A 57,608-nucleotide genomic window follows, 5' to 3' on the forward strand; every position below is an offset into this window, starting at 1 on the left:
ATACGAGATTAGAATAACGGTCTCGTGGGCTCGGGATGTGTATAAGAGACAGATTATTTTCATTTTATTTCATATTCATTATTAAATTCATAATAAATGGAGCAACCATCATCGCTGCCAAAATTAAAGCAACTATTTGCGCAATTTTTTGTTTTTTCATAAATTCCACCTCAATTTTATTCTAACACAAAAACTTATATTTGCATATTTTAAAATAATGCTATAATATATTTATAAAAATGGAGGATATTATGGCAGATTTAAAATTTGAAATTGTAGAAAGAATTGGTGTATTATCAACAAAGGCAAATAATTGGAATAAAGAATTGAATATTGTAAAATGGTCAGATTATGATGCAAAGTATGATATAAGAGAATGGAATCCTGACCACACTAGAATGAGTAAAGGTCTAACTTTTACTGAAGATGAGCTTAGAGTCCTACACGCTTTAATTGAAGATGAATTGAAGCAAATCGATTCTGAAAAGTAGGTTAAATTTTGAGGTTTATACATTCAGCAGATTTTCATTTGGGGATGCAATTCGAAAAATCCTCAATTCCACAATCTATGTCAAAATTAAGAAGACAAAGAATTTGGACTGCTGTTGAAAATTTGATTGATTTTAGTATTAAAAAAAGAGTGGACTTTATTTTTTTGAGTGGAGATATTTTTAATATTGAAAATTTTAATATTTCGGATATGAATAGACTAGTTGATTTATTTTCAAGAACCAATTCCCAAATTTGTATAATAGGAGGCAATCATGACCCTATATATAAAGAAAATTTATGGGATATGGTTGATTTGAGTAGTAATTTAAATATATTCAAAAAAGATTCACTTGAAAAGATTGAATTTGAAAATGTCGATGTCTATGGCATAAGTTACAATAAACATAACTATGACTATCTGGATATTTTCAATAATATTGCACTCGACAAAATGAAGACAAATATTTTGATGATTCACTCAGACTTATTAAACGAAAATAATAGATATATGTTTTTTAACGAAGACGAAGTCAACAAACTTGGATTTGACTATGTTGCATTGGGTCACATTCACAAACCTACTATTTTTAACGAAAAATTTGTTTATCCAGGCTCTATTGAACCTTTGAGTTTTAAAGAAAAAGGAACACACGGAGCTGTAATTGGAAGTATTGAGGATAATAAATTAGTAATAGATTTTTTGGATTGTTCTTGTTCGTATTTTGATGAGTTTGATTTTTTGATAGATGGAGATTTTAACTATTATGATTTGATAAATAGTCTATCATCTGTATTGTTGGATAATAAAAAAAATTATATTCGTATTAACCTAAAAGGACATCTTAAAGAAGGTTTTGATTTGGACATTGATTCATTACAAGAAAGTCTAAAAAAATACTGTGAATACATTGAAATCGTAGATTTAACTGAGTCTAATTTAGACATTGACAAAATTTATGAATTTAACAGGAATAATGTTTTGGGATATTTTATTGAAGAATCCAAAAAACTAGATGAAGATGACCCAATAATTAAAAGGGCGATTAAATTAGGAATTAATGCTTTGTTGGAGAATAATTTATGAAGTTAATTAGATTAGATTTAATATCATTTGGCAAGTTTAACAATTATACAATAAAATTTGATGATAAGTTTAATTTGGTATACGGATTAAATGAATCTGGAAAAACAACCATATCAAAGTTTATAGAAGGTGTTTTTTATGGATTTGTAAAACCTTATTTAAAGAGAACTGTTTATAGTGATGATTTTGAAAAATACAGACCATGGAACAGCGAAAATTATGAGGGAAGTATTTTAGTTGAGGAAGATGGAAAGAATTATGTAGTTTATAGAAATTTTAAGGAAAAATATTTCAACATATTCAATGAGACTACAGGGAAAAAGGAAACATTACTAGATGGATACAATGAGGATAACTTATCTTTTCCTGGAGAGTATTTTTTTAAAATGCCACTTGATATTTTTAAGTCGACTGAGTTTTCTAATTTAAGCGAATTTAATTATCAAAGCAATAACGTCAACTCAATTGTTGATATGCTTTTAAATTCAACTAACAATGATGATGAATCAATTTCATTCAAAAAAGCATTATTAAATCTTGAGAAGTTGAAATCAAATATAGGGACTCAGCAATCAAAAACTAAACCGCTTGGAAGTTTATATCAGAAAAAAACTGAGCTGGAGGCGGATATCAAGTCAATTTACGATGACAAAAAAGAATATGAGAAGAATCTAGAAAAATTAAATGAAGCAAAATTACATCATGAACAGTTATTGGATAATAAGGAAAAACTATCCCAAATAAACAAAAAAAAGAATTTGCAAAGAATTGAAGATGCGAAAAACTACAAAATGCAAGTTTTAAAAGATAAAGCTAATTTACTTGATGAATTATCCAATTTAAAATATATAAATGAGATTGATGAAAAATCAATAAATGATTTGGATAAGCAAAATAGAATATTAAATTCTAATAAAAATTCATTTAACGAATTATCAAAACAAAAAAAATTAATAAGTAAAGATTATTATCAATTAAAGGCTAAATTTAATAATTACGAAACAATTAGAGATTATATCTCAGAAATTGAAAATATTAATAAAAAATCTGATAAATTACAAAACAAAAAGATAAAGTTTCTCATTATATCTTTGTTTTTTTGTGTTTTGTTAGGTTTGGGTTTGTTTTTTGAAAGTGGCTTGACGAGTGTTATTATCGCTCCTATTACTTTTGTGGTTTTCTTCGCTTTGATTTTTACTTATTTTAATTTGAAGAAATTGTCATCTAATAGGCAAGTTAATAAAATAATTCAAAAGATTGGGAAAATAACTAATATAAGCTACAAAGATTATTCAGAGGTTGTAAAAGATTTTGGGAATAATGAAAATATTGAGAATAGTTTAAAATATTTAAAAAGTGTAGAAATGAAGTTAAATGATATAGATGATGAACTAGATTCAATATTACAAAAAGATGAAATTTCAAAAAGTAGAATAAATGATATCTTAAATTCTTCAAAAAAATTAAAAAAAATTGATGTAGATAATTACAGGATAAAAAAGCTTCAGTATGACCAATTGGCTCAAAGAATTGCTGACAAAGATGAACAGCTCAAGAAAATTTCTTCAGAATATGATTTTAGTATTCTTGCTGATGATTTACAGGGTAAAGATATAAAGTTAAATGAAAATGACATCAAAGATTCTAATGTTCTTGAACAAGAAATAAATGAATCAATTGAGGAAAATGCAAAGTTATTTGAGAAAACAAAAAGCTTAGAACGTTCTGTAACATCTCTATTGGAAAAAGAAGAACAGCTTTTTGATATAAAAGAAAATATTTCAAAGCTTGAAAATGAGATAAAATCCATTGAAATAGCAATGAATTTAATCAATAATAGCATCAATAAATTACACAAAAATTTTATTCCAAGAATCAACAAGAGAGTTTCAGATTTAATGACATATTCAACTAGCTTAAAAGACAGATTTAGAATAGATGAAAATTTAAAAGTAAATATATATGATGGAATAAAATTTTACGATGAGAAATATTTGAGTTCAGGTACATTTGATTTGTTATCCATATTTATAAGGATAAGTGTATTAGAAGAATTAATGGGGCTTGACTATATGATGATATTGGATGATTGTCTTGTGCAATTAGATGATGAAAGATATAAAAAGTGCCTTGACTTATTGTTCAAAATTTCATACAACAACCAGATAATTTTGTTTTCTTGTCAGAATAGAGATGAACAATTATTAAAAGAATTAGATATAATATATAAAAAAATAGAGCTAAAGTAATTATGATATACGCATTAGGAGATTTACATCTCGACTATACAAAAGCAAAATCAATGGATATTTTCGGCAATAATTGGAAAAATTATGAAGAAAAGATATTTGATAACTTATCAAAATTAAATAATGACGATATTCTATTAATTCCCGGAGATATAACATGGGCCATGCAGATGGATGAGGCTTATATAGATTTAAAAAGGATTGACGAAATGCCAGCTCAAAAAATTTTAACAAGAGGTAACCATGATTATTGGTGGGGTGGAATATCAAAGCTTAGAAAACTAGATTTAAAATCTATAAGTTTTATTCAGAATGATAGTATCGAGTTTACAGACTTGAACATATGTGGTTCAAGAGGCTGGCTGGATCCTTCAAACAAAGAAGCTACTGAAAAAGACGCCAAAATTTTTGAAAGAGAAATATTGAGAGTCAAAATGAGCCTGGATAGTGTTAAAAATGATAAGAAAATCATTATGATGCTTCACTATCCACCCTTTGATATAAATAAAAAGCCAAACGAATTGTTTAAATGTTTGAAAGAATACAATGTAACAGATTTAGTATATGGTCATCTTCATGGGTATGGACACATTAATATTGTGGAAGGATTGATTGACGGCATTAATGTGCATTGCGTGTCGTCTGATTATATTAATTTTAAAGCCAAACTAATAAGGAAATAATATGGAAAAAGAATTAGAATGTAAGGTTTTTACAGATGATTTTGAGGGATTACTCGATAAAGCTATATCATTAGGTGCAAAAAAAATATCTCATGAGTTTCAAGAAAACATATTGATAGAATCAAATAAATTTGATTTGATAAGCCAAGGCGATTATCTTAGGATTAGAATAACAAGGGATATTTTAAATAATATTCAAAAAAAATATTTGACTTATAAAAAAAGAATTAAAGATTGTAGCGTTAGACACTATGATGAGTACACGATTGAATTTGATAATGAGGATAATTTGAAAAATATATTAAATTTTGTTAATCTTGACAAACAATCTTCTTCGAAGAAAGAACGAATATCTTTTGAATTTCTAGGAGCTAGATTGGATTTTGACAGGTGGGAGAGAGAATTTTATCCTTATCCTTATCTAGAAATAGAGGTCAAAAATGAGAATCAGCTAAATGATATAGTAAAAAAATTAGACATCGACAAACAACAGATTTCAATGGAATCAATAAGCGAATTAAGAGCAAAGTTAAAAGGCAATCAGAAAGGATAGATTTTTAATGGCAAATAAAAAGCTAGTTGTAGTAGAATCTCCAACTAAAGCTAAAACAATACAAAAAATGTTAGGTTCTGGATACAAAGTCGTGGCTACTATTGGTCACTTACGAGACTTACCTAAAAGCAAAATTGGAGTAGATATTGAGAACGATTTTGAACCAGAATACATTAATGTAAGGGGTAAAGCAAAAGTTATAAATGAATTAAAAAAAGACTACAAAAATTCTCAAAAAATATTTTTAGCTACCGACCCTGATAGAGAAGGAGAAGCTATTTCGTGGCATTTGTGCTATCTGTTAGGAATTGATCCAAAAGAAAAAAACAGAGTTAAATTTCAGGAAATAACAAAAGACTCTGTAAAATTGGCGATAAAGAAACCTGAGGCTGTAGATTTAAAATTGGTTGATGCGCAACAAGCAAGAAGAGTTCTTGACAGAATTGTGGGTTACAGCATATCTCCATTACTATGGAAAAAGGTGAAATCAGGTTTAAGTGCGGGAAGAGTTCAGTCAGTAGCATTAAGACTTATTTGCGAACGAGAAGAAGAAATTAAAAATTTTATTCCCGAAGAATACTGGACAATTCATGCACAATTTTTAAAGGACAATTTAGAATTTGATAGTGAACTCTATTATCAAAAAAAAGATACCTCTAATAAAATTGAAATAAAAACCGAAGCAGAAGCTGATAAAATATTAAATGATTTGGGAAAAGAGTTTGTAGTAGATTCCATTAAACAACAAAAAAAATCCAGAAAACCATATGCGCCTTTTACTACATCAACTTTGCAACAAGAAGCATACAAAAAATTATATTTTCAAACAGCAAAAACAATGAGAGTTGCACAACAACTGTACGAAGGAATTAATATCGGAAGTGAAGGCTCCGTTGGTCTTATTACTTATATGAGAACTGACTCAACAAGAATATCAAAAGTCTGCATTGGCGATTGTCTAGAAATTATCAACGAATTGTATGGCAAAGAATATCTAACTAAAGGATACGATTATTCAAAAAAGAAAAAAGGCTCGCAAGATGCACATGAAGGTATAAGGCCTTCATCAGTAAAAAGAATACCAAATGAAATAAAGAGATATTTAACAGATGACCAATATAAATTATACAAATTGATTTGGGAAAGAACTATTGCAAGCCAAATGAAAGATGCTAAATATCTTTCTACATCAATTGAGCTTTCTAATAATGATTATATTTTTAAATCTAGTGGTAATGTAGTTTTGTTTGACGGATTTACAAGAGTCTACTCTCTCAATACAAAAGACAGTGAATTTCCAGAGTTAAAAGTTAAAGAAATAATAACATCAAATAACATTGATAAAAAACAACATTTTACGAAACCAAAACCAAGATATACAGAAGCAAGTTTAGTTAAAACATTAGAAGAGGATGGAATTGGACGACCAAGTACTTACGCATCAATTATAAGTAGTTTATTAGCTAGAAATTATGTTGAATTAAAAGAAAAGAAATTTTACACTACAGAAATTGGTGAAAAAGTCTGCGAATTTGTAATAAAATATTTTGATTCAATTATAAATGAAAAATTTACTGCTGAAATGGAAGAAGAATTGGATAATATTGCCGAAAAAGATGTGGAATGGAAAAAAGTCATACGTGATTTCTATAATAATTTCAATGACGACCTCCAAAAAGCAAAAAATGGGCAAGATAAATTTAAAGTAAAAGATGAACCAATTGGAAGAAAATGCCCAGAATGTGGAAATGAATTGGTAATAAAACATGGAAGAAACGGTAAGTTTATAGGATGCAGTTCTTTTCCAGATTGTAAATACACAGAAACTATCGTTAAAGATACTAAGGTAAAGTGTCCGAAATGTGGCTCAAGAATAATTGAAAAAGTATCAAAAAGAGGTAAAGTTTTTTACGGATGTGAAAATTATCCGAATTGTGATTTTGCGTTGTGGGATAAACCGACAGGAGAAGTTTGCCCGAAATGTGGAAGTCTAGTTGTTCACAGAAAAAACAGAAGGGGAGAATCAACTCTTTGTTCAAATGAAAATTGTGACTATAAAAAGCTTGAAAAATAAAAATATGTATGATATACTCTTTAAGTAAAACACACAATTGATGATACAAATGCAGTTGCTTAATTGTCGTATTTGTAAGTGATTCAATTGGAGGAAATAAACGGAGGTAAAAAAGTATGTCAGTAGTATCAATGAAATCATTGCTAGAAGCTGGGGTTCACTTTGGACATCAAACAAGAAGATGGAACCCAAAAATGTCAAAATTTATATTTACAGAAAGAAATGGAATCTATATTATAGATTTACAAAAAACTGTTAAACAAATTGATGACGCTTATAATTTTGTTAGAGACATAGTTGCTGATGGTGGAGAAGTTCTATTTGTAGGAACAAAAAAACAAGCACAAGAAGCTATAGAAACAGAAGCAAAAAGATGTGGACAACATTTTGTAAGCCAAAGATGGTTAGGTGGTATGTTAACAAACTACAAAACTATCAAAACTAGAATTAACAGACTTCACAAATTATATGAAATGGAAGAAGATGGAACTTTCGATCTTTTACCTAAAAAAGAAGTAAGTCAATTAGAAAGAGAAAGAGAAAAACTGGAAAAGAATTTAGGCGGTATTCAAAAAATGAATAAAATGCCAGGCGTTCTTTTTGTAGTTGATCCTAAAAAAGAATATATCGCTGTTCACGAAGCAAAAATATTGGGCATTCCTGTTGTTGGTATAGTTGACACTAATTGTGACCCAGATGAATTGGATATAGCCATTCCTGGAAATGATGACGCAATTAGAGCCGTAAAACTTTTGACATCAACAATCGCAGATGCTGTTATTGAAGCAAATCAAGGTCGTGAAGATTCAGAAGAAGTTTATTCTGAAACTGAAGAAGAAACAGATGAAATTGAAATAGAAGAATCAGTATCAGAAGAAGATTTGAAAGAATTTGTTGAAAATTCTGAAGATAGTTCAGACGAAGAATAATAATGTTTAAGCGACAGTTAAACTGAAAATTAAATAAATGTTTGACGGTCGCTTTTTATTTTAATTGGAGGTTATAAAATGGCACAAATTACTGCTAGTATGGTAAAAGAATTAAGAGAAAAAACTGGTGCGGGAATGATGGACTGCAAAAAAGTTCTATCAGAAGCAGATGGAAATATTGACAAAGCAATTGACCTTTTAAGAGAAAAGGGACTTGCTGGAGCAGAAAAAAAAGCTGGAAGATTAGCTTCAGAAGGTTTAGTTGAAACATATATTCATGGTGGAAAAATTGCAGCTATAGTTGAAGTAAATTCAGAAACAGACTTTGTAGCTAAAAATGAAGAATTTAAAAACTTTGCAAAAGACGTAGCTATGCAAGTTGTTGCATCTAATCCTAAATATGTTAGTCGTGAAGAAGTTCCTGCTGAAGAAGTAGAAAAAGAAAAAGAAGTTTTGGTTCATCAAGCATTAAATGAAAATGAAGGCAAAAAAGTTCCAGAAGATAAGGCTAGAATGATTGCTGAAAAGAAAGTTGAAGGAAGAATAAATAAATTTTATTCACAAATATGCTTGTTAGAACAACCTTTCATCAAGGACCCAAGTAAAACAGTTGAACAATTACTAACAGATTTAATTGCTAAGATTGGTGAAAACATTAAAATTCGTAGATTTTCTAGATTTGAAGTTGGAGAAGGATTAGAAAAGAAGAACGAAGATTTCGCTGAAGAAGTAAAAAAACAAATGGGAAAATAAAATTTTGCTGCAATTTTCTAATTGCAGCTTTTTTCTTATACATATTTTGTATTGATTTTAAAATATTAATTTGGTATGATTAATTAAAGAAAACCTTATTATCTATAGGAGGCAACTTTGAATTTAAAATATAAAAGAGTTTTATTGAAATTGAGTGGCGAAGCACTTAGCGGCGACAAGGGACATGGTTTAGATGACGACATTATAGAAAGTATTTGTGATTCTATAAAAGAAGTTCATTCTGAGGGATTGGAAATTGCAATTGTTGTTGGTGGTGGAAATTTTTGGAGGGGTCGTTCCTCAAAAATTGACAGAGCTACTTCGGATTCAATGGGTATGTTAGGAACAACAATAAATGCTTTAAGATTGCAAGCATCATTAGAATCCAAGGGGATTCAAACTAGAGTGCAAACAGCTATCGATATGAAGCAAGTAGCTGAACCATATATCAGAAGAAGAGCGATAAGGCACATAGAAAAAGGTAGAATTGTCATATTTGCAGCAGGAACTGGTCTGCCTTATTTTTCAACTGATACTACCGCTGCATTAAGAGCCGTTGAAATTAATGCAGATGTTATTCTAGCTGGAAAAAGAGGAACTGATGGTATATATGATTCAGATCCAAATATGAATAAAAAAGCTGTTAAATTTGATAAACTAACATATATTGATATTTTAAATAAAGGGTTAGGCATAATGGATGCGACAGCAACTTCGTTATGTATGGAAAATAATATGCGATTAGTAGTATTCGGTATAGATGACCCGAATAACATAATTAGAGTTTCTCATGGAGAAAATATCGGAACAATCGTAGAGGGGGATAAGAATGAGTAAACAATTATTAAAAGATATGCAAGAAAAAGCTGATAAAACATTACATGCGTTAAGGGAAGAATTAAAGACGGTTAGAGCAGGAAGAGCTAATCCTAGTATTTTGGATAATATAATGGTAAGTTATTATGGAACTTTAACGCCATTAAAACAAGTAGCAACAATTTCAGCTCCTGAAGCAAGATTGCTTACTATTCAACCTTGGGACAAGTCAATAATGAAGGATATTGAAAAAGAAATCCTAGGTTCTAACTTAGGCATAACTCCTTCAAATGATGGAAATATTATTAGATTACCGTTTCCTCAATTAACTGAAGACAGAAGAAAAGAATTGACTAAAGTTGTTAAGGAATACGGCGAAAAATCAAAAATCACAATTAGAGCAATAAGAAGAGATTGCGTTGATGATGCTAAAAAAATGGAAAAGAATTCTGAAATTTCAGAAGATGATTTGCATTCAATATTAGAAGAAATACAAAATTTAACTGATAAGTTGACTAAAGAAGTAGATAAAATTGTTTCTGACAAAGAGACAGAATTGATGGAAATCTAAAAAATAATAGTGGATAACAGATTTTTTAAAAATACTATGAATTTTAAAAAAATTCATAGTATTTTTTTTATTGTGAGATAAAAAATGAAATTATGACAAAAATGTTACAATTATTACTTTTTTGAAACCGATTTGTAACTTTTTTGTTGTTTTTTCTTGACATATTTTTGTAATTCTTTTAATATAAATTTAAGATGTATTAGGAGGAAGTTTATATGAACAAGAAAGGACTTGGCTTATCTATAGGATTAGCTTCAGTCATAGCGGTAGGAACTTTTGTATCGCCATACATGAGTTCTACAACTTTAACTGCACATAAGACAAATGTAGTGAAAGGTTCAAATACACATAAATATTCTACTGCCCTTAAGACTGAAAAAAATTTATCTAAAAAATTTGAAAATCAAAACAAAGAAAAAGCTCTTAATGAAATTAGAAATGCTCAAGTAAGAAATGTGTTAAACGATTCTAATAAATCTAATAACAAAAGAGCGTATGTTTCAAATTTAAATAACACTACAACATTAGCTGCAGCAAATAATTCTAATAATACTGAAAGAAATAATGACAAAAAAATAGAGCACAAAAATGTCGTTAAGAAAACAACTGTAAATAGATTAGCTAAAACTGACTTAAATAATGAATCAAAAAAAATTGATGTTAAATCACAATTAAATCACAGTGAAAAGAAAGTCTTGAAAGCAGAAAAGGCCGAAGTTGCCGCATTAACTCTTTCAAGAGATAAAGATAGTGAAGAAGAAAAAATTTATTCTAATATTACCAAATCAACTACTGGAGACTTATTTGTAAGAGAGAAAGCGGATAAAAATTCTGAAGTAATAGGAGTTTTACCTAAAGATAGCAAGGTTGTTATTAAGGATAATGATAATAATGAATGGGCTAAAATACAGTATAAAAATAAAGAAGCCTATATTAGCAAAGATTATTTATCAAATAAAAAATTAGACAAAAATGATAAAACAGAACCTGCTGAGGCCTCTAAATCAGCAAAAAAAGCTAAGCAAATAGATATGTGGGTTAAGTCACCGGTATATTTAAGAAGTGATAAATCTATCAATTCTAGAAAATCTAGTGTTTTGCAAAAGAACACAAAAATCAGTGGAGTAATTGAAGATGGATGGTTTAAGACTACAAACAATGGAAAAGTTGGTTATGTAAGTATTAACTATTTATCAAACAAGAAAATAGATTCAGACACAAAAAAAATTGAATCCACAAGAAAGGTGAACTTAAAAAATGATTTAAGTTCTTCTAAAAAAGTTGATTCGAATAAATTTGAGGGTTCAAAGTATACAGGATATATTTCAGAATCGGTAAATGTTAGAGATAAAGATAGTATGGATTCAAATGTTGTTTCAGTACTAGAAAAAGGTTCAAAAATTACTGGACTTAAAAATAAACATTGGATAAAACTTTCAGATGGAAAATTTATTTCTTCAAAATTTGTACAAGATAATGAAGTTGTAACGAATGATAATAAATCGTCAGACAGTCAAAATATTTATAGTAATCTTCCAAAAACAAGAGTTCAAAGAACAAACGAATCAGGTTCAGGTAGTGCGATTGCACAAGCTGCGTATAATTATTTAGGAGAAAAATACGTATGGGGTTCAGCACAACCTGGAGTAGGTTTTGATTGTTCTGGATTAACCAGTTACTTATATAATAAGGTTTGTGGAGTTTCTTTGTATAGAAATTCTGCTGCACAATCAAATAATGGATATCCAGTCAGCAAGGATAATTTAAAGCAAGGAGACCTTTTGTTCTTCAGTACAAATGGTTCAGGTAGTATTTCGCATGTTGGAATTTATGTTGGAAATGGCAAAATGATTCATGCTTCTACACCTGCTACTGGTGTTATTATTTCAGACATAGATTCAAATTACTATTCAGATACTTTTGTAACGGCTAGAAGAATATTAAATTAATAAAAATAAGCTATTAGCATATGTTAATAGCTTTTTTTATTGGACGAAATAATAATAAGTGTGATATCATATAATATATAGATTAAAGAGGCGCAATATGAATTTTAAATTTTCGAAAGAAAAAATTTTTGTTGCAGTTGCAATAGTAATTTTGGCCGCAATCGGATTTTTTAAATCAAGTAGTGACAATTTGGACAACCATCAGATTGATAAAATTGAAGATAATAATTCATTCGAAACTACCAAAAATGAATCAAATTCAACTGATAAAAAGGAAGATGATTCTGTTAAAATGTGTCATATAGATGGTTGCGTTAACAAACCAGGTGTTTATTCGTTTAAAAAGGATGACAGATTAAAAGATATTATTCAAATGGCTGGAGGATTAACTAAAGAAGCTGACACAAAAAGTGTTAATCTTGCAATGAAATTAAAGGATGAGATGAAAATACATATTCCATCTGAAAAAGAAGTTAAAGATGTTAGTATTTCAAATAATAATGTCAATAACGTTGATGTAAAAACGAATAGTTCAAATGAATTAGTAAATATTAATACGGCTGATAGTGCAAAGCTAGAAACTTTGCCAGGAATTGGACCATCTAAAGCAAAAAAAATTATTGATTTCAGAGAAAAAAACCAATTCAAATCTATTGAAGAAATCAAAAATGTTGATGGTATTGGTGATAAAACTTTTGAATCATTAAAAAATTTAATAACAGTAGATTAAAGGAGATAAAATGTTAGACAAAAAGTACAAAACAATCAAACCAGAAGACGTAAAATTAACAGAGTTCACACAAACTGCGGGATGTGCAGCAAAGATTGGACCAGGGAAATTGGCAGAAGTATTGAGCCATTTGGAAAAGGTAAATGATGACAACTTAATAGTTGGATTGGACACTAGCGATGATTGTGCTGTATACAAAGTAAGAGATGATTTGTGTATCATTCAATCATTGGATTTCTTCACGCCAATAGTAAATGACCCTTATACATTTGGTCAAATAGCTGCAACTAATTCATTAAGTGATTTATATGCTATGGGTTCAGATCCACTTTTAGCGTTAAACATTGTTTGTTTTTCAGATTGTATGAATCAAGATGTTCTAGTTGAAATTCTTAAAGGTGGAGCTGACAAAGCAAAAGAAGCCGGATGTTTACTTGTTGGTGGACATACAATACAAGATGATGAACCAAAATATGGATTATCCGTTACAGGAATTAATCATCCAAGTAAAGTTTGGGCAAATTCGACAGCTCAAAAAGGCGATGTTTTAGTATTGACTAAAAAAATAGGCGTTGGTATTATAAATACAGCTATAAAGGGTGGACTTGAAAATAAAAAATTATTTGATGAGGCTATAAAATCAATGACTACTTTGAACAAATACGCTAAGGAAGCTTGCGAAGGATTGGATGTTCATGCTGCAACAGATGTTACAGGCTTTGGTTTGTGTGGTCATGCATTAGAAATGGCTAAAGGTTCAAATTTAACAATAGAAATTGATACTAAGAAGTTACCTATATTTGATGGAGTGGAAGAATTTATCAATTTAGGATTGGTTCCAAAGGGAGCTTATGATAACAGAAACTTTATAAGAAATGATGTAAAAATCAGCAAAAATATTCCAAGTTTTATGGATGATTTGGTATTTGACCCTCAAACATCTGGTGGTTTGTTGATTTCATTATCAGAAGATGAAGCTAATAAACTTGTAGAAAAGCTACACAAACAAGGTCAAGTAGGTAATATAATAGGAAAAGTGAAAGCGAAAACAGAACATTTTATTGAAGTAATTTAGACGACTTTATGAAATTAAGAATATTATTAGTGTTTCCATCTAGTGTTTATAAAGATGAGATAATTTTGAATTTTTCTAGTGACGAAAACTATGAAGTATCAGAATGTTCTAACATACAAGATGCACTTGAAAAACTTAAAAAAAGTTATTTTGACTTTTTGCTTTGTGATATGAATTTTTCAGATGGAACAGGACTGGATTTTAAAAAGGAAATAAGCAAATTATATTCTATTCCAACAATATTTGTAAGTGACGAATCTGATGATATGAAAAAGATATTAGCCCTAGAATATGGAGCAGATGACTATGTGGTATATCCATTCAATATGTTGGAATTAAAGGCAAGGATTAGAGCTGTACTAAGAAGAACGACATCCAAATTAAATGAGGATAAAAGCGACAGCAATATACTTGAAGTAGGTGGATTCCAATTTAATTTAATAACTAGAAGAGTTACAAGAAATGGTGACAATATAGAGTTAACAGGTAGAGAATTTGAATTATTGTATGCTTTGGTTGTCAATAAAGATAAAGTGTTATCTAGAAAAGAATTAGCTACTAAATTATGGGATGATGCTTCAGCTCACATAAGAACTGTTGATGTCCATATAAAAAGACTAAGAGAAAAGATTAAGGATAATGAATCTTTGATTATAAGAACAAAATGGGGAGAAGGATATTACTTCTCTTCAAATATTAAAAATTAAACTGCTTGTAAAAGCAGTTTAATTATTTATGGAGGAAATATGTATCAAACAGATATACCAAAAAAGAATCAATTAATTGCAAAAATTACAACAAATTTTGGAGATATTGAAGTGTGTTTATTCGAGCAAGAAGCTACTAAATGTGTTGAAAATTTTGTAACTCATGCTAAGAATGGATATTACGATAATACTGTTTTTCATAGAGTAATTAAAGACTTTATGATTCAAGGGGGAGATCCATTGGGTAGTGGATATGGAGGAAATAGTATTTGGAATAAATCATTCGGCGATGAATTTTCCGATAAACTAAAAAATATTAGAGGAGCGTTGTCCATGGCAAATTCAGGACCTAACACTAATGGCTCTCAATTTTTTATAGTACAAAATACAAAAATTAAAAATGATTATTTAAAGTATTTGGACAACTGTGAATTAGATGACGAACAAAAATCATATTATAAAGAAAATGGAGGTTGCTTCTGGTTAGATGGAAAACACTCCGTTTTTGGACAAGTTTTGAATGGTATGGAAATCGTAGATAAAATCGCAGAAGTTAGAACAGATAATATGGATAGACCAGTAGAAGATGTAGTGATAAATTCTATCGAAATTTACAGGTATCAATAATATGCATCAATATAAAGGAAAATTAATTGTTCACACTGGTTCTATGTTTTCTGGAAAGACATCAAGTCTTTGGAAAGAGGTAAATAGATTTAGGATTGCCAAATACAAAGTTGCGGTATTTAAACCGAAAATGGATTCTAGATATTCAAAAGAAAAAGTCGTCACTCACGATAAAAACGAAATGGAAGCTATAAATGTGGATGGGATAGAAGAAATAGTAGAATATACAAAAACACATGATGTAAATGTCATTGCAATTGATGAAGTACAATTTATAAATTCTAAACCAAAAATATTTACAGACAATATCAACTTTCTTTTAGAAAATGGATATACAATTATTGTTGCTGGATTGGATATGGATTATGAGGCTAAGCCATTTCAATTAGTAAAAGAACTATTACCAATCTGTGACTATTTAGAAAAACACCATGCTGTATGCGCTATTTGTGGTAATGATGCATGGGTTAGTTATCGTATTTCAGATGACAAGAATAGAATTCAATTGGGAGCAAGTGAAACTTATCAACCATTGTGTCGAAAACATTATATAGAAAAAATGAGAGACAAAAAAATATCAGAACTTCAAACAACATATTTAAAGAAAGAAGATAAAAATAAAAACACAATTTAGTTCGTACTAAATTGTGTTTTTGCTATTCTGGGTAAATTAAGTTTTGTTTTGTAATTGAGTTTAAAACTTTAAGATATTTACTAGCGTAATATTTTGCCATATTCAAATTCATATCAGAATAATTTCCACAATCTTTTGCAGATTGCCCAGGAATAACTCCTTCAAAGTTTTTTATAAATAAAAATACTTCCTTTATTAAATCCACAATATCTTCTGATTTTTTATCACCTAATAAAATCAAATAAAATCCAGTTCTACATCCCATAGGTCCAAAATATATTACTTCGTTTTCTAATTTGTTTCTTAAAAAAGTTGCACCTAAATGCTCTATAGCGTGAACTTCTGCGGTATTCATTACAGGTTCTCTATTAGGCGCTGTCATTCTTAAATCAAATGTTGTTAAAACATTGTTATCTAAATAGTCCTTCCTTGAAACATAGATTCCAGGAAGTAATTCTAAGTGATTTATTTTGAAACTTTCTATTTTATTCATAATTCCTCCTAAATAAAATTTAAAGGGTCTTTTTGTATCGATGAGGATATAATTAATCCTATTGAAATTAAGTTTATTATTTGAAAAGTACCACCATAACTGAAAAATGGTAGTGGGATTCCAGTGATTGGCATAACTCCAATAGTCATGCCTATGTTTTCAAAAATATGAAATAAAAACATTGCTGAAAAACCCATTGTTAATAATTTTGAATACAAATTATCTGAATTTTGTGCTATAATAACACATCTGTATAGCATAAATCCATATAAACCGATTAGTAAAATTCCTCCTATCAATCCAAATTCTTCTACTAAAACAGCAAAAATAAAGTCTGTTTGTTTTTCCGGAATGAAATTGTATTGACTTTGTACTCCCTGTAAGAAGCCCTCTCCGGTAATTTTACCGGAACCTATTGCTATTTTCCCTTGAAGTGCTTGCCAACCAGTATTAGACAAATCCCTTTCTGGATGTAAAAAATTCAAAATCCTGTCTCTTTGAAATTGGTCTAACCTAAAATATACAAATGGTATACTGATTATTCCAAGAATAAATGCGCCTAAAATATATTTCCAATCTATGCCAGCACTAAATAACATCACTATAATTATAAAAGTATAAACCATTGCGGTACCAGCATCAGGTTGTTTTAGAATCAATAATACTGGAGTAAAAGCAAATATCAAAACTTTTAAAAGTGTCTTAGGGTTATTTAAAGTGTTTTTATTATTTTCAATTATTTTTGCAAGAGAAATTACCAACACAATTTTAGTTATTTCGGATGGCTGAAAGTTTATAGGACCAAATTTGAACCAACTTCTAGCACCCCATTCATCACCAACTCCTAAAAACAGAACCAAAACCAACAATAAGTTTGAAATCACATACATTGGAATATAGAATCTTTTAATTGTTTGAATATCGATTGAAATGATAAATAACACAACTAACAATCCTATAATTGTTGCAATCATTTGTTTTCTAAAGTAATGATTCGATAAACTTGAACCTGCACTAAATAATACAACCAAACCATAAATTACAAGTATAAATATACTTAATAATAATAGCTTGTCCATTTTATTTATATTTTTCTTATTAATATTAAACATGCCTCACATCCTCAAATAGTATTATAACATAACTAATTGCAAAGGTGTGATATAATAATGGTTCAGGGGGTAGATATGAATAGAATTGGATGTCACTTGACAATTTCAAAAGGTCTTAACAAAACTATAGAAAATTGCAATAAAACAAAAGCAAATACATTTCAGTTTTTTCCAAGAAACCCAAGAGGCTCTAAATCGAGAGTAATATCATCAGAAGAAATTTCAAATTTTCTAAAATTAAGAGAAAAATTTGATATAGATGATATAGTTTGTCATGGGGCATATACGATGAATTTGTGTAGTGATAGAGAAGATTTAAGACAATTAGCAATAAAACTCATAAACGATGATTTGAAAAAAATAAAGGATATGAAAATAGATAGATATGTTTTGCACCCAGGGAGTCACAAAAATCAAGGTGAAGAGATAGGATTGAATTACATTGTTCAAGGTCTAAATAAAATAGATTTATTTGATAATCAGATGATTTGTTTAGAGACAATGAGTGGAAAAGGAACAGAACTTGCTACTAATATAGACCAGATAAAATATATAATTGATAATTGTCAAAATGATTTATATGTTTGCATTGACAGTTGCCATTTATTTAGTTCTGGAATTGATTTAGATAGTTTTGATAAGTATTTGAATGAATTTGATGAGAAAATAGGGGTAGAAAAAATTAAAGTTATTCATTGTAATGATTCTAAGATGCCAATGGGTTCCAATAAAGACAGACACGAAAAATTTGGAGAAGGATTTATTGGCAAGGAAAGCTTGTTTAATGTTATTTTAAATGACAAACTAAAAGATATACCAATTATTCTTGAAACGCCTAATGTGTTAGACGGATACAAAAAAGAGATAGAACTAATAAGGAGAAGGGCTAATGAATTATGATTATGTGAATAAAATTTTAGATGATTTGGAAAGTTTATATCCAAACGCGAAAGCACAATTAAACTTCACAAATGCTTTTGAATTATTGATAGCGACGATATTATCTGCTCAATGTACTGATGTTAGGGTGAATAAAGTTACAGATATTTTATTTAAAAAATTTAATACACCAAAATCAATAATGGATTTGGGAGTCGACGGTTTATCTAAATATATAAAAAGTTGTGGATTATACAAAAATAAATCGAAAAATATTATAGCTACTTGCAATGTACTTTATAATGATTTTAATTCACAAGTTCCTGATAATTTAAAAGATTTGATGTCTTTGCCGGGGGTTGGAAGAAAAACGGCTGACGTAGTTTTGAGTAATGCGTTTGGAATACCTGCAATAGCTGTAGATACTCATGTTTTTAGAGTTACAAATAGAATAGGAATAGTAAATGAAAAAGATGTATTGAGTACTGAAATATCATTAATGAAAGTTATTCCTAAAAAGAGATGGTCAAAGAGTCATCATTTGTTTATTTGGCATGGTAGAAATTTGTGCAAAGCAAGAAATCCAAAATGTGAAGAATGTATTTTGAATGATAGATGTGGATTTTTTAATTCACAAAATATTTAAAAACTATTGACATATATTTCTATTGATGTTATTATAGTAAAAATAAATCAAAGGAGATAGTTATGTTAAAGAATAGAAATTTAATTAACGCAGATGATTTTAATTTGGAAGAGGTTAATGAAATATTAAGTTTGGCAGAAGAAATAATAAAGAGTCCTTCTGATTTTTCTAGTTTATGTAAAGGAAAAATCTTAGGGACTCTTTTTTTTGAGCCTTCAACTAGAACAAGGCTTAGTTTTGAGTCAGCAATTCACAGATTGGGAGGGGATTGTATAGGATTTTCAGAGAGTGCAAGTTCATCTACATCAAAAGGTGAATCACTAGCAGATACTATCAGAACAGTTTCTAACTATACAGACATTATAGCAATGAGAAATCCAAAAGAAGGCTCATCCGTTTTGGCAAGTGGTTATTCTGATGTGCCATTAATTAATGCAGGAGATGGAGGCCATCAGCACCCAACTCAAACTCTTACAGATTTATTGACAATTTGGATGACAAAGAAAAAATTGGATAATATGACAATTGGTTTGTGTGGGGATTTAAAATTTGGAAGAACTGTCCATTCATTGATAAAAGCAATGTCAAGATATGAGAACAATAAATTCATATTAATATCTCCAAACGAACTACAAGTTCCAGATTATATCAAAATATTCTTAAAATCAAAGAACATAGAATTTGAAGAAGTAGAAAAAATGGAAGATGTAATTGGAAAATTAGATATTTTATATATGACAAGAGTTCAAAAAGAAAGATTCTTTAACGAAGCAGACTATGTAAGATTAAAAGATTCATACATTTTGGATAATGAAAAAATGAAATTAGCAGGCAAAGATTTAGCGGTTCTACATCCATTACCAAGAGTTAACGAAATTGCAACTGAAGTTGATAGTGACCCTAGAGCAGTTTATTTTAAACAAGTTAGATATGGCGTAATTGTAAGAATGGCTTTGATTTTAAAATTATTAGGAGTGAGATAATGTTAAATATAAATAGTATTGAAAAAGGTATAGTAATAGACCATATTAAATGTGGAATGGGATATAAGATTTTCCAATTATTAAAACTAGACAAAGCTGATTATACAGTCGCTTTGATAATGAACGCTCAATCAGAAAAATTGGGAAGAAAAGATATGATTAAGATTGAAAATGTTATAGATATAGATTTTGATATACTTGGTATTTTTGACGACAATATGACAGTAAATATTATTGAGAATGAAAAAATAAAAGAAAAAATCAACTTAAAACTTCCTAATCATATAGAAGGGTTTATAAAATGTAAAAACCCTAGATGTATAACTCAAACAGAAAGAAACATCGTGCACAGATTTAGCTTAGTTGACAAACAAACAAGAACATATAAATGTGATTACTGTGACCATTTGTATAATGTGGAGGAATAATGAAGCTACTTCTTAAAAATTGTCACATAATTGATAGAGATAAGGATATATTCTCAGATATATTGATTGAAGAAGGAAGAATCAAATCAATTGGTAAAATTATCGAAAAAACAGATAAAATTATCGATATAAATAACAAAATTGTAATGCCAGGATTTATTGACTTGCATACACACTTTAGATATCCAGGGCAAGAAGAAAAAGAAGACTTGTATACCGGAAGTTTGTCTGCGTTAGCTGGAGGTTATACTAGCTGTAACTTAATGGGAAATACTAATCCAGTTGTTGACAATAACGATGTCTATAATCAAATAATAAACAAATCAAAAGAAATTGGGCTAATCAATATATACCAGTGTATGGCAACAACCAAAGGTCTAAAATCTGAAAATATGATAAACTTTGAAAAAGCAGATGATAAAATAAAATTTTTCAGTGAAGATGGAAAAGGGCTTACAAATTCATTTCTTGCATTTAATATTTTTGAAAATATAAAAAAAATAAACAAAGGAATTATGATTCATGCTGAGGACCATAATCTAACAAAAACATCTACTAGATATGCGGAAGATTTAGAAACTATAAGAGATTGTTATTTAAGTTTAAAAACAGGTTGTCGAGTTCATTTTTGTCATGTAAGTACAGTAGATTCATTGGAAGCTATAAAATTTTATAAAGCAAAAAATGCGCCAATAACTTGTGAAGTAACTCCTCACCATTTGTACATGAAAGATAGTGATTATAGAGTAAATCCTTCTATTAGAAAACAAGAAGATATAGATTGCATAATAAAAATGATAAAAAATTCCACGGTAGATGCGATTTCAACAGACCATGCTCCACACACAAAGCAAGATAAGGAAAATGGTGCTTGTGGTATGATAGGATTAGAGACATCTTTCAATATTGCATATAAAGTTTTACATGAACAAAATAATATTTCATTGAATAAGATATCTGAATTGATGAGTTATAATCCAGCAAAAATCTTGAAAATAAATAAAGGGATTATAAATCCTACTTTTGATGCTGATTTAGTAGTTGTCGATTTGGATAAAACAATTAAAGTTGAAAAATTTAATTCGAAATCTAGTAATTCTCCATTTATTGGTGAAACATTTAAAGGCAGCATTGAAATGACTATTGTAAATGGTGATATCAAATTTGAGAAAGGGGTTAAAAATGATAATAGATAAACTTTCTAAAAGAATACATGAAAGATCTATAGTTTGTGTGGGGTTAGATACAAGCACAGATTATGTCCCAGAAAATATGAAAAATGGAAAGAAAATTAGCGAATATTTATTTGATTTTAACAAAGAAATTATAGACAGTACAAAGGACTTAGTTGCATGTTTCAAAGTTCAAATCGCTTATTATGAAGCTTGTGGTATAGAAGGCTTGATTGCTTACAAGAATACTCTTAAATATTTAAAAGAAAATGACTTAATTTCAATTGCTGATGTCAAAAGGGGAGATATCGCAAATACTGCAAAGGAATATGCAAAAGCACACTTTGAAGGAGATTTTGAAGCTGATTTCATAACAGTTAATCCATTTATGGGTTATGATACGTTAGAACATTATTTAACATATCTTGAATCAAAAGAAAAAGGAATATTCGTTCTAATGAGAACTTCAAATCCTGGTTCGAAAGATATTCAATATAAAGATTATAAGGGAACTCCTCTTTATTATGAAATAGGAGATAATTTAAATAAAATTGCAAAAAATTATCTTGGAGATTGTGGATTGAGTTCTTTAGGATTTGTAGTTGGAGGAACTCAAAGTGAAAATGCCAATGTAATAAGAGATAGATATAAAAACATAATGTTTTTAATACCTGGTTATGGAGCCCAAGGTGCAAAACCAGAAGATATAAGAATTTACTTGGATAATTTTGAAAAAGGAATTGTAAATTCATCTCGTGGAATAATATTAAATTATAGAAAATTTGAGGATGGAGAAAAAAATATTGGAAAATATGCAAGAATAGCTGTCCAAAATATGAGAAAGGATATCTACGGTGAATAAATACATAAATTGCGAAATAATAACAAATTCAGAAATAAGCGATGGAATATTTAAATTGGTTTTAAAAGGTAACTTTAATGGAAATCCTGGTCAATTTTATATGATAAGAGCGTGGGATGAGTCGCCGCTACTTCCTAGGCCATTGAGTATTTGTGATTTAGATGAAAAGAGCATAACTTTTTTATATGCAGTAGTAGGAAGAGGGACTTCAATACTATCATCATTAAGAATAGGAGAAAAATTAAAAATTTTAGGTCCGCTTGGAAATGGATTCGAACTACATCCAGAAGCTAAATGTGCAATAGTTGCAGGTGGTATAGGCATAGCACCAATGAAATTCCTATCAAGAAAACTAAAAAATGTTGATTTGTATGTCGGATATAGGAATACTCACTTTATGGATGATGAGATTTTAAACAAAAATCAGACGTTTATTTCAACGGAAGATGGTTCGATTGGATTTAAAGGATACATAACAGATTTTGTAAAAGATGAGTATGATTTCATTTATGCTTGTGGACCAAACCCTATGATGAACTCATTGAAAAAAAGAAATTTAAAAGCTATAGAATTTTACTCATTAGAAGCTCATATGGCTTGTGGAATAGGAGCTTGCTTAGGCTGTATTGTAAACACAACAAATGGTTTAAAAAGAGTGTGTAAAGATGGACCTGTTTTTGAAAAAAATGAGGTGATATTCGATGCTTAAGACAAATTTTTGTGGAGTAGAATTTAAAAACCCGGTTGTCGGAGCTTCGGGTACATTTGGTTTTGCTAAAGAGTATGAAAATTTTACAGATTTAAATAAACTTGGTGGAATTTCAACAAAAGGACTCACAATAAAACCCAAAAACGGAAATACTGGATTAAGAATTTATGAAACGTCGTCAGGAATAATGAATAGCATTGGTTTACAAAATCCATCGGTACAAGAATTTATAAATAAAGATTTGGATTTTATGATGTCGTTAAATACTGTAACAATAGCAAATATCGGTGGTTCAGATATAAAAAGTTATGTTGACGCAGTGGAACTAATTTCCACTACTGATATTAAAATAATTGAACTGAATATTTCTTGTCCAAATGTAAAAGAAGGTGGAATGGCTTTTGGAATTAAATGTGATGTTGCTGAAAAAGTCGTATCGGAAGTTAGAAAACACACAAATAAAATTCTAATGGTCAAATTATCACCGAACGCGAATGATATTGTAGAAATGGCTAAAGTTTGTGAAGGTTCAGGTGCCGATGCTGTTAGTTTGGTAAACACATTTAATGCACTGGCTATTGACATTAATAAAAGAAAGCCAGTATTTGACAACATAACTGCAGGACTATCTGGACCTTGTATTAAGCCAATAGCATTGAGAATGTGCAGAGATGTATGCAAAGCTATAAAAATCCCGGTTTGTGGTATGGGAGGAATACAAAATTACAAAGACGCATTGGAATATATTATGGTAGGGTGCCATTTGATACAAGTAGGCACTGCTAATTTTATCAATCCAAATGTTATGGTAGAAATTGCTGATGGAATTGAAAATTATTTAAAGGAAAACAAAATAAAATCTCTTGATGAGATTAGAAATATTATTTAGGAGGATATTATGGATAGAGTTATAGAATTACTTAAAGAGAGTGACGCGCTATTGGAGGGACATTTTTTGTTATCCTCTGGAAATCACAGTGATAAATACTGTCAATGTGCCAAGTTGTTGCAATATCCTGAAAAAGCTGAAGAAGTAATAAAAGTAATTGCAAAAAAACTTGAAAATATTGAATTTGATACTGTTGTAGGACCTGCAATGGGAGGAATTATTGTAGCGTATGAACTTGGAAGACAGCTTCACAAACCTGCTATTTTTACAGAGAGAAAAGATGGAAATATGTGTTTGAGAAGAGGTTTTGAAGTAAAAAAAGGAGAAAAAGTTATAATTTCTGAAGACGTTGTAACAACAGCTAAATCTTCGTATGAAACAAAAAGAGTTTTAGAAGATTTGGGTGCAGAAGTTGTAGGGATTTGTTGTTTAGTTGATAGAAGCATTAATTTGGATATTGATTTGCCAATTTATAGTGCAACAAAATTAGACATAGAAATTTTTAAACCTGAAGAATGTCCAATGTGTAAGAAAAATATTGAATTGGTAAAACCTGGTTCAAGAGATATGAAAATAAAATAAAAAATCATTGTGAATATCGGTTCTAAAATCAATTTTCAACACGTATATTAAGTTGATTTTAGAACTGTTTTTGTATTTAAAAATAAAAAAATATGATACAATAAATAGGAATAAACTAAAAGGATTTTTTAAAATGGAGTTAACAAGCATAGAACATGAAAATTTACCAAAACATATTGCCATAATTATGGATGGTAATGGTAGATGGGCTATAAATCAAAACAAACCAAGAGTATTTGGACATAATGAAGGAATGAAAAGAGTAGTAGATGTTGTAGAAAATTCTCTATCTATTGGCATAGAATATTTGTCGCTTTATGCTTTTTCAACAGAAAATTGGAAAAGGCCAAAAAAAGAAATTGATTTTTTAATGCAAATATTAATTAAATATATTAATGAGCAGCTTAATAAACTTATAACTCAAGGAGTTCGAATTAACATTTTAGGAGATATTAGTGTCTTACCAACTAAAGTAATTGAAAAGATAGAGTATGCACTAGAATCTACAAAAAAAAATGATAAAATGATTTTAAACATAGCAATAAACTATGGTTCGAGACAGGAAATACTAAAAGCTGTAAATGATGCTATATCTATTGGCAAAAAATTATCATTAGAAGAATTTGAAAATTTATTGTATACAAAAAATCAACCTCCAATTGATTTGCTTATAAGGCCAGGCGGAGAAAGAAGGCTTAGTAATTTTATGCTATATCAAATGTCTTATGCAGAGTTGTATTTTACAAATATTTATTGGCCTGATTTTAAGTTTGACGAGTTAATAGAGGCTATAAAATGGTATCAAAATAGAAATAGAAGATTTGGTGGTCTAAAATGAAATTTTTAAAAAGGAGTCTAACTGGTGTTTTTATTTTGTTGATTTCATTCATCTGCATCAAGAAGGCTGGAATATATCTTTTAATAATGAATTTATTCATAACATCAGTAGCTATATATGAATTAGAAAATGTTTTAAATTTAAAAACTTTTGAAAAAAAAGATTTGACGAATTTATCTATAAATTTAATTTTTAATCTTTGTTTTAATTTATCAATGTATTTTCAAAAGTATATTTTAGCATTAGCTTTATTTGGTATTATCGCATTGCTTCAGTTAACTTTTTATACTATTTTTGATAAACAATTAGATAAAGTTTTAAATAATTATCTTGTATATTTATATGTGAGCTTAACATTCTCATTAATGTATTTTGTGTCAAATACTCAATACATTTGGTTAATGTATATTTGTTCATGGGGAACAGATACTGCTGCATATTGTTCGGGGATGCTTTTTGGTAAGCATAAATTAACAGAAATAAGCCCTAAAAAAACTATTGAAGGTGCGATAGGAGGAATATTTGGAAGTCTTATCATCGCGATTATTTTTACTTTGTTTTATGGAGGAATTGGAATAATTAAATTAATTCCAATTGTTTTTATCGGTTCGATTATTTCGCAAATTGGAGATATTAGCGCTTCTAAAATCAAAAGAAAAGCACATATAAAGGACTTTGGAAATATTTTTATAGGACACGGTGGAGTACTAGATAGGTTTGATAGTTTTATATTTGTAATTCCATATTTGGTTATGTTATTTTGCTTAAATGTTAGATAGGAGGAATTGTGTTAACAATAATTTCATCAATTATTATATTTTTATTAGTAATATTAATACATGAATTTGGACATTTTATTGTAGCTAAGAAAAACGGAGTATCTGTTTTAGAATTTTCAGTAGGAATGGGTCCAAAGGTCTTTCAAAAAAAATCTAAGGAAACATTATATTCATTTAGGATTTTACCTGTAGGAGGGTATTGCCAGCTAGAGGGAGAGGATGAGGACAATGATAGTCCTAGTTCATTGAATAATCAACCTGCATTTGTTAGACTCAAAGTAATTCTTGCGGGTGCGATAATGAATTTTTTGTTGGCATTCACTTTATTGATAATTCTTATGTCAATGAGTAATGTAAATACTGAAATTTCTGGTGTAATGGAAAACTCCCCAGCTTCTTTATCTGGAATAAAAGTTGGAGATAAAATAGTTTCTATAAATGGGAACAAAATGAATAACGGAGAAGAACTATTAAAAGCTATTCGAAATTCAAACGGCGATTTAAATATCGAAATAGAAAGGAATAATAAATCTGAAAATTTTACAGTTACGCCAAAAGTTGAAGATGATGTAAGAAAAATCGGAGTTAACTTCAGCGAAGAATATAACATTAAACACTTCAATGTATTAAAAGGTTTAAAAAAAGGGACATTTACTTTTTTGAATTTAACAGGAATGTTGTATAAATTTTTGGGAATGTTAATAACTGGACGTTTAGGTTTTAGTGGAGTAAGTGGCCCTGTTGGAGTTGTTAGAGAAATAGGATATGCAGCTAAAACAGGATTAGCTAATCTATTATTTTTATTGGCGTATATAAACATAAACCTTGGAGTATTTAATTTATTGCCTATTCCTGCATTAGATGGAGGGAGAGCTATATTTATATTAATAGAAATGCTTTTTGGGAAAAAATTATCAAAAGAAAAAGAGGGTTATGTCCATATGGCAGGATTAATTCTGTTATTAGGACTAATAGCTATTGTGACAATTAAAGACATTGTAAAATTGTTTTAAAGATTACATTTAATGGGCCTAATTGGGCCTTTTTAAATTTGAAAGGTGAAATAATGAGAAGAGAAGATACAAAAAGAATCTATGTAGGAGATGTTCCTGTTGGGCATGGAGCAAGAGTAACTGTTCAATCTATGACTAATACAGACACAAAAGATATAGAAAGTACAGTTAGCCAAATACTAGAATTTGAGTCAGTAGGCTGTGATATTTCAAGGAGCGCGATAAATGATATTGAAGATGCAAAAGCAATCCCTACTATAAAAAGTATGACTAATATACCATTTATAGCCGATATTCAATTTCATCATAAATTGGCGATTGCGGCTATAGAAAATGGTTGTGATTGTATAAGAATAAATCCCGGAAACATCGGGGGAAAAGATAAAGTAAAAAAAATTGTAGACTGTTGCAAATCTCATAAAATATCAATGAGAATAGGTGTAAACAGCGGTTCAGTAAATCAAAAATTCATAGATAAATATCATGGAGTAAACGTTGACTCAATATGTTATAGCTGCTTGGATCAGGTAAGGATGATTGAAGATATGGGTTTTAACGACATAAAATTGTCGCTAAAGTCTTCAAATGTTAATATGTCCATAAAAGCATATGAAAAAATGTCACAACTATGCGACTACCCACTCCACGTAGGCATAACAGAAGCTGGACCATCTACAAAAGGAATAATAAAATCCAGTGTTGGAATTGGAAGCATATTGGCAAACGGGATTGGAGATACGATAAGAGTATCTCTGACAGGAGACCCAAAGCAAGAAGTGATTGTAGGAAGACAAATTTTGATGAGTTTAGGGTTGTTAAAAGAGGGTATAGAAATAATTTCTTGCCCAACATGTGCTAGAACTAAAATAAATCTTATTGACATAGTGAATAAAGCAGAAAAACAATTAGATAAAATAGATAAGCATATAAAAGTTGCTATAATGGGTTGTGTAGTAAACGGACCAGGTGAAGCGAAAGAAGCTGATATCGGAATAGCAGGAGGAAACGGAGTTGGACTGATTTTTAAAAATGGTAATATAATAAGAAAAGTAAAAGAAGAAGAATTATTGGATGTTTTAATTGAAGAAATAGAGAGGTTATGATTTGCACTTATTATTTTCAAAAATACTTCAAAAAATTGGATTAAAATATAATTCTGAATATCCCATATACATTAATAGGCTAGAGTATAATATCGAATCTGACTATCTTTATTGTGAAATAGAGATAGATAAAAATGAGGATAAGGAAAAATTATCAGAATTTATAAATACGGATTTGTTGAATTTTGTGAAAACAGTGAACATTGAATTTAAAGAAATTGATGTTAAAAATGACTTTTTTTCAAAAAATCGCTTAATAGATTTGCTTAAATCTAAAGACTTAACCGAATATTCAGCGTTTATTGATTATGACAACATAAAATTTGATGCAGAGAATTATGAAGTTGAAATTATTTTTACTCTTCAACAACCTATGTCTAAGTTTATCAATGAAAAAAAAGACATATATTTACAAGATATTATAAAAAAATTATATGGATTGGATATTTACATTAAAACAAAGCCAGCTAAATTAAAAGAAAACGAAGACTATCTACAAAATTTAAAGGAATATGATAACTCACTAAGAGAAAAAATCGTTGAAAGTGTAAATAACAATACTAAGCCCGCTAAAGAAGAAACTGTAAAAACAGGAATTAAATGTGGAAAAGATATCGCAAAAACTCCAGTTAAAATTAAAGAAATCATTGAAAATGAAGATGATACTTGCATTCAAGCAGAAATAATTGATGTTGACGTACGAAGTATTAAAGATGGAGAAAGTTTTATAATTTCACTTGATTTACGAGATGATACTGGTGCAATTTTTGCTAAGAAATTTTTAAAGAAAAAAGAGTACGAAGCTTTTGGTGACAAACTTAAATCAGGTGTGAATTTGCTTTTAACCGGAAGATTAGAATTTGATAGATTCACCTCGGGCAAGTCTTTTTCGATTAAACAAATGCAAGAAATCGAAAAACCCGAGAAAAGAAAAGATTTGTATGAAAAGAAGCGTGTTGAGCTTCATATGTACTCGCAAATGAGTCAATTAGATGGGTTTATTGACCTTGACAAATGTTGTAAACAATTAAACAAATGGGGATATACTGCGCTAGGATTGACTGATAAGTCTGTTGTCCAAGGTTATCCGCAATTGTACGATGTATGTACTAAAAACAGTTTAAAGCCTTTATTTGGCATTGAAGCGAAAATTTTGGAAGATGATTTCAGAATAATAACTAATCCATACAATGGGATGAATTTGAAAGAATTTGTAGTATTTGATATAGAAACTACCGGATTATCTAATGCAACTGAAAAAATAACAGAAATAGGAGCAGTCAAGATAGTTAATAATAAAATTATAGCTGAATTTAATCAATTAATAAATCCTGAAATGCCTATTCCAGAAAAAATAACAGAGCTCACTTCTATTACAAATGATATGGTAAAAAATATGCCTACTATTAATGAGGTTTTGCCAAAATTTCTTGAGTTTGTTGGTAATTGCACATTAATCGCTCACAACGCAGATTTTGATATGGGCTTTATAAAAAAGAATTGCTTAGATTTGGGATTAAAACCCGTAAGAACATATATCGATACATTAGCGCTTGCAAGAGCTATCGAACCTCATCTCAAAAATCATAAGCTAGATACACTTACAAAATTATACAACGTTAATTTGTTTAATCATCATAGAGCTTGTGATGATGCAAGTGCTACAGGTCAAGTTTTTATAAAGATGATAGACGCTCTAGAAAAAAACGGAAAAAAATTTGATATAAATATTAATTCAATTGAATCTGAATGGCCAGTAGCAAAAAGGGAGTCTCACACTGCTACAATTTATGCAAAAAATCTTGTAGGGCTAAAAAACTTATATAAGTTAGTAACTGCGTCAAATTTAAAATATTATTACCGAGAAGGTGGGATTCCAAAATCAGAATTGAATAAAAGACGAGAAGGACTTCTAATAGGAACTGGAAATGAAAATGGGGAACTGATAAAAGCTATTTTGAGTTTTGAATCAGATGATAAAATTTCTGAAATTATTTCCAGATATGATTTTCTAGAAGTTCAACCTCCGTTGTATTATGATGGTGTAAAATCTAAAAGTATGAGTTTTAATTTAAAAAGTGCTGAAGATTTAACCCTAACATTGTATAAATTATCTAAGACTAATGGTAAATTATTAGTGGCCGATACTTATGCTAAATATTTTGAAAAAAGCGATTATATTTTTAGAAATATTATATTAGAAGGTCAACCAAGAAAAATATATGGAGAAAAATTCCCTACACTCTACTTTAGAACTACTGACGAAATGATGAATGAGTTTTCCTTTTTAGATAAAGAAATAGCAGAAGAAATTGTTATAGATAACACGATTCAAATTTCAGAAATTCTTGAAGATATAAAACCTATACCTGACGGAACATTTCCGCCTGTCATAGAAGGTTCTGATAAAGAATTAAGGGAAATGACATATAAAAAAGCTAGAAGTATTTATGGGGATAATTTACCAGAAATAGTTGAAAGCAGATTAGAGAGAGAGTTATCGTCAATAATATCAAATGGTTATGCAGTTTTATACATTATTGCGCAAAAACTTGTTAAAAAGAGCAATGAAGATGGATACTTAGTAGGTTCAAGGGGTTCTGTTGGCTCAAGTTTTGTAGCTACAATGGCCGATATTACAGAGGTTAATCCATTGATACCTCACTATATTTGTACAAACTGCAAGTATTCTGAGTTTATTCATGATTCAAACATTGGTTCTGGAGTCGATTTGCCTGACAAAATATGTCCAGTTTGTGGCGAACCTTTGAAAAAAGAAGGACATAACATACCATTTGAAGTTTTTCTTGGATTTGACGGAGATAAAGAACCTGATATTGATTTAAATTTTGCTGGCGAATATCAGCCCACAGTTCACAAATACACGGAAGAGTTATTTGGTGAAGGAAAAGTATTTAGAGCAGGAACCATAGGCACAATTTCTGATAAAACAGCTTATGGATATATAAAAAAATACTTTGAAGATAAAAATCAATACGTAAATAATTCTGAAATTAAATATTTACAGCGAGGAATTTTGGGAGTAAAAAGAACGTCTGGACAACATCCGGGAGGAGTAATGATTGTTCCAAGGAATAAAGATATTGAAGACTTTTGCCCAGTCCAACACCCAGCAGATGATGTAAATAGTGATATAATAACAACACATTTCAACTACAAATCAATAAGTGGTAGAATTTTAAAATTGGACCTACTTGGACACGATGTGCCAACAATTATCAAAATGTTATCTGATATGACAGGGATAGATCCATTAACTATTCCAATGGATGACAAAGAGACTATGAGTATTTTTTCATCAATTGATGCTTTACATTTCGAAGAAACAATAGATGGTCTTGACATTGGAACTTTGGGTATACCAGAATTTGGCACTAATTTTGTAAGAGGAATGCTCAGAGACACTATGCCTAAAACATTTTCGGAATTGGTGAGAATTTCAGGACTATCCCACGGAACCAATGTATGGCTTAACAACGCACAAGACTTAATAAGAAATGGAGTCGTTGAATTAAAAGATACTATCTGTACAAGAGATGATATTATGATTTATCTAATCAATAAAGGTCTGGAAAAGAAAAAATCTTTTAAAATTATGGAAACTGTTAGAAAAAACAGACTTCTTGATGAGGAAACTATAAATTATATGAAAGAGAATAATGTTCCGGATTGGTATATTGAATCTTGTAAAACTATAGAATATCTGTTTCCAAAGGCTCATGCTGTAGCTTATGTGATGATGAGTTATAGAATAGCATATTTCAAGGTGCATTATCCAGAAGCTTTCTATTCCACTTTCTTTACAATAAAACTTCAAGATTATCCTGGAGATATAATAGTAAAAGGATTGGAAGCTATTAGGGATGAAATGAAATTTTTAAAAGATAAATATAAAGAATTAAATTCAAGAATGACTGCGAAAGACAGCAATAAATATTCTGTATTGGAAGTTGCAGAAGAAATGTACTGTAGAGGAATCAAACAATCCAGGGTTGATTTGAAAAAGTCTGACAAGTCTAAGTTTAAAGTTTTAGAAAAAGGATATATACAACCACCATTTAATGCACTTGAAGGTGTAAGTGATGCTAACGCAATAGCTATATTTGAAGAAATAAAAAAAGGAGATTTTATCTCTAAGCAAGATTTTACTGAGAGGACAAAAGTAAACAAAACAGCTCTCGAAATATTAGAAGAGCATGGTGTGTTAGATGGTCTTCAAAGCGAAAATCAAATAAGTTTATTTGATTTTTAAAGGATATGCTATAATTAGATTAATGGAGTGACTATGAATACAAAATTAATTTATGAAACGAATAATGAAAAATTAATAACTTTTATTTTTGGGCAAGTAGAAAAAAATTCAAAAAAAATCGAAGATAATTGTTATGTTAAATTAAAAATTTTTGAAAATGGAATATTAATCGAAGGAGAAGAAGAACACGTAAAAATCACTTTGGATTTAATTAATTCATTGGAAATAATTGTAAGTGAAAATGAAGAATTAACTGAACAAGATCTCGATTACTTGATTTCAAATTTTAGAAAAATCGAAAAAGATAAAATTTCTAAAATAAAGGATTATACTATTTGCTATAATTCAAAAGGCAAGCCTTTAAAACCCAAAACCCTTAACCAGAGAAATTATGTTGAAATGATAAAAAATAACGATATAGTTTTCGGAATAGGACCTGCTGGTACAGGAAAAACGTATCTAGCGATGGCTATGGCTATTAATGCTTTTAGAAACAATGAAGTTGATAGAATTATTTTGACTAGACCTGCAGTAGAAGCGGGAGAAAGTTTAGGATTTCTTCCTGGTGATTTACAAGAAAAGATTGATCCATATCTAAGACCAATTTATGATGCAATGTTTGATATTTTGGGTTTTGAAAACTTTGAAAAATACAAAGAGAGAGGATTAATTGAAGTAGCACCTTTGGCGTATATGAGAGGGAGAACACTTGACAATGCCTACATTATTTTGGATGAGGCACAAAATACAACTAATGAACAGATGAAGATGTTTCTGACAAGGATTGGATATGGTTCAAAAGCGATAGTTACAGGCGACATAACTCAAGTAGATTTACCAAGAGGAAAAAAATCTGGACTTTTAGTGGCTACTAATATTTTAAGAGACATTAAAGGGATAAGTTTTTTGGAGTTTGAAAAAACTGACGTTGTAAGGCATCCTCTTGTCCAAAAGATAATAGGAGCATACGAAAATTTAGAAAATAATAGGTTAAATTATGATAATACAGATAAGTAACAGGCAAGATGACTTTGAAATAAATGAAGATTTGATTTCAAGTATAAAAAAAGCAGTTAAAATATGTTTGTTTCAAGAGTTACAAAAAGATGATTATGAAATATCTTTGTCATTTGTTACAGAGGATGAAATAAAAAATTTAAACAATAATTTCAGAAATAAAAATAGTGTTACTGACGTTTTAAGTTTTCCTTTAGAAGATGAGTTTTTAATAGACACTAATCTTTTGGGAGATATAATTATTTGTACTAAAAGAGCCATTGAGCAAGCTAAAGAGTATAACCATACAATTGAAAGAGAAATTATTTATTTAGTTGTTCATTCTATGTTTCATTTAATGGGATATGACCATATGGGTGAAGAAGATAAAAAAATTATGAGAAAAAAGGAAAAACTAGCTCTTAAGGAAATAGGTATTTATAAAGATGAAGCTTTCAAACAAGAACAAACAAAATAATATTTCGAAAAATACATCTTTTATAACAAGCTTCCAATACGCAATGGATGGAATAATTCATTGCTTAAAAAGTGAAAGGAATTTTAGAACAGATATTCTAATGACTATTCTGATTCTGATATCTTCGTTGATGTTTGACTTATCAAGAGTAGAGATGGCTTGCTTGTGTATCACAATAACTTTTATTTTGATGGCTGAAATGATTAATACTGCTATTGAAGCTGTTGTAGATTTGATTTACGATAAATTTGATAGCAAAGCTAAAATTGCAAAAGATGTCGGAGCAGGTGCTGTATTGCTAGCAGCCTTCAATTCAATTTTTGTTGGTTATTTTATGTTTTACGACAGAATTGTACCTCTAACACATACAGCTGTAATAAAATTACAAAATTCACCAACTCATTTGACTTTCATAGCTTTGATTTTGGTTGTTTTATTAACTTTGGTTCTTAAAAGCTTTATTTATCAAAATAAATGGACTTACTTGCAAGGCGGTAGTGTAAGCGGACATTCATCTGTTTCTTTTTGCAGTGCAACTATTATTGCTTTACTTGCAAATAATACACTAGTAACAATTCTTTCTCTTTTCATTGCTTTTTTGGTAGCAGAAAGTCGAGTTGAAGGTAAGATTCATACTTTAAGTCAGGTTATTGTGGGAGCAATAATAGGTATTTTAGTTGCAATTTTATTGTTTAAAGTAATTATTTAGGAGAAATATGGATATAAATCAAATGTATGAAATGGCTTACGAGTACAAGAAAAAATCTTATTCACCATATTCAAATTTTAAAGTTGGTTGTTGCGTGAAAGATTGTGATGGAAAATTATATGGTGGATGTAACATTGAGAATGCTTCTTTTAGCCCAACAATTTGTGCAGAAAGATGTGCGATTTCTAAAATGGTTTCTGAAGGAATAAAATTAATAGATACTATTCTAATTGTTGGAGACTCTGAATATACTTATCCATGTGGAGTTTGCCGTCAGGTGATAAAAGAATTTTCAAACAATAAAACCAAAATTATTGTTGCAAAAAATAAAAATGATTATAAAGAATATTTTATAGAAGACCTATTGCCTCATGGCTTTAGTGGAGATGATGTAAATGTTTAAGTCGGGATTTGTTTCAGTTATAGGAAGAAGTAATGTTGGAAAGTCCACACTACTTAATAGAATATTGGGCGAAAAGTTGACAATTATTTCTGACAAACCACAAACAACAAGAAATAAAATACAGTTGATACACACAGATGATGATATTCAAGCAATTTTTTTAGATACTCCAGGTATTCAAACACCAAAAAATAAACTTGGGGATTATATGTTAAAATTATCAATGTCAACATTAAATGAGGTTGATATTATCACTTATATAGTTGACACAACAGAAGAAATTGGCAAACTTGACTCTGAAATAATCGAAAAATTAAAATCAGTTAAAACAAGTATAATACTGTTGATTAATAAAATAGATAAAATTGATTCGGGGAAATTGCAGAATTTAATAAATTTATACAATGACATTGGAATTTTCAAAGCGATTATACCGATTAGCGCACTTGAAGGTAAAAATATTGAAGATTACATTGTAGCTTTAAAAAATTTTCTTCCAGAAGGTCCAATGTATTACGACAAAGATAGCATAACAGACCAACCAATTAGGCAAATTGTTCAGGAATTAATTAGAGAAAAAGCTCTCTTAAATTTATCTGATGAGTTGCCTCATGGCATAGCTATAACTATTGAGAGATTTAAAGAAAGAAAAGATAAAAATTTAATTGATATTGATGCCACTATTATTGTTGAAAAGAAAAGCCATAAGGGTATGGTAATAGGGAAAAAAGGGGCTATGATTAAAAGAATAGGCAGCGATTCAAGAATCGACATAGAAAAATTAATCAACACAAAAGTAAATTTAAAATTATGGGTAAAAATTGATGAGGAATGGAGAAATAAAGAATCACGCCTCAAATATTTAGGTTATAAGTAATGGCGGAAAGTTTTTTAAAAACACAAGCGATTGTGTTAGAGCACATAATTTATGGCGAAAATTCTGTTATTTTAAATGTATTTACAAAAGATAACGGTATTATAGGAATTTTTATTAATAACATAAGTTCAAAAAATTCGTTGGTAGAATTTAATGTACTTTCAGTTAGTGATTTTACATTAAGAAAGAGTAATCAATTTTATTATCTAGTTGATTATGATTTGATAAACTCTAATTTTAATATAAGAACTAATTATAAATCTGAATTATTTAGTTTAGTAATTGTAGATTTGATAAAATCCATTTTTTACAACGAAGTATGTAATGAAAAAGTATATGCTTTAATTCTAAAAACAGTAATTTATTTATCAGAATATACTGATAACCAAAATGCAATTATTAACGCATTCATTTTGAAACTTGTTTCATACTTAGGTTATCAACCAAGTATGTTTTATGAAGCTAATCACAATAAATTTTATTTAAATGGTGGTTTTACAGAATCTAACGGTGAATTTTACAATATAGATAATTTACATTCAAAATATATGATATATTTAATGAAAAATAAATATGAGGATATAGTTGATAAAAAATATAATGGGATTGACGAAAATAAAATATTAAAAATTTTATTAAAGTATACAATAAATAATTTTGGCATTGAATATTTGGGTTCTTTAGGATATCTCGAATATTTGTAAGGAGAAAAAATGCATAACTTATTAATAGACATAGTGACTAATAATATTCCTGATAATTTTATTGGTCTTATAAATAGAGCTCTTGATGAAAAAATAAGAAAGCAGTTTAAATCAAGAAATATAAAATATGATAATCTTGAATTAGATACCATAAAAAATCACTTTTTTATTTATGGAAAAAATATTTCGAGTCAAAAATTTGAACTAGAAAATTTCGCAAATATTATTGATGATGTGATAAATTCTATTAATTTTAAATATAATTATAAAACAGAGTTGTTATCATTTAAACAATCTATAATTTATGTTAAGCTATTATCTGAAGAACAAGAAAAAATAATTGATTTTGATAATAAAGATAGAGTAAACAATGATATTGCATTAAATTCATCAATAATCAATGATTTTTCATCTGAATTATTAAAGAACGAAATTATATTAAAAAAAGAAAAAAGATTAGAATCTTTTAAAAAAAGTGCTCATAAAGTTGCAAGGGCAAATGGTTGTGTCATTATCGAAAATAACGAGATTTTAAATAGCTATGTCAATAAGTACGATTATCCTATTTGCATAGAATGTAGTTTTGATGAAAAATATATAACTATGGATAAGCAAATTTTACATACTGTTTTAATGGAAAATTTCAACGTACTACCTCTGGAATTTGACAATGGTAACAATTCTAACATATTCATATATGCTAGAGATAAAAAATCTAATGATTTTATAAATTTAACTGCTGAGGTAAATTTAAAATTAGAAAATATTTCTTTTTTAATCAAAAACAAATCTGAAAAAAAATTAGAAGATTTTGTTAATGATTTAAAATTAATACCTTATGTAAATAATTTCGGAAATTATTATGATAAAACAGAAAGACTAATAAATATATCACAAGATTTATGCAAAATCTTATCGGTTAGTGACGAAGCTATGCAATCTGTTAACCGAATTTCATTTTTATGTAAAGCGGATAGAGCAACCGAGATAGTTAAACGATATTTCTATTTACATGGATTAATTGGAAGATTATATGCTAAATCTGATGGCGAAGACCAAATTGTGTATGATGGAATATATCAACATATTAAGCCGAGATATTTTCAGGAAAACATACCAAACTCTATCGCAGCTAGGATTGTATCAATATCAGATAAAATGGAATATGTGATGGCGTATTTAATTTCTAGCAATGATGAAAATTTAAAATATAATTATAAGATTCGAACAACAATATCGTCTGTGATAGCTATTATTTTAAAATCTGAATTGGATTTTAATTTAGACGATTTTATTTCAAACATATTATATGTATTTCTTAAAGAAAATGGCATAGTTGATTATGAAAATTTACACTTAAAAATAAGAGATATTGTATTAGACGTATACAGAGACAATTGCATTAAATTAGGGTATGAGTACGAAGAGGTTGACGTCATTAATTACGAAAATCTCAACCTATTAAGTTCGCATCAGGTCTTAAAAGGGATTCATAATTTAGATTCAAATAAAAAAGATGCAGTAATTAATAAATTAAATAAATTTAATGGAATTGATACAAGTAATCTGAATTACACTCCAATGGAAGTTGATATTAATTGTTTACAAAGCGTATTAGATAAATTTTTAGATTGCTCCGAAGATGATATTAAATTTTACAAGGTGATTTTTAAAAAAATTTTTAATAATGGCAAATAGGGAGATGCTTATGTCAAAGACAATAGCTATTTTATCGGACTCAACAGCGCAAACAGAAAAACAGATTTTAGATGCTGTAAAATTAAATTTTAGAACGGATGACATAAATATTTTTCAGTACTCAGATGTTATAACATGTGAACAGATTGATGCAATATTACAAAATCTAAATGGCGAAGTTTTAATACTTTCTATGATTTTAGATAAAGATATATTAAGGTATTTGACAAAAAAAGCTACCGAAAGCAAATCTGTACTTTTGGTAGATGTACTAGACTATCCAATTGAAGCTACTAGAGAATTTTTTGAACAAAATTTACTCTTGGATAAAAAAATTAATGATACTCTTACAAAAGAATATTTTAATAGAATGAAAGCTATAGAATTTGCCGTTAAATATGATGACTGCAAGGATAAGTCAGGTATATTAAAAGCAGATATTGTTTTAATTGGAGTTTCTAGAACTTCAAAAACGCCTCTTAGCTTGAATCTGGCTTTTAAAAACTACAAAGTTTGCAACATCCCTCTTATGCCAGAATTTGAAATTCCTGAAGAATTGTTCAAAATAGACAATAATAAAATTATCGGATTAGTTATTGACGAAACAAGTCTGAATGATATCAGAAAGTCAAGAATGCAAGAATTAGGTCTACACATAGATTACTCAGATAAATCAAGAATAGAAAATGAATTAAGTTATGCAAAAAAAATAATGGATAAATTAAATTGCAAAGTTATTAATGTTACAAATAAAACATTGGATGAAACTTCTAATGAAATCATTGCATACATAAGAAAATTTAATTAATTCTCAAGTTCTCATTTTGAGGACTTTTTTTGTTTTACTGCATAAATTATGATAAAATATTAAAGTAATAGTGGAGGTAATTAGTGGAAAATAATAGATATAAAATCGAAAGAAAAATAAAAGAAGATGAATTTTCTACGACATATAAAGCTTATGACAATAAACTCAATAGATTTTTAAGTTTAAAGGAATTTAATGATAAAAGTTGTTTTGAACGTTCTATTGAAAAATTAAAATCCTTATCTAATTTACATCATCCAAATATATTAGAATTATATGATTTAATAATAGAAAAAGAAGAAAAATGTTCAATAACTTACGAATATTTCAATGGAATAACATTGGATTCTTTTTTTAGTAGAAAGTCGATTAGCGATAATGATTTGATAGAAATTTTAAAGAAAATTGTGTTAGGATTGATTTATTGTGAGAACAATGATGTATATTGTGGTAAATTAGAACTCAGTAATTTATTGATAAACGAAAACTTAATCGTTAAGCTAGACATTTTTAATAAATATGATTATGACAATTTTGAAAATGATAAAAGTCAATTTAGTATTAATAAAAATGTGATATTAAATATTTTAGATAACTCAAATTTATATATTGATGAAAGTAAATTATCTGAAATAAATACAAAATTAAGTACGGATTACTATAGTAGTTTATCTAGTATTTACAAAGATTTGAATACTATAGACACTCTAATTGATAATAACACTGATGAAATATCTGCTGTTGAAAATTTCGATAATACAATAAAATTAGATTTAAAAAATGAAAAAGAAAGTAAAATGTCTTATAAAATAGATGAAGATATTTTGAATGAAAACACGACAAATAATAAAAGAGAAAGTGGTTTTTTAAAGGCTTTTCTTGTGTATTTCACATCTGTCCTATTAGCTTTTTTTGTTGCTTGTGCATGTGTTTTTTATTACAATTTAAGGCCTAAAGCACCCGATTATGTAGGTAAGAATTTGAGTATAGCTGTTAATCAAGCAACTCAGAACAAAATTGAATTAGTAGTAGATAAATCATTAAATGTTGATAAATCTAACTTAAACAAATACGTAGTAGTTTCACAAAGCCCTAAAGTTGGCTCAAAACTATTATTCAATAGAAAAATAAAACTTCAATTAGGCATGGAAAAAGATAAGACAATGGTTAATTTGGTTGGCTCAAGTTTAAAAAAAGCGGAAAGAAAATTATCGGAACTTGGTTTAAATTTAAAGAAGATAAAATACAAGAAAAGTTCGGTCTATGATAAGGGAACTGTAATATATCAAAGTGTTGAATCCGGCAAAAAAATCAATGATGGAGATTTTATTAGTATCACTGTCAGTTCTGGAAGGATTGTAAAAACACAAGAATCTGAACAAAATACAGAACAATATACTCCTCCAGAAGAAAATGAAAGGCCTAAAGACGATGAAATTAATAGAGGCGAAGATAACAATTATCATAAAAACGAAGATAAAAATCAAAATGAACAAGACCAAATAAATAATAGCGGAGAGTAATATGGAGTACTTTTCTATTTCTTATAAAGGTAAGTTTAGAGAACTTAATGAAGATTATTACAAGAATGAATGTTTTAGAGATTCTCAAATATTTTTGATAGCAGATGGTATGGGTGGGTGTCTATTTGGAGATAAGGCTTCTGAAATAGCTGTTGAGGAGTTTTTGATTTGTTTCAAAAAACATTATGATGAAGAGATAAAAATAAAAGACTTAATTTATGGAAGCATACAGCATGCTGGATATAAAATATTGGAATTTTCAAATATGAATAATTGCGTCAATAATATTGGCACGACATTTATAGCTTCAATAATAAAAGATGATAAACTATTTTTATTTAATGTAGGTGACAGCAGGGCTTATTTGCAAAATAATTATGGCTTATTTCAAATATCCAAGGACCATATAGTAAAAAATAATGATAGATATAAAAATGCGGTCACTAGAGGACTTGGATTTTTAAGTATGGATAAGCCGGATTATATGATTAAGGATTTGGGTAGTGAAGACCAAATACTAATGGCTACTGATGGATTTTACAAATATATTGAAAACTCAACAATTAATAATATATTGAGTTCTAATTACTCAGTTGAAGAAAAATGCAATATTTTATTGAATAAAGTAAAAGGTACTTCAAAAGATAATATTACTATTACATTAATTAAGGTATAAGCTATCGTTTTTACGATGGCTTATATTTTATAAAGGAGATATTAATGCAGAAAATAAATAAAACAGAAAATAATAATAATTATGTTAATCTTTTTATAAATAAGCATAACAATGCACCGACATATTCTATAATAACACATGGTTGTCAAATGAACGAGCATGATTCGGAAAAAATCAAAACACTTTTAGAGAGAATGGGTTTTGTAAAGTCTGAAGAAAAATTGAATGCTGACTTTGTTATTTTCAATACTTGTTTGGTTAGAGAAAACGCTGAAATGAAAGTCTATGGTCAATTAGGTGCTCTCAAAAATTTAAAGAGAGAAAACCCAGATATGTTGATAGCTGTTTGCGGTTGTATGATGCAAACAGGACCTGCAAGGGACATTATAAAGGAAAAATATCAACACGTTGACATTGTTTTTGGAGTAAATAATATTAACTCACTACCTTATTTGATAGATAGACATTTAAATAGTGGAAAACTTGTTGTAGATATTGAACGAAAAGATGATATTGATGAAGATGTTGCTATTAAAAGAGATAATCAATTTATTGGATATGTTAATATAATGACTGGATGTAACAATTATTGTACGTACTGCATAGTTCCATACGCTAGGGGTAAAGAGCAAAGTAGATCTGTTAATAGCATATTATCTGAAGTAAAGAGAATGGTTGAAGATGGGTATAAGGATATAACTTTGTTGGGACAAAATGTAAACTCTTACGGTAAAACTCTTGAAAATCCTGTTACTTTTACAGAACTTTTAACTAAAGTTAATGATATAGAAGGGCTAGAAAGATTGAGATTTCTGACAAGTCACCCAAAAGATATTTCTGATGAATTGATAGAAGCAATGGGTAAATTAGATAAGGTATGTGAAAATATACATCTGCCATTTCAAGCAGGCTCTAATTCAGTTCTTAAACGTATGAATAGAAAATATACAAAAGAATCTTATCTAGAAAAAGTTGAAAAATTAAAGAAAAATGTAAAAGGTATAACTTTTTCAACCGATATTATCGTTGGATTTCCTGGAGAAACAGAAGAAGATTTTCAAGAAACTCTCGATGTTGTGAGAAAAGTTGGGTATGAGCAAGCATTTACTTTTAAATACAATAGAAGACCTGGAACAAAGGCAGATTTATTTGAAGATCAAGTTGATGAGAATGTAAAACAAGATAGATTAGAGAGATTACTGGATGTTGCTTATCCTATTTTTTACGAAAAAAATAAATCATATCTTGGGACTACACAAGAATTACTAATAGAGGGAGAGAGTAAAAATAATCCGGAAGTTTTGACTGGAAGGACTAGGACATTTAAATTAGTAAATGTTAAGTGCGATAAATCATATATTGGTAAATTAGTTAAGGTTAAAATAGTAGGATTCAATTCATTCGCATTGACGGGAGAAATGGTGAAATAATATGTGTTACACTCCTATGATAAAACAATACAAAGAAATAAAAGAACAAAACAAAGATTGTATACTATTCTTTAGATTAGGAGATTTTTATGAAATGTTCTTTGAGGATGCATTATTAGCATCAAAAGAATTAGAAATTGTACTAACTCAGAGAGATTGCGGTGAGAATAAAAAATGCCCTATGTGTGGTGTTCCTTACCATGTTTGCGATGTTTATATAAATAAACTTGTAGCAAAAGGCTATAAAGTTGCTATTTGTGAGCAATTAGAAGACCCTAAACTTGTAAAGGGATTGGTAAAAAGGGGAATAATTAAAATTTATACCCCAGCAACAGTTATTGAGAATGAAAACTCTGACAGTGGTAATTATAATTATTTAATGAGTATTTCCAGAAATAATAAAGAGGTTTCGGTTTCTTATATTGACATTTCAACAGGAGAATTATTGTATACGAACACTACTTCAGATGATGTATATAAAATTATTGAAAATGAAATATCAAGAATAACGCCTAAAGAAATAATATACAATGAGGATGAGCTTTCAAACGAAATTTTAGAAACTATTGCGTTAAAATTTTCAATAGTACTAACAAAAATAAAAAATAGTGAGAAACCCCTTCAACTAATTAATTCTAAAATAAAATACGATAACAACAACACAAAAATAACTAATATATGTGTAGCAAATTTATTAAATTATGTTTTTAGATATCAAGATAATTTAGAGCATATCAATAATTCTGTAAAATACTTTTTAAATCAATTTATGGAGATTGATTCTAATAGTGTAATAAATCTGGAAATACAAAAAAACTTGTACAGTAATTCAAAAAATGGAAGTTTGTTTGGTGTCTTAAACTACACAAAAACATCAATGGGTTCTAGATTGTTGCATAGCTATCTTGAAAGGCCATTAATGGACAAGAAAGAAATATTAATTAGACAAAAAAGAGTTGAAGAATTATTTAATGATTACGAGCTACTTTTAAATATAGAGAATACATTGAATGGAATATATGATTTAGATAGATTAATAGCCAAATTATCATATAAAAGTGCAAACGCAAAGGATTTGATAGCTTTAAAGGTTTCAATTGCTAAGATACCAAAATTGAAACAATTGTTAATTTCGGATAAAATAAATTTGAAATTGATAGGTGAAGGACTTGATGATTTAAAAGATTTGTATGAATTGATAGATAATTCTATAGTTGAAGACCCTCCTGTAGTTTTATCCGAGGGAAATTTAATCAAACAAGAATTTTCAAAACAACTCGATGAATTGAGATTTAATAGAGTTAATGGTAAAAATGAATTAGTAGAATATGAAATGTACGAAAAGGAAAGACTAGGAATTAGAAATCTTAAAATAGTTTTTAATAAAAAGCTTGGATATTTTATAGATGTTACAAAATCTAATGTTAATAAAATACCTGAAGATTACGAAAAACGTCAAACATTAACTAACTCATCAAGATATAAATCAAAAAGATTAGAGGAGATTGAATCAAAAATATTAGACTCAGAAGATGAAATTTTTGAGTTGGAATACAAAATTTTTGAAGACATTAGAAGAATAATTCTCAATAATTTATCTCGAATAAAAAAATCAGCAGATTTGATTGCGATAGTTGATGTTTCAAGTTCACTAGCTAAATGTGCATATATTAATGATTATGTAAAACCTGATATTAATACTTACGGACTTGTAGATGTTGTAGAATCGCGACATCCAATTGTCGAATTAAGTGTCGGAAAATCAGAATTTATAACTAATGATATTTTGATTGGAAGTGGTAAGAATGATATCCAACTTATTACTGGTCCAAATATGAGCGGGAAATCAACTTATTTAAGGCAAGTTGCCCTTATTTGTATTTTAAATCAAATAGGTTCGTTTGTACCTGCAAAAAAAGCCAATATTTCAATAGTAGATAAAATTTTTACGAGAATTGGTTCTAGTGATAATTTATTTAAAGGTGAATCGACTTTTATGGTTGAAATGAAAGAAATGAGTAACATTATAAAATACGCAACACCTAATAGTCTTCTTGTGTTAGATGAAATAGGAAGGGGAACATCAACTTATGATGGTCTTAGCTTGGCGTGGGCTATTGTCGAGTATATTTCTAAGAATATCAAAGTTAAAACACTATTTGCAACACATTATCATGAATTGATAGAATTAGAACACAAATTAGATAATGTTATAAATATGAAAGTGGATATAAAAGAAACAAAAGATACAATTATATTTTTGAGAAAAATTACGAGAGGTTCAACAGATAAGAGTTATGGAATTGAAGTAGCTGAATTAGCAGGATTACCAAAGATTCTAATTAAACGTGCAAAATCAATACTAAAAGAAATAGACAAGGATTACACAAGAATTGATTTGCCTTTAGAAGATTTTAACTCTGAAGAATTAGAATGTGAACAAGATTTAAAATCAAAACTAAATAATTTTGATTTATTAGAACTAAAAAATGATTTATCGAAAATAGATATAAATAATTTGACGCCGTTAAAATCCCTATCTATTTTAAATGAATTTGTACAAAGAGCAACGAAATTAGGTGATACAAATGATTAAATTATTATCAGAAGATACAATTCAAAAAATTGCCGCTGGTGAAGTTATTGAACGACCAGTTTCAGTCGTAAAAGAATTAGTTGAAAATTCAATTGATGCTGGAAGTGATTCTATTGTTGTTGAAATTAAAAACGGTGGAAAAGACTTTATCTCAGTAAGCGATAATGGTTCTGGAATAAAAAAAAATGAGATTGAATTGGCCTTTAAAAGACATTCTACTAGTAAATTGGAAAAATTCGACGATTTGTATAATCTGAATACTTTGGGTTTTAGAGGTGAAGCACTAGCTAGCATTTTGTCGATTTGTAAATTATCGATAAACACGAGAACTAAAGAAGACAACATCGGAAGTAGACTTGAATTTAGAAACTCTAGTGTAATCAGTAAATCAGAAGTCGCGATGAATATAGGAACGAAAATAATTATTAAAGATTTATTTTATAATGTTCCAGTTCGAAAAAAATTTATGAAATCAGAACAAACAGAAGCAAACCTTATAACAACGACTATGTATAAATTTGCAGTTTGCAATACAAATGTTTCTATAAAATACATTAAAGACAATAAGACTTTATTTGAAACGAAAAAGAACTCTTCAATAAAAGAAAACATAATTAATCTGTTTGGAACTTCACTTTCAAATAATTTGATAGAATTTGAAATAGCACAAAAAGATTATAAGATATTCGGATATGTTTCAAACAACAACTTGTATAGAGCAAATAGGCAAATGCAATATATTTATTTGAATGGAAGATTTGTTAAATCAGATGATATAAGAAATACCGTGGAGACAAATTATAAATCAGTTATACCAAATGGAAGATTCCCTCTTTATTGGCTTTTTTTTGAAATAAATCCGAAGTTAGTAGACGTTAACATTCATCCAAATAAACAGCGAGTAAAGATTTCGATACTTGATGAAGTAATGGAACAATTAAACAAGAAAATCAGATTTTTATTAGAAAATAATGTAAACATAGTTAATATATCTGATTCGATCGAAGATGATAAGTATCATGATTTGAGAAAAAATTATTTTGAATCATATACAAAATCCGATAAATATGGCTCGACAAAAGTTTCAGAACCATCGTATTCTTATAATTTGTACAATGACAACTCAAGCATTTCAAACATAAGGAAGATGACTAATTTTAATGATTTTAATAAAGAGAAAGAAGACTTCAAAAATACCGAATTGATTAATTCTTATGATGATAAGAATTTTTTTAAAGAATCATTAGAAAAAAACGAAAAGTTTGAATTAAATAAACAGATGGAAATCAGTAGAAATATTGAAAAATATCAAAAATTTGAAGTTTTAACAGTTTTATTTAGAACGTATATACTAGCGAAAGATATTTTTGATGCTAAAATATATCTATTTGATCAACATGCTTGTCATGAGAGAATAAACTACGAAAAATTAACAAAACAAATGATAGACAATAATGTTGTTTCTCAAAATTTAACATTTCCTGAAAATATAAATTTGACAGATGAATTAATGCAAATATATGTAAAAAACAAAGAATTATTTGAAGAATTAGGATATGATAGCGAAGTTTTTGCTGAGGACTCGGTAGTTATTAGAGCAATACCTTATTTATTTGGAAATTGTAATGCATCATTTTTATTTACCGATATTTTAGATACTATTGCAAAAAACTCAAATGAACCATTTGATTTAATCGAATCTAAAGTTATAAAAAGGTCTTGTAAAATGAGTGTAAAAGCCGGTGACAAATTGAGCGATTTTGAAATAATAAAATTACTACAAGACTTGTTTAAATGCGAATATCCGTTCACTTGTCCTCATGGTAGACCTACTTTTATAGAAATTAGTGAAAAAGACTTAGAAAAAATGTTTATGAGGATAAAATGAGAAATAAATGTATATTGATTGTTGGACCTACAGCTGTGGGCAAGACAAGACTTAGTGTTTTTTTAGCGAAAAAATTAAATAGTGAAATAATTTCAGCTGATTCTATGCAAATATATAAAAAAATGGATATTGGTACTGCTAAAGTTGAAAAAAAATATCAACGTGAAATCAAACACCATATGATTGATATAGTTGAACCTGATGACAATTACAATGTTGAGCAATTTAGAAATACGTGTTTGGATTTGATTATGAAAATAAATAATTCAGGTAGAGTACCTATTGTAGTTGGAGGAACTGGTCTATATGTAAATTCACTCACACATAAACTTGAATTTAATACTATCAAATCCGATGACACAATTAGAATTGAATTAGAACAGTTTGTCGAAAAAAATGGAAAGAAAAAACTCCATAAAATGCTTGAAAAAATTGATTTGAAGTCATCTTTAAATATTCATATGAATAATGTTAGACGTGTTATAAGAGCTATTGAAGTATTTAAACTAACAGGAAAAAAATTCAGCGAAATAAATGATAAATTTGACAGATATAACGAAGACTTAGATTTCTATATTATTGGATTAAATGACGATAGAGCCATTTTATACGATAGAATCAATAAAAGGGTTGATAAAATGTTTGATGATGGTTTTTTGGCAGAGTGTAAATATATATATGAATTAACAAATGAAAACTCACAGTCAATTCAAGCTATAGGATATCGTGAAGCTTTTATGTATCTCAACAATAAAATTTCATATAGTGATATGATAAGTTTGATTAAACAAAATAGTAGAAAATACGCAAAACGACAATTGACATGGTTTAGACAGGATGATAGAATTAATTGGCTAAACCTGGATCAATTTGACAAATTTGAAGATTTAGAACAAAAATCTTTGTTAAACGTGAAAGAATGGTTATATGATAGAAGAAAAAATTAGAGAATGGTTTAATATTGACGAAGAAGTATACAACACAGTTTTAAAATGTGATACTAGATTAAAAGATAAATTTAATGAACTTTCAAAAATAGAATTTTTCAATCAACTCAAAGTTTTAAAGGCATTTCAAGATAATAAGCTTCAATCTACAGACTTCGATTCTACGACAGGATATGGTTATGGAGATGTAGGAAGGGATAAATGTGAAGCTATATTTAGAGATATATTCAGAGCAGAAGATTCTCTTGTTCGCCCTTCAATAGCTTCTGGAACACATGCTTTGAGTTTATTGATGAAAGCAGTATTACTACCTGGAGATAAATTGCTGTATATTACAGGACTTCCTTATGATACACTTCAAGAAGTAATCGGAATCACAGGAAATGCTCCTTGTAATTTAAGAGAATATGGAATTAAATTTGATTTTGTAGATTTAATAGATAACAATATAGATATAGAATCTACATTAAAAAAAATTGATTCAACCGTAAAAATGGTAGCGATTCAAAGGTCAACAGGGTATAGTTTACGAAATGCAATCGATATTGAGAAAATAGAGAAAGCGGCAAAAACTATAAAAGAAAAATATCCAGAAATTATTATAATGGTTGACAATTGCTATGGAGAATTTACTGAATACAAAGAACCATTGGAAGTTGGTTGCGACGTCATCGCAGGCTCATTGATAAAAAATCCTGGTGGGGGAATTGCTTTATCAGGTGGATATATTGCCGGGAACAAATGTATAATAGATAGAGTTGCAAATACTTTAACGGCACCTGGGATTGGAAAAGAGGTTGGTATTACTTTTGGTACGACTCGAAATACTCTGCAAGGATTATTTTTAGCTCCAAAAATTACGATGCAAGCTATGAAGTCTGCATTATTATTCTCACAGGTTTTCAAAGACTTAGGATTTAAAACAATACCTGATATTCATGATAAAAGAAGCGATATAATATGTGCAATAATTTTAAAAAATGAAGAAAGAGTTATTGAATTTTGTCGCTCAATCCAAGAAACATCTGTCGTTGATTCGCATGTTATACCTTATCCGTGGGATATGCCTGGATACGATGATAAAGTTATAATGGCATCGGGAAGTTTCATTGATGGGTCAAGTATTGAAATATCAGCTGATGGGCCATTAAGAGAACCTTATGTTGTATATTTTCAAGGATCCTTGACTTATAATCAAGCGCTAATAGCTTGTATGAGAGTTGTAACTAATTTAAAAAGAAATAATTTATTGTAAAAAAAAGCCTTACACAAGATTTTCAATGATTTAAAATAAAAATCCTAAAGACAGAAACAATAGGTTAAATCATATCTTGCGTAAGGCTTTTCAATTTAATAAATAGATCTATATAATCCAATAACTTTTCCTAAAATTTCAACATCTTTAACATTTATTGAATACATAGATGAGTTTGATGGTCTCAATTCAATGTGGTCAGAATGTCGATAAAATCTTTTGACCGTGGCTGATTCATCCATAAGAGCCACAACAATATCACCATTGTTAGCTGTACATTGTTTACGAACAATTAATTTATCGCCATTTAATATTCCATCTTCAATCATAGATTCACCCTGAACTTTTAAAATAAAAACTACTCCCTGAGATGTATATTCTATTGGAAGAGGGAAAGTATCTTCAATATTCTCAATAGCAAGTATTGGCAATCCAGCTTGAACTTTACCAATAATAGGAACATCGATAGTTTCTTTTTTTATTTCATTTTCTTCTTCTTCATAAGCACTATCTATAATTTCCAAAGCTCTGTTTTTTAAAGGGTCTCTTCTAATATATCCTCGCATTTCTAACTTTAGAATATTATTATGCACAGTTGAGGTCGAATTTATATTTAAACTCTCGCAAATTTCTCTAATAGCTGGAGGATAGCCTTTGTAATCTATATACCTTTTTATAAACTTTAAAATTTCAATTTGTTTTGAAGTTAAATCCTCGTACATTAATATTCTCCTTTTCTTTTCTTAATAAAATTATATCATATATTTTAATAAATTGAAACATTTGTTTTCTTTTTACGTCGAACATAAAATCTTTTCTTGACATACAAGAACATATGTTGTAGAATATAACTATAGAACGAACGTTTGAATAATTTTATTCTTTTATGGAGGGAATATGAAAAATTATAAAATTGTTGATAAATCAAGATTCTGCTTGTTTATATTAACTCTATTATTAGTGTCATATTTAATGATATCTTTTATATTTACAAATTTAAGTTTAGGTAATTACGATGACACATCGTATAAGACATATTATTATGTCGTAAATAATTCAGACACATTATGGGATATTTCAGAACAATATAAGCCTGATAATATGAGTACAAGACAATTTATTAAATTAATAAAAGAATACAATAAGTTTATAGAAGGTAGTTCTATTAATGTAGGCGAACATTTGAACATACCTTTGATAAATAAATAATTTTACTGTTACACTCCTAATACTATCTTAATAACAGTAAAATTTGAGATCAGATAAAAATCTGATCTTTTTTTTGTAAAAAAGTAAGGGAAATATATGGAGCATTAAATTTATATAAACAAATAATCCTAAAGCACTTTGTAATATTAATATATTTAAAAATAATACGTATATAATTTTACATATAGTTATTCTTAAATTATTTATTTTTCGAATCTATTTTCATCTCATTTAGAGGATTTTTGTTTATTGCGTTGCGTAAGCTATTATTATCTACATGAGTGTATATTTGAGTTGTAGATACAGACTCATGTCCTAAAATTTCCTGCAATACTTTAATATCAACATTACCATACTGATACATAAGAGTAGCTGCAGTGTGGCGTAATTTGTGTACGCTATATAAGTTAGTGTCAAATCCAGCTACTTTGAGATAGTGTTCGATTCTGTATTGAATAGCACGATTACTCATTCTATTATGTTTTTTGCTTATAAAAAGGGCATCGTTGTCTATTTCAGGTCTATTTTTCATATATTTATCAATAGCATCTAGGCACATATCATTGAGGTAAACAGTACGTTCTTTATTTCCTTTACCAATAACCCTAAGGGTGTTTGTTTTAATATGATTAATATTAATTCCTGCTAATTCAGATAATCTCATACCACAGTTTAGGAATAAAACTGTAATGCAATAATCTCTAGTTCTTATTTCATCATCTTTTTCTCTTAGAATAACTTTTAGTAGATTCATAGATTCATCTAAAGTTAAATAAACAGGTTGTCTAATATTTTTCTTTGGAGAGTCTAATAGTTCAGCTGGATTAATTACGTCCAACTTACGAATGTTAATTAGATATTTGTAGAAAGTTCGTATACTTGAAGTTTTACGACTTCTAGTAGATGAACCATTAGAACGATTATGGTCTAAAAATCCCATAAAAGAGTGTAAATCAATCACATCAATATTTTCAAAAAAGTTTAAATCAATATTTGATGAATCGATATTTAAAACATCATTAAATGATTTTAATTTGATATTTTTCTTCCTAGAAATCAAAAATTTTAATAGCAAATTAATATCATAAGCATATTCTTTAACAGTATTAGAAGAACGACCTTTTATAGTTTCTAAATAATCGAGAAAATCTAACAGAATAACCGGATAATTGTTCATAGTACCTCCAAAATTTTTGTTTATCAATGTCACAAAATTATTATTTTGTGACATTGTTATTTTATCAAAAACATCCTCTATTGTCAAAAAAAATAGCAAAATTTTTTGCTATTTTTTTATAACTCATTTATGAATTTTTTTAAAATTGAAATTCCAAGCTTAATATCATCTATTTTTGTAGCGTAACTCATTCGAACGAAATTATCTTCACCGAATACAACTCCAGGTATCAATGCTACATTATAATAAGATAAAAGAAAATCACAAAAATCTAATGAGTTTTTGATAGTTGAATTAAAAAACTCATCTACTTTAATGAAAATATAAAAAGCTCCTTCTGGATATATATATTTTAAGTTCATATCATCTAATTTAGATGTTATATAATCTCTTCTTTTTTTAAATTCAATAATCATTTCATCGACTTCTTTTTTTTCATTTTTTAAAGCAGCTATACCGGCTACTTGGCTTATTGTATTGGCATTTGATGTAATGTGACCTTGAAGTCTTTTAATGAGAGCAGCAATTTCATTATTGCTACAAGAATAACCCAACCTGAATCCTGTCATGGCATAAGATTTAGAGAAACCATTTATTGTTATTGTTATATCGTTAATTTCGTCTGAAATTGATGCTATACTAACATAATCCACGTCATATGATAATCTTTCGTATATTTCATCTGAAATTATATAAATATTATTTTTTACAGCCCAATTGCCAATTTCTGTCAATTCATTTTTTGAATAAATAACACCAGTTGGATTAGAAGGATTATTTAATATTAAACATTTTGTTTTATCTGTTTTATATTTATCAAGTATCTTAACATCTATTTTATATGAATCATTATATGGCAATATCACAGGGGTACAATCCGTTATTTTACACATTTCAGGATAGCTTAACCAATATGGAGATGGTATTAATACGTCATCATTTCTATTAGTAATTGCAAACAATGAATTTACAATAGCTTGTTTTGCGCCTGTAGACACTACTATTGAATCCTTGGTACAGTTAATTTTATTAACATTTTTAAGTTTTTGACTTATTAATTCTCTAAGCTCAGATAAACCGCTGGTGTCTGTATATCTAACTATACTATTATCAAGAAAACTCATTGTTTCATTAATTATATATCGTGGCGTTTTAAAATCAGGTTCACCAACCGTAAAATTATAAATTCTACGTCCTTCTGATTTCATTCTGTTTATTTTTGCACTCAATTCTAAAGTTAGTGAAGGATTTATTCTATTCATTTTGTTTGATAACATAATTACTCCTTATTTCATGTAATGTGCTTATAGACTCAAAAATTTTTCGGTTGATAGAAAAATGACCAAGTAAATATTGATTGTTATATTTTTTTCCGTGGCAATCACTTCCAGCGGTGTAAAGCAATTTTTTATTAATTGCTAAATTAAGATATTTTATTATATCTGCAAAATTATGTTTTGAGTTTATAACTTCAATTCCATCAATTCCCATATCTATTATTTCATTTATTATTATATCATCATTTATTGTCACGGGATGCGCTAATATAGCAACACCAGAAGCTGATTTAATAGAGTCGATAATTTCTTTTATGGTAGTAAAATTCTTTTGGACATAGCATTTGCCATTTTCAGATAAATACTTTTTAAATGCTTCATTTTTAGTCTTGCAAATTTTTATATCTACCAAATATTGAGCTAAGTTACTCCTCGAAAATATTTTTTCCTTACTGTAATTTAAAACGGCATTTTTGTCTATTAATATTCCAAGTTTGAAAAATTTTTCTTTGAAAACATCGATTCTTTTTTGTCTATCTATTCTTGCCAAATCTACGAGATTATTTAAATTAGTATTAGAATTATCAACAAAATATCCTAGAATATGAATTTCTTTATTTTTATAACTAATTCCAAATTCGACAGACTTTATTATTTTAGAGTTATTAAATTTTAATTTGCTAACCAATACATCATGGTCGCTGATAGCAAAATTATCCAGATGGTATTTTTTTGAAATATTTATTATGTCTTCTATATTTAATATTCCGTCACTCTCTGTGGAATGAATATGCATATCAATCATAATTTTCTCCAAGTTTATTTACATATTAGAAGAAGGTCAACTAATGTTGACCTTCTAAGTTAATTCTTATTTAGCGTAATCTGATACCCTGTTTTCTCTGATAACATTAACTTTAATTTGTCCAGGATATTCTAATTCACTTTCAATTTTATGAGCTATGTCTTTTGCTAATATAACCATAGAACTTTCATCTATAACATCTGGTTTAACCATAATTCTTAATTCTCTACCAGCTTGAATTGCAAAAGAACTATCAATACCTTCAAATGAATTAGCAATTTCTTCAAGGTTCTCTAATCTTTGAATATAATTTTCCATTGATTCACGCCTTGCTCCAGGTCTTGCTGCTGATATAGCATCAGAAGCTTGTACTAAAATAGATTCAATGCATGTAGGTTCAACATCACCATGATGTGATTCTATACAATTTATTACCTCTTTTGGTTCTTTGAATCTTTTAGCAACATTTACTCCTAGTTCCACGTGTGGACCTTCGATTTCATGATCTATAGCTTTGCCTATATCATGAAGCAAACCTCCACGCTTTGCTAATTTCACGTTTACTCCTAACTCACTTGCAAGCATTCCAGCAATATTTGCTACTTCAATAGAATGTTTTAGAACATTTTGACCATAGCTTGTACGATAATGTAGTTTACCAAGAATTTTAATTAATTCTGGATGTAAACCATGAACATTAGTTTCATCACAAGCTTCTTCACCTTTTTCTCTTATAGTGTTTTCGACTTCTTTTTTAGCCTTTTCAACCATTTCCTCAATTCTTGTAGGATGAATTCGACCATCAACAATAAGTTTTTCTAAGGCGATTCTAGCAACTTCTCTTCTAACAGGATCAAATGCTGATAGTACAACTGCCTCAGGAGTATCATCAATTATTAAATCTACCCCAGTTAAAGTTTCAAAAGCCCTTATGTTTCTACCCTCACGTCCAATTATTCTACCTTTCATATCATCATTTGGCAAATTGACAACAGATACTGTAGATTCAGCAACTTGGTCGGCAGCATATCTTTGAATTGAAGTACTAATTATTTCTCTTGCAAATTTTTCAGATTCTTCCTTAGTCTTTGATTCTATTTCTTTAATAATAGCAGCTTGTTCACGTATTGTTTCACTTTTTACTTTGTCAAGGACAATATCTTTGGCCTCATCACTTGTTAAACCTGCAACTTTTTCCAATTCTAATTCTTTTTCTTCTATAATAGATTGGATTTGAAGTTGCATTTCGTCAGCTTTTTTTAATTCTGCATCTAATTTTTTGTGTTTTTTATCTAAAGATACACTTTTTCGCTCTAGATTTTCTTCTTTCGAGTTCAGTCTATCTTCTTGACGACTGATTTCTTTTAAACGTGATTTATTATCACGATCCAAATCACTCTTCATCTTGAAGATTTCATCCTTAGCCTCAACTAAAAGTTCTTTTTTTCTAGTTTCTGCGTCCTTATTAGCATCTTCGATTATTTTAACAGCATAATCTTCAGCACTCTTAATTTTTTTCTCTGCCAAGCTTTTTCTTAACACAAAACCTATAACAACTCCAAAAATCAAAGCCACTATGCAAATTATTAAAGATGTGGTGCTCATAAATACACCCCCTTTATTCAATTTTCAATATTCATTAAATAAATCTTTTGGATAAATTTACTATTCTAGTGTATTACAAATAGAGTTGTCTGTCAATATTTAAAAATATAATATAAATTTAAACAATATCTATTTTTGATGTATTATTTATATTTGTAATTCTGTAATTAATATCTCCAATTTCTGAAAGATGTGGATTATGAGATATCATTATTATTTGCTTGCTATATTCTGAACTAATTTCATTAATAAAATTTGCAACATTATGAATATAATCCTCACTTACGTGTTTACATGGCTCATCTAAAATTATTGTACTTGCTAATTTTTTTTCATATAGCATAATAAATGATATTCTCAAGGCTAAAGATACTATATCAACAACACCACCACCTCTTGCATCAACGATATCATATTTAAAAGGAACTACTTCTCCGTCAATATCAATATCCTCTTCAATAAAAAATTTTGCGGAAGGATTATTATTTTTTATAGTGATATCAATTTTAAAATTCATTTCTTTTTCAAAGATATAGCTTAAACATCTACTTACTAAATTTTCTATTTGGTTTTTAGCTTGTTCACGTGAATATTCAGAAGTCTTATCGTAAAGTAATTTAATAATTTGCAATTTTTCAATTTCTTTTTGTGTTTTATCAATTTGATTTTGTCGAAGTTTTATTTCTTTTATTATACTATTTTTCAAAGATATCTCAGTGTTATATTTAAGTTTCATATTATCTAGAGACTCTTTTATTAATTCTAAATTAGTTTGTGTCATTAGAAAGTAATTCCTCGGCTTTTTTTAAATCATTTTCTATTTCAGATTTTAATCTTTTTATTTCGGTTTCAAGATTTTCGGGTTCAATATTTAATTCTTTTAATTGATTAAGTAATTCTTCTTTTTGCTTTTCCAAATTTTCAAGAGCAATTTCAGCCCTATTTTTATCTTCTTTTGCTTTTTCTAGTTTTTCTTTTATTATATTAAATCTTTCATTCGTATTCATTATTTCTTTAATTCCTCCATAATTTTACTTATGTGTTCTTCATCAATTTCACTCAAACAAAATGGACATATCTTTTCTTTCAATAAGCACTGTTTATATTCTTTAATTAAATCATTTATGGAAAGTTGATGTTTTTTTATTAAGTCTGAAGTTTTATTGTATTCAATTTTTAGAAAATTATACTTATTATCAAGTTCAATAAGTTTTCTTAAAGTTAAAGAAAAATCATCTATTTTCTTTAAGTTGTTACTAACACTGTATACAAAGCGTTCTTTGCAGATTGTTTTATTAATTTGATTAATATCATTATTTAACGAACTTAAGGAACGATATAATGTAAATATCTCTAAAAACTTTTGCTTTTTTGAATCTATAGAATCAATAATCTTTGTTATTTCATTTATATTGTATATCTTGATTTTTAACTTATTTGAATAAATTGATTCACTTATTAATTTGTATTTTTCTCGGATTGTGATTAATTCGTTAAAACAATTAATAGAATTAGATATTTTATTTTTCAGAGCATAAATTGATTTTATATTTTTAAGTTCGTTCAATTTTGAATTATTATAATTATACTCTGATTCCAATTTTTTTTGTTTATCAAATATAGGACTTAGAAATTTTAAAGTAGTGATATTGTTAGAGAGTTTTTCAATTATTTTACTTAATGAATTTGTATCAGGAAGCTCTTTTAGAATACTATTGTTGTCTCGGATTTCTAATAAAATCTTTGAAAAAATTATAAACAACTCTTCGTATATAATAGATTTTTTATAATTAGAAGTTAATTTGTTAATTATTTCTTCGAGTTCATCTAGTGTATTGAATTTTTCAAGATATTTATGAC

The 57,608-nt window shown here is 28.4% G+C and carries 56 protein-coding genes; 46 read left to right on the plus strand and 10 right to left on the minus strand.

The window, feature by feature from the left end; genetic code table 11:
- The first annotated feature begins 251 nt into the window (after positions 1–251).
- The 16 genes from Q0X02_RS01810 to Q0X02_RS01885 all read left to right on the plus strand — a co-directional run bounded on the left by Q0X02_RS01810 (position 252) and on the right by Q0X02_RS01885 (position 15,926).
- On the plus strand, positions 252–491 hold the full coding sequence (locus Q0X02_RS01810) for a YdbC family protein (protein WP_297810671.1): 240 nt from the start codon (positions 252–254) through the stop codon (positions 489–491).
- Between the two features lie 8 nt (positions 492–499).
- Complete coding sequence (locus Q0X02_RS01815; protein WP_297810674.1) at positions 500–1,576, plus strand: DNA repair exonuclease; 1,077 nt, start codon at positions 500–502, stop codon at positions 1,574–1,576.
- Positions 1,573–3,825, plus strand: coding sequence for an ATP-binding protein (locus Q0X02_RS01820; RefSeq protein WP_297810677.1), 2,253 nt, complete (start codon positions 1,573–1,575; stop codon positions 3,823–3,825). Before Q0X02_RS01815 ends, Q0X02_RS01820 begins: the two co-directional genes overlap by 4 nt.
- A 2-nt stretch (positions 3,826–3,827) precedes the next feature.
- Positions 3,828–4,508, plus strand: a complete 681-nt coding sequence (locus Q0X02_RS01825; RefSeq protein ID WP_297810679.1) for a metallophosphoesterase — start codon at positions 3,828–3,830, stop codon at positions 4,506–4,508.
- Between the two features lies 1 nt (position 4,509).
- Complete coding sequence (locus Q0X02_RS01830) at positions 4,510–5,061, plus strand: class IV adenylate cyclase (protein WP_297810682.1); 552 nt, start codon at positions 4,510–4,512, stop codon at positions 5,059–5,061.
- 7 nt (positions 5,062–5,068) lie between these two features.
- The gene (gene topA, locus Q0X02_RS01835) at positions 5,069–7,135 is read left to right on the plus strand and encodes a type I DNA topoisomerase (protein ID WP_297810685.1); all 2,067 of its coding nucleotides are present in this window, start codon (positions 5,069–5,071) and stop codon (positions 7,133–7,135) included.
- Positions 7,136–7,251: 116 nt separating this feature from the next.
- The gene (gene rpsB / locus Q0X02_RS01840) at positions 7,252–8,064 is read left to right on the plus strand and encodes a 30S ribosomal protein S2 (RefSeq protein WP_297810688.1); all 813 of its coding nucleotides are present in this window, start codon (positions 7,252–7,254) and stop codon (positions 8,062–8,064) included.
- Between the two features lie 78 nt (positions 8,065–8,142).
- Positions 8,143–8,817, plus strand: a complete 675-nt coding sequence (tsf, locus tag Q0X02_RS01845) for a translation elongation factor Ts (RefSeq protein ID WP_297810691.1) — start codon at positions 8,143–8,145, stop codon at positions 8,815–8,817.
- Positions 8,818–8,934: 117 nt separating this feature from the next.
- The gene (pyrH, locus tag Q0X02_RS01850; protein WP_297810694.1) at positions 8,935–9,654 is read left to right on the plus strand and encodes a UMP kinase; all 720 of its coding nucleotides are present in this window, start codon (positions 8,935–8,937) and stop codon (positions 9,652–9,654) included.
- Complete coding sequence (gene frr / locus Q0X02_RS01855) at positions 9,647–10,204, plus strand: ribosome recycling factor (RefSeq protein ID WP_297810696.1); 558 nt, start codon at positions 9,647–9,649, stop codon at positions 10,202–10,204. The genes pyrH and frr overlap by 8 nt, the downstream gene beginning before the upstream one ends.
- A gap of 215 nt (positions 10,205–10,419) precedes the next feature.
- Positions 10,420–12,153, plus strand: a complete 1,734-nt coding sequence (locus Q0X02_RS01860; protein WP_297810699.1) for a C40 family peptidase — start codon at positions 10,420–10,422, stop codon at positions 12,151–12,153.
- 97 nt (positions 12,154–12,250) lie between these two features.
- Positions 12,251–12,883, plus strand: a complete 633-nt coding sequence (locus Q0X02_RS01865) for a helix-hairpin-helix domain-containing protein (RefSeq protein WP_297810702.1) — start codon at positions 12,251–12,253, stop codon at positions 12,881–12,883.
- Positions 12,884–12,893: 10 nt separating this feature from the next.
- Entirely contained in the window at positions 12,894–13,958 is a 1,065-nt protein-coding gene (gene selD, locus Q0X02_RS01870) for a selenide, water dikinase SelD (RefSeq protein ID WP_297810705.1), read from the plus strand.
- Between the two features lie 65 nt (positions 13,959–14,023).
- Positions 14,024–14,665: a response regulator transcription factor gene (locus Q0X02_RS01875; protein ID WP_297810708.1), complete on the plus strand. Its 642-nt coding sequence runs from the start codon at positions 14,024–14,026 to the stop codon at positions 14,663–14,665.
- A 39-nt stretch (positions 14,666–14,704) separates the two neighbouring features.
- Positions 14,705–15,292 (plus strand): peptidylprolyl isomerase, encoded by a 588-nt coding sequence (locus Q0X02_RS01880; protein ID WP_297810711.1) that lies wholly within the window; start codon positions 14,705–14,707, stop codon positions 15,290–15,292.
- Position 15,293: 1 nt separating this feature from the next.
- Positions 15,294–15,926 carry a thymidine kinase gene (locus Q0X02_RS01885; RefSeq protein ID WP_297810714.1) on the plus strand — a complete coding sequence of 211 codons (633 nt, stop codon included), beginning with the start codon at positions 15,294–15,296 and terminating at the stop codon, positions 15,924–15,926.
- A 22-nt stretch (positions 15,927–15,948) separates the two neighbouring features.
- Here the strand turns inward: Q0X02_RS01885 and Q0X02_RS01890 are convergent, their stop codons facing one another.
- Positions 15,949–16,419, minus strand: a complete 471-nt coding sequence (locus Q0X02_RS01890; RefSeq protein ID WP_297810716.1) for an S-ribosylhomocysteine lyase — start codon at positions 16,417–16,419, stop codon at positions 15,949–15,951.
- Between the two features lie 8 nt (positions 16,420–16,427).
- The gene (gene rodA / locus Q0X02_RS01895; protein WP_297810719.1) at positions 16,428–17,531 is read right to left on the minus strand and encodes a rod shape-determining protein RodA; all 1,104 of its coding nucleotides are present in this window, start codon (positions 17,529–17,531) and stop codon (positions 16,428–16,430) included.
- 75 nt (positions 17,532–17,606) lie between these two features.
- Here rodA and Q0X02_RS01900 point away from each other — a divergent pair, with 75 nt between their 5' ends.
- The 29 genes from Q0X02_RS01900 (at position 17,607) to Q0X02_RS02040 (ending at position 49,675) form a co-directional block, all read left to right on the plus strand.
- Positions 17,607–18,431, plus strand: coding sequence for a deoxyribonuclease IV (locus Q0X02_RS01900; RefSeq protein ID WP_297810722.1), 825 nt, complete (start codon positions 17,607–17,609; stop codon positions 18,429–18,431).
- Positions 18,421–19,056: an endonuclease III gene (gene nth / locus Q0X02_RS01905; protein ID WP_297810725.1), complete on the plus strand. Its 636-nt coding sequence runs from the start codon at positions 18,421–18,423 to the stop codon at positions 19,054–19,056. The genes Q0X02_RS01900 and nth overlap by 11 nt, the downstream gene beginning before the upstream one ends.
- 62 nt (positions 19,057–19,118) lie before the next feature.
- Positions 19,119–20,039: an aspartate carbamoyltransferase gene (gene pyrB / locus Q0X02_RS01910; protein ID WP_297810727.1), complete on the plus strand. Its 921-nt coding sequence runs from the start codon at positions 19,119–19,121 to the stop codon at positions 20,037–20,039.
- A complete protein-coding gene (locus Q0X02_RS01915; protein WP_297810731.1) occupies positions 20,039–20,467 on the plus strand; it encodes an aspartate carbamoyltransferase regulatory subunit in 429 nt (142 codons plus the stop codon). Before pyrB ends, Q0X02_RS01915 begins: the two co-directional genes overlap by 1 nt.
- Positions 20,467–21,663, plus strand: a complete 1,197-nt coding sequence (locus Q0X02_RS01920; protein WP_297810734.1) for a dihydroorotase — start codon at positions 20,467–20,469, stop codon at positions 21,661–21,663. Before Q0X02_RS01915 ends, Q0X02_RS01920 begins: the two co-directional genes overlap by 1 nt.
- Positions 21,650–22,501, plus strand: coding sequence for an orotidine-5'-phosphate decarboxylase (pyrF, locus tag Q0X02_RS01925; protein ID WP_297810736.1), 852 nt, complete (start codon positions 21,650–21,652; stop codon positions 22,499–22,501). The genes Q0X02_RS01920 and pyrF overlap by 14 nt, the downstream gene beginning before the upstream one ends.
- Complete coding sequence (locus Q0X02_RS01930) at positions 22,494–23,210, plus strand: dihydroorotate dehydrogenase electron transfer subunit (RefSeq protein WP_297810738.1); 717 nt, start codon at positions 22,494–22,496, stop codon at positions 23,208–23,210. The genes pyrF and Q0X02_RS01930 overlap by 8 nt, the downstream gene beginning before the upstream one ends.
- The gene (locus Q0X02_RS01935; RefSeq protein WP_297810741.1) at positions 23,203–24,099 is read left to right on the plus strand and encodes a dihydroorotate dehydrogenase; all 897 of its coding nucleotides are present in this window, start codon (positions 23,203–23,205) and stop codon (positions 24,097–24,099) included. Before Q0X02_RS01930 ends, Q0X02_RS01935 begins: the two co-directional genes overlap by 8 nt.
- Before the next feature lie 9 nt (positions 24,100–24,108).
- Positions 24,109–24,681, plus strand: a complete 573-nt coding sequence (gene pyrE / locus Q0X02_RS01940; protein ID WP_297810744.1) for an orotate phosphoribosyltransferase — start codon at positions 24,109–24,111, stop codon at positions 24,679–24,681.
- A gap of 133 nt (positions 24,682–24,814) precedes the next feature.
- Positions 24,815–25,519 carry a polyprenyl diphosphate synthase gene (uppS, locus tag Q0X02_RS01945; protein ID WP_297810828.1) on the plus strand — a complete coding sequence of 235 codons (705 nt, stop codon included), beginning with the start codon at positions 24,815–24,817 and terminating at the stop codon, positions 25,517–25,519.
- Positions 25,516–26,298 (plus strand): phosphatidate cytidylyltransferase, encoded by a 783-nt coding sequence (locus Q0X02_RS01950; protein ID WP_297810747.1) that lies wholly within the window; start codon positions 25,516–25,518, stop codon positions 26,296–26,298. Before uppS ends, Q0X02_RS01950 begins: the two co-directional genes overlap by 4 nt.
- Positions 26,299–26,306: 8 nt before the next feature.
- Positions 26,307–27,311: an RIP metalloprotease RseP gene (gene rseP, locus Q0X02_RS01955; RefSeq protein WP_297810750.1), complete on the plus strand. Its 1,005-nt coding sequence runs from the start codon at positions 26,307–26,309 to the stop codon at positions 27,309–27,311.
- Between the two features lie 53 nt (positions 27,312–27,364).
- Positions 27,365–28,414 carry a flavodoxin-dependent (E)-4-hydroxy-3-methylbut-2-enyl-diphosphate synthase gene (gene ispG, locus Q0X02_RS01960; protein WP_297810753.1) on the plus strand — a complete coding sequence of 350 codons (1,050 nt, stop codon included), beginning with the start codon at positions 27,365–27,367 and terminating at the stop codon, positions 28,412–28,414.
- Between the two features lies 1 nt (position 28,415).
- Positions 28,416–32,687 (plus strand): PolC-type DNA polymerase III, encoded by a 4,272-nt coding sequence (locus tag Q0X02_RS01965; RefSeq protein WP_297810756.1) that lies wholly within the window; start codon positions 28,416–28,418, stop codon positions 32,685–32,687.
- 33 nt (positions 32,688–32,720) lie between these two features.
- On the plus strand, positions 32,721–33,704 hold the full coding sequence (locus Q0X02_RS01970; protein WP_297810759.1) for a PhoH family protein: 984 nt from the start codon (positions 32,721–32,723) through the stop codon (positions 33,702–33,704).
- Positions 33,685–34,161, plus strand: coding sequence for an rRNA maturation RNase YbeY (gene ybeY, locus Q0X02_RS01975; RefSeq protein ID WP_297810762.1), 477 nt, complete (start codon positions 33,685–33,687; stop codon positions 34,159–34,161). The genes Q0X02_RS01970 and ybeY overlap by 20 nt, the downstream gene beginning before the upstream one ends.
- On the plus strand, positions 34,130–34,870 hold the full coding sequence (locus Q0X02_RS01980) for a diacylglycerol kinase (protein WP_297810765.1): 741 nt from the start codon (positions 34,130–34,132) through the stop codon (positions 34,868–34,870). The genes ybeY and Q0X02_RS01980 overlap by 32 nt, the downstream gene beginning before the upstream one ends.
- A 7-nt stretch (positions 34,871–34,877) precedes the next feature.
- A complete protein-coding gene (gene cdd, locus Q0X02_RS01985; protein ID WP_297810768.1) occupies positions 34,878–35,273 on the plus strand; it encodes a cytidine deaminase in 396 nt (131 codons plus the stop codon).
- The gene (gene era, locus Q0X02_RS01990; protein WP_297810770.1) at positions 35,266–36,150 is read left to right on the plus strand and encodes a GTPase Era; all 885 of its coding nucleotides are present in this window, start codon (positions 35,266–35,268) and stop codon (positions 36,148–36,150) included. The genes cdd and era overlap by 8 nt, the downstream gene beginning before the upstream one ends.
- The gene (recO, locus tag Q0X02_RS01995; protein WP_297810772.1) at positions 36,150–36,854 is read left to right on the plus strand and encodes a DNA repair protein RecO; all 705 of its coding nucleotides are present in this window, start codon (positions 36,150–36,152) and stop codon (positions 36,852–36,854) included. Before era ends, recO begins: the two co-directional genes overlap by 1 nt.
- Positions 36,855–36,863: 9 nt before the next feature.
- On the plus strand, positions 36,864–38,552 hold the full coding sequence (locus Q0X02_RS02000; protein ID WP_297810775.1) for a glycine--tRNA ligase subunit beta: 1,689 nt from the start codon (positions 36,864–36,866) through the stop codon (positions 38,550–38,552).
- Between the two features lie 10 nt (positions 38,553–38,562).
- Positions 38,563–39,360, plus strand: coding sequence for a pyruvate, water dikinase regulatory protein (locus Q0X02_RS02005; RefSeq protein WP_297810778.1), 798 nt, complete (start codon positions 38,563–38,565; stop codon positions 39,358–39,360).
- A gap of 83 nt (positions 39,361–39,443) precedes the next feature.
- Positions 39,444–40,883, plus strand: coding sequence for a PASTA domain-containing protein (locus tag Q0X02_RS02010; protein ID WP_297810781.1), 1,440 nt, complete (start codon positions 39,444–39,446; stop codon positions 40,881–40,883).
- A 1-nt stretch (position 40,884) separates the two neighbouring features.
- The gene (locus Q0X02_RS02015) at positions 40,885–41,559 is read left to right on the plus strand and encodes a protein phosphatase 2C domain-containing protein (RefSeq protein ID WP_297810784.1); all 675 of its coding nucleotides are present in this window, start codon (positions 40,885–40,887) and stop codon (positions 41,557–41,559) included.
- A gap of 44 nt (positions 41,560–41,603) precedes the next feature.
- Entirely contained in the window at positions 41,604–42,989 is a 1,386-nt protein-coding gene (gene miaB, locus Q0X02_RS02020; protein ID WP_297810787.1) for a tRNA (N6-isopentenyl adenosine(37)-C2)-methylthiotransferase MiaB, read from the plus strand.
- Between the two features lies 1 nt (position 42,990).
- A complete protein-coding gene (gene mutS / locus Q0X02_RS02025; RefSeq protein ID WP_297810790.1) occupies positions 42,991–45,585 on the plus strand; it encodes a DNA mismatch repair protein MutS in 2,595 nt (864 codons plus the stop codon).
- Positions 45,578–47,473, plus strand: coding sequence for a DNA mismatch repair endonuclease MutL (mutL, locus tag Q0X02_RS02030; protein WP_297810794.1), 1,896 nt, complete (start codon positions 45,578–45,580; stop codon positions 47,471–47,473). Before mutS ends, mutL begins: the two co-directional genes overlap by 8 nt.
- Positions 47,470–48,420 carry a tRNA (adenosine(37)-N6)-dimethylallyltransferase MiaA gene (miaA, locus tag Q0X02_RS02035; protein WP_297810797.1) on the plus strand — a complete coding sequence of 317 codons (951 nt, stop codon included), beginning with the start codon at positions 47,470–47,472 and terminating at the stop codon, positions 48,418–48,420. The genes mutL and miaA overlap by 4 nt, the downstream gene beginning before the upstream one ends.
- Positions 48,401–49,675: a methionine gamma-lyase family protein gene (locus Q0X02_RS02040; protein ID WP_297810800.1), complete on the plus strand. Its 1,275-nt coding sequence runs from the start codon at positions 48,401–48,403 to the stop codon at positions 49,673–49,675. The genes miaA and Q0X02_RS02040 overlap by 20 nt, the downstream gene beginning before the upstream one ends.
- A gap of 95 nt (positions 49,676–49,770) precedes the next feature.
- Here Q0X02_RS02040 and lexA read toward each other — a convergent pair whose 3' ends face one another.
- Positions 49,771–50,397, minus strand: coding sequence for a transcriptional repressor LexA (gene lexA / locus Q0X02_RS02045; protein ID WP_297810803.1), 627 nt, complete (start codon positions 50,395–50,397; stop codon positions 49,771–49,773).
- A gap of 250 nt (positions 50,398–50,647) precedes the next feature.
- Between lexA and Q0X02_RS02050 the strand changes: the two genes are divergently transcribed.
- Positions 50,648–50,884 carry a LysM peptidoglycan-binding domain-containing protein gene (locus Q0X02_RS02050; RefSeq protein ID WP_297810806.1) on the plus strand — a complete coding sequence of 79 codons (237 nt, stop codon included), beginning with the start codon at positions 50,648–50,650 and terminating at the stop codon, positions 50,882–50,884.
- A 199-nt stretch (positions 50,885–51,083) separates the two neighbouring features.
- Here the strand turns inward: Q0X02_RS02050 and Q0X02_RS02055 are convergent, their stop codons facing one another.
- The 7 genes from Q0X02_RS02055 to Q0X02_RS02085 all read right to left on the minus strand — a co-directional run.
- On the minus strand, positions 51,084–52,061 hold the full coding sequence (locus Q0X02_RS02055; RefSeq protein WP_297810809.1) for a tyrosine recombinase XerC: 978 nt from the start codon (positions 52,059–52,061) through the stop codon (positions 51,084–51,086).
- A gap of 116 nt (positions 52,062–52,177) precedes the next feature.
- Positions 52,178–53,338: a pyridoxal phosphate-dependent aminotransferase gene (locus Q0X02_RS02060; RefSeq protein ID WP_297810812.1), complete on the minus strand. Its 1,161-nt coding sequence runs from the start codon at positions 53,336–53,338 to the stop codon at positions 52,178–52,180.
- Positions 53,316–54,143: a PHP domain-containing protein gene (locus Q0X02_RS02065; RefSeq protein ID WP_297810815.1), complete on the minus strand. Its 828-nt coding sequence runs from the start codon at positions 54,141–54,143 to the stop codon at positions 53,316–53,318. The genes Q0X02_RS02060 and Q0X02_RS02065 overlap by 23 nt, the downstream gene beginning before the upstream one ends.
- A gap of 66 nt (positions 54,144–54,209) precedes the next feature.
- Positions 54,210–55,748 (minus strand): ribonuclease Y, encoded by a 1,539-nt coding sequence (gene rny, locus Q0X02_RS02070; protein WP_297810817.1) that lies wholly within the window; start codon positions 55,746–55,748, stop codon positions 54,210–54,212.
- A gap of 118 nt (positions 55,749–55,866) precedes the next feature.
- Positions 55,867–56,529, minus strand: coding sequence for a chromosome partitioning protein ParA (locus tag Q0X02_RS02075; RefSeq protein WP_297810819.1), 663 nt, complete (start codon positions 56,527–56,529; stop codon positions 55,867–55,869).
- Positions 56,516–56,755, minus strand: a complete 240-nt coding sequence (locus Q0X02_RS02080; RefSeq protein WP_297810822.1) for a hypothetical protein — start codon at positions 56,753–56,755, stop codon at positions 56,516–56,518. Before Q0X02_RS02080 ends, Q0X02_RS02075 begins: the two co-directional genes overlap by 14 nt.
- Positions 56,755–57,608, minus strand: an 854-nt coding sequence (locus Q0X02_RS02085; protein ID WP_297810824.1) for a hypothetical protein, incomplete at its 5' end; no start/stop codon positions are given. The genes Q0X02_RS02085 and Q0X02_RS02080, both read right to left, overlap by 1 nt.

Source organism: uncultured Finegoldia sp. (assembly GCF_947252345.1).
In the GTDB taxonomy this organism is placed as follows: domain Bacteria; phylum Bacillota; class Clostridia; order Tissierellales; family Peptoniphilaceae; genus Finegoldia.

What these genes read in the sequence shown, in the direction of transcription:
- Q0X02_RS01810 (WP_297810671.1), top strand. Translation starts at nt 252, where the DNA reads ATGGCAGATTTAAAATTTGAAATTGTAGAAAGAATTGGTGTATTATCA.
- Q0X02_RS01820 (WP_297810677.1), top strand. Translation starts at nt 1,573, where the DNA reads ATGAAGTTAATTAGATTAGATTTAATATCATTTGGCAAGTTTAACAAT.
- Q0X02_RS01825 (WP_297810679.1), top strand. Translation starts at nt 3,828, where the DNA reads ATGATATACGCATTAGGAGATTTACATCTCGACTATACAAAAGCAAAA.
- Q0X02_RS01830 (WP_297810682.1), top strand. Translation starts at nt 4,510, where the DNA reads ATGGAAAAAGAATTAGAATGTAAGGTTTTTACAGATGATTTTGAGGGA.
- topA (WP_297810685.1), top strand. Translation starts at nt 5,069, where the DNA reads ATGGCAAATAAAAAGCTAGTTGTAGTAGAATCTCCAACTAAAGCTAAA.
- rpsB (WP_297810688.1), top strand. Translation starts at nt 7,252, where the DNA reads ATGTCAGTAGTATCAATGAAATCATTGCTAGAAGCTGGGGTTCACTTT.
- tsf (WP_297810691.1), top strand. Translation starts at nt 8,143, where the DNA reads ATGGCACAAATTACTGCTAGTATGGTAAAAGAATTAAGAGAAAAAACT.
- frr (WP_297810696.1), top strand. Translation starts at nt 9,647, where the DNA reads ATGAGTAAACAATTATTAAAAGATATGCAAGAAAAAGCTGATAAAACA.
- Q0X02_RS01860 (WP_297810699.1), top strand. Translation starts at nt 10,420, where the DNA reads ATGAACAAGAAAGGACTTGGCTTATCTATAGGATTAGCTTCAGTCATA.
- Q0X02_RS01865 (WP_297810702.1), top strand. Translation starts at nt 12,251, where the DNA reads ATGAATTTTAAATTTTCGAAAGAAAAAATTTTTGTTGCAGTTGCAATA.
- selD (WP_297810705.1), top strand. Translation starts at nt 12,894, where the DNA reads ATGTTAGACAAAAAGTACAAAACAATCAAACCAGAAGACGTAAAATTA.
- Q0X02_RS01880 (WP_297810711.1), top strand. Translation starts at nt 14,705, where the DNA reads ATGTATCAAACAGATATACCAAAAAAGAATCAATTAATTGCAAAAATT.
- Q0X02_RS01885 (WP_297810714.1), top strand. Translation starts at nt 15,294, where the DNA reads ATGCATCAATATAAAGGAAAATTAATTGTTCACACTGGTTCTATGTTT.
- Q0X02_RS01890 (WP_297810716.1), bottom strand. Translation starts at nt 16,419, where the DNA reads ATGAATAAAATAGAAAGTTTCAAAATAAATCACTTAGAATTACTTCCT.
- rodA (WP_297810719.1), bottom strand. Translation starts at nt 17,531, where the DNA reads ATGTTTAATATTAATAAGAAAAATATAAATAAAATGGACAAGCTATTA.
- Q0X02_RS01900 (WP_297810722.1), top strand. Translation starts at nt 17,607, where the DNA reads ATGAATAGAATTGGATGTCACTTGACAATTTCAAAAGGTCTTAACAAA.
- nth (WP_297810725.1), top strand. Translation starts at nt 18,421, where the DNA reads ATGAATTATGATTATGTGAATAAAATTTTAGATGATTTGGAAAGTTTA.
- pyrB (WP_297810727.1), top strand. Translation starts at nt 19,119, where the DNA reads ATGTTAAAGAATAGAAATTTAATTAACGCAGATGATTTTAATTTGGAA.
- Q0X02_RS01915 (WP_297810731.1), top strand. Translation starts at nt 20,039, where the DNA reads ATGTTAAATATAAATAGTATTGAAAAAGGTATAGTAATAGACCATATT.
- Q0X02_RS01920 (WP_297810734.1), top strand. Translation starts at nt 20,467, where the DNA reads ATGAAGCTACTTCTTAAAAATTGTCACATAATTGATAGAGATAAGGAT.
- pyrF (WP_297810736.1), top strand. Translation starts at nt 21,650, where the DNA reads ATGATAATAGATAAACTTTCTAAAAGAATACATGAAAGATCTATAGTT.
- Q0X02_RS01935 (WP_297810741.1), top strand. Translation starts at nt 23,203, where the DNA reads ATGCTTAAGACAAATTTTTGTGGAGTAGAATTTAAAAACCCGGTTGTC.
- pyrE (WP_297810744.1), top strand. Translation starts at nt 24,109, where the DNA reads ATGGATAGAGTTATAGAATTACTTAAAGAGAGTGACGCGCTATTGGAG.
- uppS (WP_297810828.1), top strand. Translation starts at nt 24,815, where the DNA reads ATGGAGTTAACAAGCATAGAACATGAAAATTTACCAAAACATATTGCC.
- Q0X02_RS01950 (WP_297810747.1), top strand. Translation starts at nt 25,516, where the DNA reads ATGAAATTTTTAAAAAGGAGTCTAACTGGTGTTTTTATTTTGTTGATT.
- ispG (WP_297810753.1), top strand. Translation starts at nt 27,365, where the DNA reads ATGAGAAGAGAAGATACAAAAAGAATCTATGTAGGAGATGTTCCTGTT.
- Q0X02_RS01970 (WP_297810759.1), top strand. Translation starts at nt 32,721, where the DNA reads ATGAATACAAAATTAATTTATGAAACGAATAATGAAAAATTAATAACT.
- ybeY (WP_297810762.1), top strand. Translation starts at nt 33,685, where the DNA reads ATGATAATACAGATAAGTAACAGGCAAGATGACTTTGAAATAAATGAA.
- Q0X02_RS01980 (WP_297810765.1), top strand. Translation starts at nt 34,130, where the DNA reads ATGAAGCTTTCAAACAAGAACAAACAAAATAATATTTCGAAAAATACA.
- cdd (WP_297810768.1), top strand. Translation starts at nt 34,878, where the DNA reads ATGGATATAAATCAAATGTATGAAATGGCTTACGAGTACAAGAAAAAA.
- era (WP_297810770.1), top strand. Translation starts at nt 35,266, where the DNA reads ATGTTTAAGTCGGGATTTGTTTCAGTTATAGGAAGAAGTAATGTTGGA.
- recO (WP_297810772.1), top strand. Translation starts at nt 36,150, where the DNA reads ATGGCGGAAAGTTTTTTAAAAACACAAGCGATTGTGTTAGAGCACATA.
- Q0X02_RS02000 (WP_297810775.1), top strand. Translation starts at nt 36,864, where the DNA reads ATGCATAACTTATTAATAGACATAGTGACTAATAATATTCCTGATAAT.
- Q0X02_RS02005 (WP_297810778.1), top strand. Translation starts at nt 38,563, where the DNA reads ATGTCAAAGACAATAGCTATTTTATCGGACTCAACAGCGCAAACAGAA.
- Q0X02_RS02015 (WP_297810784.1), top strand. Translation starts at nt 40,885, where the DNA reads ATGGAGTACTTTTCTATTTCTTATAAAGGTAAGTTTAGAGAACTTAAT.
- miaB (WP_297810787.1), top strand. Translation starts at nt 41,604, where the DNA reads ATGCAGAAAATAAATAAAACAGAAAATAATAATAATTATGTTAATCTT.
- mutS (WP_297810790.1), top strand. Translation starts at nt 42,991, where the DNA reads ATGTGTTACACTCCTATGATAAAACAATACAAAGAAATAAAAGAACAA.
- mutL (WP_297810794.1), top strand. Translation starts at nt 45,578, where the DNA reads ATGATTAAATTATTATCAGAAGATACAATTCAAAAAATTGCCGCTGGT.
- miaA (WP_297810797.1), top strand. Translation starts at nt 47,470, where the DNA reads ATGAGAAATAAATGTATATTGATTGTTGGACCTACAGCTGTGGGCAAG.
- Q0X02_RS02040 (WP_297810800.1), top strand. Translation starts at nt 48,401, where the DNA reads ATGATAGAAGAAAAAATTAGAGAATGGTTTAATATTGACGAAGAAGTA.
- lexA (WP_297810803.1), bottom strand. Translation starts at nt 50,397, where the DNA reads ATGTACGAGGATTTAACTTCAAAACAAATTGAAATTTTAAAGTTTATA.
- Q0X02_RS02050 (WP_297810806.1), top strand. Translation starts at nt 50,648, where the DNA reads ATGATATCTTTTATATTTACAAATTTAAGTTTAGGTAATTACGATGAC.
- Q0X02_RS02055 (WP_297810809.1), bottom strand. Translation starts at nt 52,061, where the DNA reads ATGAACAATTATCCGGTTATTCTGTTAGATTTTCTCGATTATTTAGAA.
- Q0X02_RS02060 (WP_297810812.1), bottom strand. Translation starts at nt 53,338, where the DNA reads ATGTTATCAAACAAAATGAATAGAATAAATCCTTCACTAACTTTAGAA.
- Q0X02_RS02065 (WP_297810815.1), bottom strand. Translation starts at nt 54,143, where the DNA reads ATGATTGATATGCATATTCATTCCACAGAGAGTGACGGAATATTAAAT.
- rny (WP_297810817.1), bottom strand. Translation starts at nt 55,748, where the DNA reads ATGAGCACCACATCTTTAATAATTTGCATAGTGGCTTTGATTTTTGGA.
- Q0X02_RS02075 (WP_297810819.1), bottom strand. Translation starts at nt 56,529, where the DNA reads ATGACACAAACTAATTTAGAATTAATAAAAGAGTCTCTAGATAATATG.
- Q0X02_RS02080 (WP_297810822.1), bottom strand. Translation starts at nt 56,755, where the DNA reads ATGAATACGAATGAAAGATTTAATATAATAAAAGAAAAACTAGAAAAA.